The sequence below is a fragment of the Ensifer sp. Root278 genome, assembly GCF_001429285.1.
Lineage (GTDB): Bacteria > Pseudomonadota > Alphaproteobacteria > Rhizobiales > Rhizobiaceae > Ensifer.
On the sequence record NZ_LMJJ01000043.1, the window covers coordinates 286251 to 342748 of the forward strand.

The 56498-nt window shown below is 62.9% G+C and carries 53 protein-coding genes (1 of these 53 only partly in view); 30 read left to right on the forward strand and 23 right to left on the reverse strand.

Annotated features, from left to right (window positions below; translation table 11 throughout):
• The 3 genes from ASE60_RS30525 to ASE60_RS30535 all read left to right on the forward strand — a co-directional run.
• Positions 1 to 446: the 3' end of an aldo/keto reductase gene (locus ASE60_RS30525; RefSeq protein WP_057255340.1), read on the forward strand. Its footprint begins 526 nt before the window's first position; the window shows 446 of its 972 coding nt (coding positions 527-972); its start codon lies off the left edge, out of view; its stop codon occupies positions 444 to 446.
• Positions 447 to 570: 124 nt separating this feature from the next.
• A complete protein-coding gene (locus ASE60_RS30530; protein ID WP_057255341.1) occupies positions 571 to 2298 on the forward strand; it encodes an adenylate/guanylate cyclase domain-containing protein in 1728 nt (575 codons plus the stop codon).
• A gap of 54 nt (positions 2299 to 2352) precedes the next feature.
• On the forward strand, positions 2353 to 2733 hold the full coding sequence (locus tag ASE60_RS30535; protein ID WP_057255342.1) for a VOC family protein: 381 nt from the start codon (positions 2353 to 2355) through the stop codon (positions 2731 to 2733).
• 68 nt (positions 2734 to 2801) lie between these two features.
• Here ASE60_RS30535 and ASE60_RS30540 read toward each other — a convergent pair whose 3' ends face one another.
• A complete protein-coding gene (locus tag ASE60_RS30540; protein ID WP_057255343.1) occupies positions 2802 to 3227 on the reverse strand; it encodes an OsmC family protein in 426 nt (141 codons plus the stop codon).
• Positions 3228 to 3384: 157 nt separating this feature from the next.
• Here ASE60_RS30540 and ASE60_RS30545 point away from each other — a divergent pair, with 157 nt between their 5' ends.
• On the forward strand, positions 3385 to 3867 hold the full coding sequence (locus ASE60_RS30545; RefSeq protein WP_057255344.1) for an isoprenylcysteine carboxylmethyltransferase family protein: 483 nt from the start codon (positions 3385 to 3387) through the stop codon (positions 3865 to 3867).
• Here ASE60_RS30545 and ASE60_RS30550 read toward each other — a convergent pair.
• Positions 3851 to 5062, reverse strand: a complete 1212-nt coding sequence (locus ASE60_RS30550; protein ID WP_057255345.1) for an aromatic amino acid transaminase — start codon at positions 5060 to 5062, stop codon at positions 3851 to 3853. The two genes, ASE60_RS30545 and ASE60_RS30550, sit on opposite strands and share 17 nt — an antisense overlap.
• A 25-nt stretch (positions 5063 to 5087) precedes the next feature.
• The gene (locus tag ASE60_RS30555; protein WP_057255346.1) at positions 5088 to 5999 is read right to left on the reverse strand and encodes a DMT family transporter; all 912 of its coding nucleotides are present in this window, start codon (positions 5997 to 5999) and stop codon (positions 5088 to 5090) included.
• 116 nt (positions 6000 to 6115) lie between these two features.
• Between ASE60_RS30555 and ASE60_RS30560 the strand changes: the two genes are divergently transcribed.
• The gene (locus tag ASE60_RS30560) at positions 6116 to 6571 is read left to right on the forward strand and encodes an Lrp/AsnC family transcriptional regulator (RefSeq protein WP_057255347.1); all 456 of its coding nucleotides are present in this window, start codon (positions 6116 to 6118) and stop codon (positions 6569 to 6571) included.
• Positions 6572 to 6595: 24 nt separating this feature from the next.
• Here the strand turns inward: ASE60_RS30560 and fabF are convergent, their stop codons facing one another.
• From fabF to ASE60_RS30580, 4 genes are all read right to left on the reverse strand, one after another.
• The gene (fabF, locus tag ASE60_RS30565; protein ID WP_057255348.1) at positions 6596 to 7864 is read right to left on the reverse strand and encodes a beta-ketoacyl-ACP synthase II; all 1269 of its coding nucleotides are present in this window, start codon (positions 7862 to 7864) and stop codon (positions 6596 to 6598) included.
• Between the two features lie 130 nt (positions 7865 to 7994).
• A complete protein-coding gene (locus ASE60_RS30570) occupies positions 7995 to 9188 on the reverse strand; it encodes an acetyl-CoA C-acyltransferase (protein ID WP_057255349.1) in 1194 nt (397 codons plus the stop codon).
• Positions 9189 to 9247: 59 nt separating this feature from the next.
• The gene (locus tag ASE60_RS30575) at positions 9248 to 9847 is read right to left on the reverse strand and encodes a TetR/AcrR family transcriptional regulator (protein ID WP_057255350.1); all 600 of its coding nucleotides are present in this window, start codon (positions 9845 to 9847) and stop codon (positions 9248 to 9250) included.
• 118 nt (positions 9848 to 9965) lie between these two features.
• A complete protein-coding gene (locus tag ASE60_RS30580; protein WP_057255351.1) occupies positions 9966 to 10979 on the reverse strand; it encodes an oxidoreductase in 1014 nt (337 codons plus the stop codon).
• 94 nt (positions 10980 to 11073) lie between these two features.
• Between ASE60_RS30580 and ASE60_RS30585 the strand changes: the two genes are divergently transcribed.
• Positions 11074 to 12021 carry an AraC family transcriptional regulator gene (locus tag ASE60_RS30585; RefSeq protein WP_057255352.1) on the forward strand — a complete coding sequence of 316 codons (948 nt, stop codon included), beginning with the start codon at positions 11074 to 11076 and terminating at the stop codon, positions 12019 to 12021.
• Between the two features lie 18 nt (positions 12022 to 12039).
• Here ASE60_RS30585 and ASE60_RS30590 read toward each other — a convergent pair whose 3' ends face one another.
• Positions 12040 to 13098 carry an adenylate/guanylate cyclase domain-containing protein gene (locus ASE60_RS30590; protein ID WP_057255353.1) on the reverse strand — a complete coding sequence of 353 codons (1059 nt, stop codon included), beginning with the start codon at positions 13096 to 13098 and terminating at the stop codon, positions 12040 to 12042.
• Between the two features lie 152 nt (positions 13099 to 13250).
• Here ASE60_RS30590 and ASE60_RS30595 point away from each other — a divergent pair, with 152 nt between their 5' ends.
• The gene (locus tag ASE60_RS30595; protein WP_057255354.1) at positions 13251 to 13709 is read left to right on the forward strand and encodes an SRPBCC family protein; all 459 of its coding nucleotides are present in this window, start codon (positions 13251 to 13253) and stop codon (positions 13707 to 13709) included.
• Between the two features lie 17 nt (positions 13710 to 13726).
• Here the strand turns inward: ASE60_RS30595 and ASE60_RS30600 are convergent, their stop codons facing one another.
• Positions 13727 to 14188: an Lrp/AsnC ligand binding domain-containing protein gene (locus ASE60_RS30600; protein WP_112996526.1), complete on the reverse strand. Its 462-nt coding sequence runs from the start codon at positions 14186 to 14188 to the stop codon at positions 13727 to 13729.
• 157 nt (positions 14189 to 14345) lie between these two features.
• On the opposite strand from ASE60_RS30600, the gene ASE60_RS30605 reads away from it, so the two are divergent.
• Positions 14346 to 15242: a DMT family transporter gene (locus ASE60_RS30605; RefSeq protein WP_244495738.1), complete on the forward strand. Its 897-nt coding sequence runs from the start codon at positions 14346 to 14348 to the stop codon at positions 15240 to 15242.
• 41 nt (positions 15243 to 15283) lie between these two features.
• On the opposite strand, the gene ASE60_RS30610 is transcribed toward ASE60_RS30605, so the two are convergent.
• Both ASE60_RS30610 and ASE60_RS30615 read right to left on the reverse strand, forming a co-directional pair.
• The gene (locus ASE60_RS30610) at positions 15284 to 16435 is read right to left on the reverse strand and encodes an efflux RND transporter periplasmic adaptor subunit (RefSeq protein ID WP_057255357.1); all 1152 of its coding nucleotides are present in this window, start codon (positions 16433 to 16435) and stop codon (positions 15284 to 15286) included.
• A 15-nt stretch (positions 16436 to 16450) separates the two neighbouring features.
• Positions 16451 to 19594, reverse strand: a complete 3144-nt coding sequence (locus ASE60_RS30615) for a multidrug efflux RND transporter permease subunit (protein WP_057255358.1) — start codon at positions 19592 to 19594, stop codon at positions 16451 to 16453.
• A 69-nt stretch (positions 19595 to 19663) separates the two neighbouring features.
• Between ASE60_RS30615 and ASE60_RS36250 the strand changes: the two genes are divergently transcribed.
• Positions 19664 to 20644 carry a TetR/AcrR family transcriptional regulator gene (locus tag ASE60_RS36250; protein WP_348272246.1) on the forward strand — a complete coding sequence of 327 codons (981 nt, stop codon included), beginning with the start codon at positions 19664 to 19666 and terminating at the stop codon, positions 20642 to 20644.
• Positions 20645 to 20655: 11 nt separating this feature from the next.
• Here the strand turns inward: ASE60_RS36250 and ASE60_RS30625 are convergent, their stop codons facing one another.
• Positions 20656 to 21978: an MFS transporter gene (locus ASE60_RS30625; RefSeq protein WP_057255360.1), complete on the reverse strand. Its 1323-nt coding sequence runs from the start codon at positions 21976 to 21978 to the stop codon at positions 20656 to 20658.
• A 54-nt stretch (positions 21979 to 22032) separates the two neighbouring features.
• A complete protein-coding gene (locus ASE60_RS30630; protein ID WP_057255361.1) occupies positions 22033 to 22308 on the reverse strand; it encodes a metal-sensing transcriptional repressor in 276 nt (91 codons plus the stop codon).
• A gap of 437 nt (positions 22309 to 22745) precedes the next feature.
• Between ASE60_RS30630 and ASE60_RS30635 the strand changes: the two genes are divergently transcribed.
• Genes ASE60_RS30635 through ASE60_RS30655 form a run of 5 tightly spaced genes read left to right on the forward strand, consistent with a single transcriptional unit; the run spans position 22746 to position 28171 of the window.
• Entirely contained in the window at positions 22746 to 24323 is a 1578-nt protein-coding gene (locus ASE60_RS30635; RefSeq protein ID WP_057255362.1) for a nickel ABC transporter substrate-binding protein, read from the forward strand.
• A 12-nt stretch (positions 24324 to 24335) separates the two neighbouring features.
• On the forward strand, positions 24336 to 25271 hold the full coding sequence (locus ASE60_RS30640; RefSeq protein WP_057255363.1) for an ABC transporter permease: 936 nt from the start codon (positions 24336 to 24338) through the stop codon (positions 25269 to 25271).
• Positions 25262 to 26170 carry an ABC transporter permease gene (locus tag ASE60_RS30645; protein WP_057255364.1) on the forward strand — a complete coding sequence of 303 codons (909 nt, stop codon included), beginning with the start codon at positions 25262 to 25264 and terminating at the stop codon, positions 26168 to 26170. Before ASE60_RS30640 ends, ASE60_RS30645 begins: the two co-directional genes overlap by 10 nt.
• Entirely contained in the window at positions 26163 to 27158 is a 996-nt protein-coding gene (locus ASE60_RS30650) for an ABC transporter ATP-binding protein (RefSeq protein ID WP_057255365.1), read from the forward strand. The genes ASE60_RS30645 and ASE60_RS30650 overlap by 8 nt, the downstream gene beginning before the upstream one ends.
• Complete coding sequence (locus ASE60_RS30655; protein WP_057255366.1) at positions 27155 to 28171, forward strand: ABC transporter ATP-binding protein; 1017 nt, start codon at positions 27155 to 27157, stop codon at positions 28169 to 28171. Before ASE60_RS30650 ends, ASE60_RS30655 begins: the two co-directional genes overlap by 4 nt.
• 279 nt (positions 28172 to 28450) lie before the next feature.
• Here ASE60_RS30655 and ASE60_RS30660 read toward each other — a convergent pair whose 3' ends face one another.
• The 3 genes from ASE60_RS30660 to ASE60_RS30670 form a co-directional block, all read right to left on the reverse strand.
• On the reverse strand, positions 28451 to 29410 hold the full coding sequence (locus ASE60_RS30660) for a YeeE/YedE thiosulfate transporter family protein (protein WP_057255367.1): 960 nt from the start codon (positions 29408 to 29410) through the stop codon (positions 28451 to 28453).
• A gap of 321 nt (positions 29411 to 29731) precedes the next feature.
• Positions 29732 to 30196, reverse strand: a complete 465-nt coding sequence (locus ASE60_RS30665; protein WP_057255368.1) for an SRPBCC family protein — start codon at positions 30194 to 30196, stop codon at positions 29732 to 29734.
• Between the two features lie 290 nt (positions 30197 to 30486).
• Positions 30487 to 31848, reverse strand: coding sequence for a dicarboxylate/amino acid:cation symporter (locus ASE60_RS30670; RefSeq protein ID WP_057255369.1), 1362 nt, complete (start codon positions 31846 to 31848; stop codon positions 30487 to 30489).
• A 551-nt stretch (positions 31849 to 32399) separates the two neighbouring features.
• On the opposite strand from ASE60_RS30670, the gene ASE60_RS30675 reads away from it, so the two are divergent.
• The 5 genes from ASE60_RS30675 (at position 32400) to ASE60_RS30695 (ending at position 36928) form a co-directional block, all read left to right on the forward strand.
• Entirely contained in the window at positions 32400 to 33752 is a 1353-nt protein-coding gene (locus tag ASE60_RS30675) for an LLM class flavin-dependent oxidoreductase (RefSeq protein WP_057255370.1), read from the forward strand.
• 9 nt (positions 33753 to 33761) lie between these two features.
• Positions 33762 to 34625, forward strand: coding sequence for an ABC transporter permease (locus ASE60_RS30680; RefSeq protein ID WP_057255371.1), 864 nt, complete (start codon positions 33762 to 33764; stop codon positions 34623 to 34625).
• Positions 34626 to 34665: 40 nt separating this feature from the next.
• Entirely contained in the window at positions 34666 to 35649 is a 984-nt protein-coding gene (locus ASE60_RS30685; protein ID WP_057255372.1) for an ABC transporter substrate-binding protein, read from the forward strand.
• A gap of 9 nt (positions 35650 to 35658) precedes the next feature.
• A complete protein-coding gene (locus ASE60_RS30690; RefSeq protein WP_057255373.1) occupies positions 35659 to 36429 on the forward strand; it encodes an ABC transporter ATP-binding protein in 771 nt (256 codons plus the stop codon).
• Between the two features lie 121 nt (positions 36430 to 36550).
• Positions 36551 to 36928 carry a hypothetical protein gene (locus ASE60_RS30695; RefSeq protein ID WP_057255374.1) on the forward strand — a complete coding sequence of 126 codons (378 nt, stop codon included), beginning with the start codon at positions 36551 to 36553 and terminating at the stop codon, positions 36926 to 36928.
• Between the two features lie 97 nt (positions 36929 to 37025).
• On the opposite strand, the gene ASE60_RS30700 is transcribed toward ASE60_RS30695, so the two are convergent.
• From ASE60_RS30700 to ASE60_RS30720, 5 genes are all read right to left on the reverse strand, one after another.
• Positions 37026 to 38756, reverse strand: coding sequence for an adenylate/guanylate cyclase domain-containing protein (locus ASE60_RS30700; RefSeq protein ID WP_057255375.1), 1731 nt, complete (start codon positions 38754 to 38756; stop codon positions 37026 to 37028).
• 148 nt (positions 38757 to 38904) lie between these two features.
• Positions 38905 to 39927, reverse strand: a complete 1023-nt coding sequence (locus ASE60_RS30705) for an LLM class flavin-dependent oxidoreductase (protein WP_057255376.1) — start codon at positions 39925 to 39927, stop codon at positions 38905 to 38907.
• A 176-nt stretch (positions 39928 to 40103) separates the two neighbouring features.
• Positions 40104 to 40382, reverse strand: a complete 279-nt coding sequence (locus ASE60_RS30710) for a cupredoxin family copper-binding protein (protein ID WP_244495748.1) — start codon at positions 40380 to 40382, stop codon at positions 40104 to 40106.
• A 44-nt stretch (positions 40383 to 40426) separates the two neighbouring features.
• Positions 40427 to 40948 carry a DUF4142 domain-containing protein gene (locus ASE60_RS30715; RefSeq protein ID WP_057255378.1) on the reverse strand — a complete coding sequence of 174 codons (522 nt, stop codon included), beginning with the start codon at positions 40946 to 40948 and terminating at the stop codon, positions 40427 to 40429.
• An 89-nt stretch (positions 40949 to 41037) separates the two neighbouring features.
• Positions 41038 to 41739, reverse strand: a complete 702-nt coding sequence (locus ASE60_RS30720; protein ID WP_057255379.1) for an RNA polymerase sigma factor — start codon at positions 41737 to 41739, stop codon at positions 41038 to 41040.
• Positions 41740 to 42079: 340 nt separating this feature from the next.
• On the opposite strand from ASE60_RS30720, the gene ASE60_RS30725 reads away from it, so the two are divergent.
• The 11 genes from ASE60_RS30725 to ASE60_RS30775 all read left to right on the forward strand — a co-directional run bounded on the left by ASE60_RS30725 (position 42080) and on the right by ASE60_RS30775 (position 54415).
• Entirely contained in the window at positions 42080 to 42490 is a 411-nt protein-coding gene (locus tag ASE60_RS30725; protein ID WP_057255380.1) for a hypothetical protein, read from the forward strand.
• Between the two features lie 234 nt (positions 42491 to 42724).
• A complete protein-coding gene (locus tag ASE60_RS30730) occupies positions 42725 to 44197 on the forward strand; it encodes a competence protein (RefSeq protein WP_156414752.1) in 1473 nt (490 codons plus the stop codon).
• A gap of 118 nt (positions 44198 to 44315) precedes the next feature.
• The gene (locus tag ASE60_RS30735; protein ID WP_057255382.1) at positions 44316 to 45083 is read left to right on the forward strand and encodes a DUF899 family protein; all 768 of its coding nucleotides are present in this window, start codon (positions 44316 to 44318) and stop codon (positions 45081 to 45083) included.
• A 108-nt stretch (positions 45084 to 45191) separates the two neighbouring features.
• Complete coding sequence (locus ASE60_RS30740; protein WP_057255383.1) at positions 45192 to 46895, forward strand: amidohydrolase; 1704 nt, start codon at positions 45192 to 45194, stop codon at positions 46893 to 46895.
• Between the two features lie 471 nt (positions 46896 to 47366).
• A complete protein-coding gene (locus ASE60_RS30745) occupies positions 47367 to 48467 on the forward strand; it encodes an ABC transporter ATP-binding protein (protein WP_057255384.1) in 1101 nt (366 codons plus the stop codon).
• 5 nt (positions 48468 to 48472) lie between these two features.
• Positions 48473 to 49393: an ABC transporter permease gene (locus ASE60_RS30750; RefSeq protein WP_057255385.1), complete on the forward strand. Its 921-nt coding sequence runs from the start codon at positions 48473 to 48475 to the stop codon at positions 49391 to 49393.
• Positions 49386 to 50186 (forward strand): ABC transporter permease, encoded by an 801-nt coding sequence (locus ASE60_RS30755; protein ID WP_057255549.1) that lies wholly within the window; start codon positions 49386 to 49388, stop codon positions 50184 to 50186. The genes ASE60_RS30750 and ASE60_RS30755 overlap by 8 nt, the downstream gene beginning before the upstream one ends.
• Before the next feature lie 19 nt (positions 50187 to 50205).
• Entirely contained in the window at positions 50206 to 51240 is a 1035-nt protein-coding gene (locus ASE60_RS30760) for an extracellular solute-binding protein (RefSeq protein ID WP_057255386.1), read from the forward strand.
• Positions 51241 to 51379: 139 nt separating this feature from the next.
• Entirely contained in the window at positions 51380 to 52552 is a 1173-nt protein-coding gene (locus tag ASE60_RS30765) for a serine hydrolase (protein ID WP_057255387.1), read from the forward strand.
• A gap of 107 nt (positions 52553 to 52659) precedes the next feature.
• Entirely contained in the window at positions 52660 to 53376 is a 717-nt protein-coding gene (locus tag ASE60_RS30770) for a GntR family transcriptional regulator (protein ID WP_057255550.1), read from the forward strand.
• 100 nt (positions 53377 to 53476) lie between these two features.
• Positions 53477 to 54415, forward strand: coding sequence for a LysR family transcriptional regulator (locus tag ASE60_RS30775; RefSeq protein ID WP_057255388.1), 939 nt, complete (start codon positions 53477 to 53479; stop codon positions 54413 to 54415).
• Between the two features lie 105 nt (positions 54416 to 54520).
• Here ASE60_RS30775 and ASE60_RS30780 read toward each other — a convergent pair whose 3' ends face one another.
• Positions 54521 to 55915, reverse strand: a complete 1395-nt coding sequence (locus tag ASE60_RS30780) for an FAD-dependent oxidoreductase (protein WP_057255389.1) — start codon at positions 55913 to 55915, stop codon at positions 54521 to 54523.
• A gap of 14 nt (positions 55916 to 55929) precedes the next feature.
• Complete coding sequence (locus ASE60_RS30785) at positions 55930 to 56307, reverse strand: cupin domain-containing protein (protein ID WP_057255390.1); 378 nt, start codon at positions 56305 to 56307, stop codon at positions 55930 to 55932.
• Positions 56308 to 56498 lie beyond the last annotated feature (191 nt).

Sequence of the window (56498 nt, forward strand, 5' to 3'; positions counted from 1 at the left end):
GCGTGGTCGACAGCGTGCAGGTGATCTACAATATCTTCGAACAGGCGCCAGAGGAAAAGCTGCTGCCTGCCTGCCTCGAGCACAATGTCGGCGTCATCGTCCGCGTGGCCCTGGACGAAGGCGGCCTGACCGGCCAGATTCGCGCTGACACCGTCTTCCCCGAGGGCGATTTTCGCGAGACCTATTTCCGCGGCGAGCGCAAGCGCGAGGTCGAGGAACGCACGCAGAAGATCGTCGAAGACCTGGAGATCGCGCCCGACGCGCTTGCCGAAACGGCACTGCGCTTCGTTCTTAGCCACCCAGCCGTATCGACCGTCATTCCCGGCATGCGCTCGGTCCGCAATGTCGAGCGCAACTGCGCTATCGGCGACGGCCTCGGCTTGCCGGACGCTCAACGTGCAAAGCTGAGCGCCCACCACTGGCGGCGCAACTTCTACCGGGATTGAGCGGCCCGGCGGCCTGGCGGTTAAGACACTCCCCCAAGGGATCATTGCCGTCGGGCGACTGCTCTATCGGTGCCCCGGGCGCCCGGATGTGCTATCCATATGGTTGCAGGAGCCGGGGGCGCCGATGGAACAAAAGCTATCCGTCATCATGGCCGCGGACGTGGCCGGCTATAGCCGGCTGATGGAGCTCGACGAGAAGGGTACGCTTGCGGCCCTGATGGCTCATCGACGGGAGCTTTGGGACGTCGAGGTCGCCGCGCATCATGGGCGCATCGTCAAGCTCATCGGCGACGGTATGCTGGTGGAGTTCCGTGCTGTGGAAGACGCAGTTCTCTGCGCGGTCGAGATCCAGCGGGGAATGCGGAGCAGAAACGCCGGCATACGCCCGGATCGCCGGATGGAATTTCGCATCGGGATCAATATCGGTGACATGCTGTTTGAAGATGGCGACGTCTATGGCGACGGCGTCAATGTGGCGGCGCGCATCGAGGGCCTCGCCAAACCGGGTGGGGTATCCGTCTCCTCCTCGGTCTACGACACCTTGGGCGGTCGCCTGGGCATCCGCTTCGAAGATACGGGCGCGCAGGCATTGAAGAACATCGGCCGCCCCGTCCACATCTACAATGTCTTCATCGACGACGCCGGGTCCGGGCCCGCCGTGCTGATGGCGCCGCCATCACAAGAGGTTCGAGAAAATCCCCCGGTCAAATCGGGCCGGACTCTTCTCCATGTGTCGCGCTTTGCGAATCTGAGCGGCAATCCCGACCGGGAGTATTTCGCTGCCGGCATAACGCAGGATGTCGTCGCGGCATTGTCGCGCTTCTCCGGCTTGAACGTGATTGTTCGGGCGCCACGTGTCGAACCGCAACACCATGCAGCCGCCTGCTACTCGCTTGAAGGCAGCGTCAGGCGCGTTGGCGACCGCGTCAGGGTCAATGCCAACCTGACGAACGCCACTGGCGAACACATCTGGGCGGAGAAATACGATTTCGACCTGATCGACATGTTCGACGTCCAGGACGAACTGTCCCGTTCCATTCCGGCGGCCCTGAACGTCAAGATCGAAGAAGCCGAACGATACAGGGTTCTCGCCGAACCGCTCAAAGGTTCGAGCGCTTACGATTTCTATCTGCGCGGCCGGCACATTGAAAAGAGCCTGAAACCGGATGAGATCAGGTTGGCGAAGGAGATGTTCCTGGCAGCGATTGACGCCGATCCGGCTTATGCGCGCGGATATCTCGGGCTCGCCTGGCTGGAGATACGCAAGCTGAAGTGGAACGAGCGCGTTGATATGGAGGCGACGCTCGCCAGCGCTTTCGCCTCGGCAAGCAAGGCTCTGGAGCTCAGCCCCTATGACGCCGACATTCACTGGGCGCTTGGCGTCGTCCATCTGTGGAGGGGAGAGGCCGATCGGGCAATCGGTTGTTATGAACGCGGCCGCGAATTGGCACCCAACAACTGCGATCTCCTCGCAGAATATTGCGATGCCCTCGGCTATCTCGGTCTTCTTGAAGACGCGATCAGGATCGGCGAACTGGCATTGCGGCTGAACCCCAGTCGCCCGGACTGGTATTTCTGGAATATCGCGGCCAGCAAATACCTCTCCGGGCAATATAGCGAAGCGCTGGCGCTGCTGGAAAAGATGGCCGAGCTTGGATCGGCCTACCGATTGCTCGCGGCGACCTACGCGCAACTCGGCCGTTTGGAGGAAGCGCGCCGCGCCGCGGCCGAACTCTTAAAACTCAATCCGGAATTCTCGATCGAGCGATACAGTTCTCGCACTCCCTATCGGGACAAGGCGCTGCTCGCGCGATACGTTGAAGGGCTGCGGCTGGCGGAACTGCCGGAATGAGGTCTGGTTGTCGCGAGGGCGCCGCCTCGGCCGTGTTCAGTTGGAGGATACGCAATGTCGGAAACAGTCAACGTCCGCTACATGGTCGACGACGTCGAGGCGGCGATCGCCTGGTACACCACCCATCTCGGCTTTTCGGTTCTGTCGAACTATGCGCCGGCCTTCGCGGATGTCCAGCGCGGAGCGTTGCGGCTCCTGCTCAGCGGGCCGACGAGCTCGGCGGGCAGGCCGATGCCGGATGGCGAGACGCCGGGGCCTGGCGGCTGGAACCGCATCCATCTCATCGTCGATGACCTCAACGCCGAGGTAGAGCGGCTGCGCGGCGCCGGCGTCAGGTTTCGCAACGACATCGTCACCGGTCCCGGAGGGGCGCAGATCCTTTTGATCGACCCCTCCGGAAATGTCGTCGAACTGTTTCAGCCGGCGCGCCGATAACGATCGCGCCCTGAGCACGTTCGTTGACGCCGCGCGCACCGTTGGAGATGCGAGAGGCGGATCTGGTCTCAGCCGGCGCTGGTGTCGACCACTTCGAAATCATGCGTGATCGTCGCGGTCTTGGCGAGCATGGCCGAGGCCGAGCAGTATTTTTCGATCGAGAGCGAGATGGCGCGTTCGACTTTGTTGACCGCCAGTCCGCGTCCCTTGACGATGAAATGCATGTGGATGCGGGTAAAGACGCGCGGTTCCGTCTCGGCGCGGTCCGCATCGAGTTCGACGACGCAATCCTCGACCGGCTCGCGACCCTTTTCCAGGATGTGCACGACATCAAAGGCCGAGCAGCCGCCGGTGCCGATCAGCACCAATTCCATCGGGCTCGGACCCGGCGTGCGGCCTTCCTCACCGAAGGCGGTTCCCAAAACGACCTTGTGGCCGCTTCCGGACTCTCCGACGAAGGTCCGGTCTTCCACCCATTTGACGCGTGCTTTCATGTGTTTCGTCCTGTTACAGCAATGTCCGGATCATAGACCCGCGCGGCCGATGACCTCCAGTTCACATACCGTTTCGAACGATTTTCGCAAATGCCTCGCTTCCGGTAAAATGCCAAGCCCGCGCCATGTGCGCGCGAAACAGGCAAGGATTGATCGGATGAACGAGACGACCGGAAATGCGCCTGACAGCTCCGGCGCGGTGGTGCACCCGCCGATCGCGTGGGTGCTGGCCGTCGGTGGCGGCCTCGTGCTCGACCGGCTTTACCCGTTGCCGTTCGTGCCGGAGATGGTGCCTGACGCGTTGGTTGGCGGCCTCGTGTTTCTGGCCGGCCTCGCGCTGCTCGTCTGGGCAGCGATGACCTTCGGCCGTGCAGGAACCGACATACCGGTCAACCGCCCGACGTCAACGATCGTCGAAGCGGGTCCCTACCGCTTCACCCGCAATCCCATCTATACCGGGATGTTCCTCGGCCTGATCGGCTTTTCCATCGCCTTCGACAGCCTGTGGCTGCTGATCCTGCTGGTCCCCTTCTACCTCGTCATCCGCTATGGCGTGGTGGCGCGTGAGGAGGCCTATCTCGAGCGCAAGTTCGGTGACGTCTATCGGGCCTACAAGACGCGCGTCAGGCGCTGGCTTTAGCGGCGCGGACGAAGGACGGAGAGCTTGAAACTGCCCGGAGCGCATCGGCCAGGCGCTCGACGTCGCGCGGCAGTAGACCGGCGATGTTGATGCGTCCGTTCGCCGTTCCGTAGACGCCGAAGTCCTCGCGGAGCCGGTTCATCTGGCGCTGGTCGAGCGGTAGCAGCGAGAACATGCCTTTTTGCCGGCGCAACACCTGGAATTTCTCCGGGGCGCCGCATCCTGCGAGCGCATCGGCGAGGCCGCTGCGGATCTCGGCTACGCGGCGGCGGCTCGCCTCCAGTTCGGCAAGCCACATCCCGGGGTTTTCGAAGAGGCGCGCGGCAATCGCGGCGCCGTGCTCCGGCGGCATGGAGTAGTTGGCCCGGGTGATCCGCTCCAGCGTGGCGCGAATGTTGGCGAGCAGGTCCCGGTCAGGCGCGATCACCATCGCCGCGCCGGTACGTTCGCAATAGAGACCCATGTTCTTGGAGCAGCTTGCCGCGACGAGCACCGTGTCGAGTTCTTGAGCGAAATGCCGCAGGCCCACGGCGTCCTCTTCGATCCCGTCGCCGAAGCCCTGGTAGGCCATGTCGATCAGCGGTATCAGCCCCTTGTCTTTGCAGAGTTTGGCAAGCAGCCGCCACCGCTCCGGCGTCGGATCGATGCCGGTCGGATTGTGGCAGCAGCCGTGGAGGAGAACGACGTCTCCCTGGCGGGCCTCCCCAAAATCCGCGACGACGGCGTCGAGATCGAGGCCAGCCTCGTTCTCCTGCCAGCGGAAAGCCCGTACGGCGAGGCCCGCGGCCGTCATGATCGGGCGGTGGTTCACATAGCCGGGATTGGTGTTCCAGATCGTCGCGTGCGGCGAGACGAGCGCGATGAAATCCGCGAGGATCCGGAGCGCGCCAGTGCCGCCAACCGTCTGGATCGTACACTGGCGGTTGAGCGCCTCGGCGCCTTCACCGAGAAGGAGCCTGGACATCCCGTCGTTGAATGCCGGGTTCCCGGAGAGTGCCCTGTAGGACTTGGACGCGGCGGCGGCGGCGAGACTCGCTTCCGCATCCTGCACGGCCTGCATCACCGGTGTTTGGCCCGAAGCATCGCGATAGACGCCGACGACGAGGTCGATCTTGTCGGTGCGACGATCCTGCCGGAACGAGCTGATGAGTGCCCACAACGGATCGGGTTCGGCGATTGGCAGAGCGGCGAGCATACTGGGTTCCCTATCGTTCTTGAAACTAGTGGCGGTTTGCCAGGATCACGCCCGTGGTGATGACGAGGATGCCGATGGCGGTCGCTAACGCGAGCGCCTCGCCAAGGATCGGAATGGCCATCAGGCTTGCGAGCGCCGGCGCGAGCGAGCCGATCGTCGCGCTCCTAGCAGCGCCGAGCCGCGAGATCGCGAAGGCGTAGCCGACGGTCGAGACGAGGCCGACACCGAGCCCCTGCACCAGAATGAAGGGCAACGCCTGGTGCCAGGAAAATTGCCCGATATGCGTGGTGACGGCGCCGGTCAGGAGCAGGGGGAGGAGGATGACGAGCGAGCCGATGGAGAGCAGCAGTCCGTTGCTGATCGCATCCACTCCGGTGCGGCGCAGCCCGATCGTATAGGCGCCCCAGATGAGGCTCGCGACAAGCAGCAGGCCGACGCCGCGGAGGGTTTCGGTCGTCACCGCATACTGCTGTCCGGCAACGATGCCGATGACGCCGGCAAGGATCAGGGCGAGCGGCAGCCAGCGCTTCCTCGGCACGCCCTTTCGCTCAAGCAGAAGGACGAGCAAGGCAACGGATAGCGGCGTCGTTCCGGCAACGAGTGCGCCAACATAGGCCGCGGAGGTTGCTTTGGCACCTTCCGAGACGATGAAGAAGAACGGTACGCCGCCGAGCAAGACGAGGGCCGCATCCATTGGCCTGACCTTGCGAAGTGCGGAAAGGCGCTGGGGGATGGCCGGCAGCAGGGCGAGGATCGGGATCGCGAAGCGAATGAGGGCGACGTCGACGGTGGCAAGCGGCGAGGCCCCGATCGCCCGCATGGTCAGCGCGAAGCCCGCCCAGACCAGCACGACGATGGACAGCACGATGTAGCCGACTGTCGCCGGTGTCAGCCATCCGCTTCTCGATTGCTGAAAATCTGACGTCACGTCGGTCATGCGGGGCCTCATCGCTAGGATGGCTCACATGATATGCTTCTCGCGCAGTCGATATCTTGCTATTTCACTCGCCGTTTGCATAGAGTTTGGCAGAATCTGCCATCGGGGAGGGGCGAATGGACGAAAAGGACATGCAGATCATCTGGGCGCTGCAGAAGGACGGCCGCCTTTCCAATCAGGATCTCTCCGAGAAGGTCGCGCTGTCTCCGTCTCCGTGCCTCAGACGGCTGCGCCTGCTTGAGGAGGCGAAGATCATCAAGGGCTATACGGCGATCGTCGACGAGGAAGCCTATGGTCTGCCGATCACGGCTTTCGTCCGCATCCGGCTTGAGCGCCATTCCGAGGCTTCCGTCGCTGCCTTCGAGCGCAAGGTGAGAACGATCGACAACATCCAGGATTGTTACGTCATGACCGGCGAAGCCGACTACCTGCTGCGGGTCCTGGTGACGAGCCTCAAGGACTACGAGCAGTTCGTCCGCACGCAACTGCACAATATCGAGGGCATTGCTGCGATCGATACCAGCTTTGCCTATGGCACGGTCAAGCGCGCGACCGTCTTTCCGCGTCTGTGAGCGGCCAGCGAATGCCGCGCCTCGTCACTCCGCCCAACGCCGGAAGACAACGCTGGCATTGACGCCACCGAACCCGAAGCCGTTGGAGATGGCATAGTCGAGCGACAGCTTCCGTGCCGCGCCCGAGACAAAGTCGATACCGTCCGCAGCCGGATCCGGCGTTTCGAGATTGAGCGTCGGCGGCGCGATCTGGTCGCGCAGGGCGAGCACGGTAAAGATCGCCTCCAGACCGCCCGCTGCACCCAGCAAATGCCCGGTTGCGGATTTCGTCGCGCTGACGGCGATTTCGCCGTTGCGGCCAAAGACCGACTTGATCGCCTCGATTTCGCCCTTGTCGCCGACCGGCGTTGAGGTCGCATGAGCATTGAGATGGCGAATATCGCTTGGCCGAATGTCGGCCTGGGCGATGGCGATTTCCATCGCCCGCCGGGCGCCTGCACCATCCTCCGGGCCTGAGGTGATGTGGTGGGCATCGGCCGTGGTGCCATATCCGACGAGTTCGGCGATCGGTGTGGCGCCGCGCGCCAATGCATGCTCGAGCGCCTCGATCACGACGATGCCTGCGCCCTCCCCCATGACGAAGCCGTCACGATCGACATCGAAGGGCCGTGAAGCGCGATCGGGCGTCTCGTTGAAACCCGTCGACAGGGAACGGGCAGCGGCAAAACCGCCGAGGCTGATGGTGTTGATGCAGGCTTCCGCCCCGCCGCAGATCGCAATATCCGCCTCTTGCGCGCGGATCAGCCGGGCCGCGTCGCCGATCGCCTGGACGCCTGCGGCGCAAGCGGTCACCGGCGCGCCGATCGGCCCCTTGAAACCGTGACGGATCGAAACCTGGCCGGCGGCGAGGTTCACGAGAAAGGATGGCACCGTGAAGGGCGAGAGCCGCCGTACGCCGCGCTGATCGACCGTGCGGACCGCCTCCGAGATTGCCGGGAAGCCGCCAATGCCGGACGCGATCACCGTGGCCGTGCGCTGCTGTTCGATCGCGGTCGCGGGATTCCAACCCGCTTGCTCAATTGCCTCTTCCGCCGCGGCCAACGCCAACAGGATGAAGCGATCCATCTTGCGCTGGTCCTTCGGCGGGATGATCCGGTCGGGATCGAAGCCAGCCGTTGCGTCGTCCGCAGGGGTAGGCACCGTCCCGCCGATCTTGCTGCCGAGTTCGGCGACGACCTCTTCCGGCAGACGGCGAAGCCCCGAGTTTCCGGCAAGAAGCCGCGACCAGCTTGCCTCTACGCCCGCTGCCAAAGGGCTGATCGCCCCCATTCCCGTTACGACGATGCGACGCATCGGTTCTCCTGACCTGGGTTACGCAATCCGAACGGAAAGCCGCTCGTGTTGTTCCTGCCATTGCTCGCGGATCCGAGCCGCAAGGCGCGAACGGCCGCAGCACGGATGACCTCTCTCCTGTGCATGGTCCTCAGCGAGGACGCTCGATGGCGATCGCGGTGGCTTCGCCGCCGCCGATGCACAGGGCAGCGACGCCGCGCGAAAGACCCCGCCGCGCCAAGGCGTGAAGCAGGGTCACGATCAGCCGCGCGCCGGTCGCACCGATCGGATGGCCGAGCGCGCAGGCGCCGCCGTTGACGTTCAGCCGGTCGCGGGCGATGCTGAGATCCTTGGCGGCGGCCATAGCCACCACGGCGAAGGCTTCGTTGATTTCGAAGAGATCAACGTCATCGACACTCCAGCCGGTCTTTTCCAGCAGCTTGCGGATCGCAGGAATAGGTGCCGTCGTGTACCAGGCGGGTTCCTGACTGTGCGTCGCATGCGCCTTGATTTCGGCGAGGATCGGCATGCCTTCGCGCTCGGCAATCGAGCGGCGGGTCAGGACGAGCGCCGCCGCACCATCCGCATTGGCCGACGCGCTAGCGGCCGTGATCGTGCCATTGGCGCGAAAGGCGGGCTTCAGGTTCGGGATCTTTTCGGGCGACACCTTCCGCGGGTGCTCGTCGGTATCGATGACCGTGTCTCCGCCCCTGGCCGCGACGGTGATCGGCGCGATCTCGTCGGCAAAGGCCCCAGTTTCGATCGCGGTGCGGGCGCGTGTCAGCGTTTCGACCGCATAGGAGTCCTGATCGGCACGGGTAAACCCATAGGCTTCGGCCGCTGCCTCGCCGAAATCGCCCATCGGTCGGCCGGGCTCATAGGCATCTTCCAACCCGTCGAGCATCATGTGGTCGAAGATCCGGTCATGCCCGACGCGATAGCCGGCTCGTGCCTTGGGGAGCAGATAGGGCGCGTTCGACATCGACTCCATGCCGCCGGCGACCGCGACATCGATCGATCCGGCAAGAATGAGATCATGCGCCAGCATGGTCGCCTTCATGCCGGAACCGCAGACCTTGTTGATCGTGGTGGCGCCGACGGCATCGGGCAGACCCGCGCCGCGGGCTGCCTGCCGGGCCGGGGCCTGTCCCTGGCCAGCGGGAAGCACGCAGCCCATCAGCACCTCGTCCGGGCGATCGGGTGAGAGGTGTGCCCGTTCAAGTGCGGCACGGATGACGTGGGCGCCGAGCGCGCTCGCCTGGGCCGGCGCAAGATCGCCGAGGAAGCGGCCAAGCGGCGTGCGCACCGCCGATACGATGACGATGGGGTCGGATGTGCTGGACATGGTCCGGTCCTTTCCGGCTGGAGGGAAACCCTGAACGTTTCGTGGGGGATCTTTGCCTGCTACTGCAGTGGCGACGCCTGCGACGCCCCTTCGTCGGCAAGCAAGCTCTCGGCCGCCGCCTTCAGGAACCGGTTCGAGAGTTGCTCGTCATCGACTGCGCGCGAAAGCACCAGCGCACCGACCATGGTCGAGAGCGCGACGATCGATTGGTCACGCACTTCCTTGCCTGGTTCGGGTGGAACCACCCCATCGAGAATGTCGAGATGACTGTTGATGCCGGCCTCGAAAGCCTGGCGCAAAGCTGGGCTGCGGCGGGCGGCTTCCGGTGCGAGCGCGGCCAGCGCGCATCCGTCGGCCTTTTCGTGGCGATGCGCATCCGACAGGTAAAAGCGGAGCAGGGCGCGAAGCGGCTTACCGGCCGCCTTGGAGACGACCCTAGCCCAGTTCGCCACGCCGCTCTCCAGCGCCTTGGAAGAAGCCTGAGCGATGAGGTCGTCCTTGGATTCGAATTGCTTGTAGAAACCGCCTTGGGTCAGGCCGGCGCCCTTCATCAGGTCGTTCAGACCGATGCCGTCGAAGCCTCTCTCGCGAAAGAGGCGACTTGCGACCTCGATGACCGTTCGGCGGTTTTCCTCCGCCTGTGCCCGGCTTACTCTCATTGTCTGCTCCCATCAGGCAAATGCGACAAAGAGAATATATGTCGATCACCATCTATCCGTCAAGTATAGATGGTGACCGAAATCTTAATGGAGGCTTGAGCGGCTGCGACGAGGAGGCTCAGGCGCCTAGCCGAACGCCGGTCATCTCCTCACTGACGGCCCAAAGCCGCTCGGCGGCCTCCCGGTCGACGGCATAGGCCTCGACGCCGGCAATGCGGGCGGACGACGTATTGCGTGCGATCGACCAGGGCGTGTCGCTGGGAAGCAGTGGGGCAATTTCGCAGTCCATGCAGAACACGCCGCCCTTGCCGTCGAGCTGTGGGCTGGTGGCGCACCAGACCTGGGTGGCCGCCCCTTGCTCCGGGGTTTTCAGGTCACGCGACGGGTCGAGGATCGGTTCGCCCTTATCGTCCAGCGCGCCGTGCGCCTGCAGCGTCTCGACCGACATGTGGCGGGTGAGCCCGGTTCCGACGATGCCGCCCGGGTGCACGGAGAGGGCACGGATGCCATCCTCCTTGCCGCGCGCGTCGAGCGCGGTGGCAAAGATCATATTCGCCGTCTTCGACTGGCCATAGGCCAGCCACGGATCGTAGGCGCGGCGCTCGAAATTGATGTCGTCGAACACCACGGGCGAGAAGCGGTGCCCGGCCGACGAGACGGAAACGACGCGGGCGCCCTGCGCGCGCTTCAGCGCCGGCCAGAGCCGCGCAACCAGCCGGAAATGGCCGAGATGGTTGGTGGAGAACTGCAGCTCGTTGCCGCGAGCGTCGCGTTTCAATTCTTCGACGGCCATGATGCCGGCGCTGTTGACGAGGATATGGAGCGGCAGCCCGGAGGCCAGGAAATCATCGGCGAAGGCGTCGATCGAGGCGGGGTCGACAAGGTTCATTGGCCGGACTTCGACGCCCGCGGCCACCGCGCCGATGGCCTTGCGGGCGCGGTCGACGTCGCGGGCCGGCACGATCACCTTGGCGCCTGCCTGCGCAAATGTGCGTACCGTTTCAAGGCCGAGGCCGGAATAGCCGCCGGTGACGATGGCGATCTTGTCCTTGAGGTCGATGCCGCGGACGACATCCGCTGTGGTCGAGGCAGCGGTGAAGCCGGAGTTGATGGGCTGTTGCAAAGTGGACATGGTGGGGTCTCCAGTTGATGCCCCCTGGAGATATCCATCATCAACTGAATTATGAATGCTTGATAATCCGTAGTCCTTTCGCCATAGTTCAGAAATGGACCAGGATCCGCTTTCCTCCATCCTGTCGCTGATCGAAGCCCGCGCGGTTTATGCCGGCGGCTTCAGTGCCGGCGGCGATTGGGCAATCCGCTTTCCGCCGCCGGAGAAGATCAAGTTCTTCGCCATTGCCCGCGGCGCCTGCCTGCTTGCTGTCGATGGCCTCGGCGATCCGCTTCAGCTTGATTGTGGCGATGTCGTGCTGCTGTCGGCGCCGGCTCCGTTCACGATCGCCAGCGCAGATGGAATTTCTCCCGTTGATGCCTATGAGCTCTATACCGAAGGCAAGCGCATGGCGTCCCTCGGGCAGGGGGACGACTTCCTGTTCATGGGTGGCCATATCGACCTCGGCACCACAAGCAGCCGCCTGCTCATCGACAATCTGCCGCCGGTCATTCACCTGCGCCGCGATGATGCCGGGGTGGATCAGTTGCAATGGCTCATCCGCGAGCTGGTGCAGGAAACCATGGCCGCAGCGCCCGGTGCAGATGCCGCGTGCTCGGGCCTTGCCCATCTGATGTTCCTGCAGATCCTCAGGGGCTATCTGTCACGGGAGCGTGGCGTCGATGTCGGCTGGCTGCGCGCCGCATGCGATCCGAAGCTGGCGCCGGCGCTCTCACTGATGCATGGCGACCCGACACGCAACTGGCATCTGCCGGAACTGGCCCGCGCTGCGGCCATGTCGCGCACTGCCTTTGCCACCTATTTCAAGGCCGTCGCGGGCATTGCTCCGCTCAGCTATCTCGCCGAATGGCGCATGCGGCTGGCGGAGCGAAAGCTACAGGATGGTGGCCAGTCTGTGGCGACGGTCGCGCAATCCGTCGGCTACGCCTCCGAAGCCGCCTTCAGCACCGCGTTCAAGCGCATCATGGGCCGCTCGCCACGGCAGCGCGCCAAGACTGGACGTCAGGTCTCGCCGGATCAGCTGTTGCCGGTCACGCTCTGACCTTTGGCCGGAGTGCCCTCAGGCATCCGGCAGGGTGAAGACGGTGCAGGGCGCTGCGATCCCACGCAATTTATGATCGCCGAGGGGTAGGAGCGGCGTCGTCGTGACGTTGGCGACGGCGCCTGAGATCAATACGGACCGGCCAAGCGGCCGACACAGGCCTTCCAGGCGGCTGACGAGGTTCACCGCCGCGCCGATGGCGGTGAAATCGAGCCGGTCGGCTGCGCCGATATTGCCCCAGAGAATGTCGCCGAGATGCAGCGCCACGCCGAAGGAGAGCGGCGGCAGACCCTCGGCCTGCCTTGCAGCATCGAGATGCGCCATGCCGGCGCGGGCGGCGGTCACCGCGCGCAAGGCCGCGTCACACGCCTCGGTCGGCGAACCACTGACCGGAAAGATCGCCAGGACGCCGTCGCCGATGAATTTCAGCACCTCGCCGCCGAAGGCGTGGATCGCGCCGGCCACCCGATCGAACCAGGCGTCGAGGGCCGCAATCACCAAAGCGGGCTCCGTTGTTTCGGACAAACCCGTGAAATTGCGAAGATCGGCGTAGAACAATGCGGCGCGAATGGTCTCGCCGGTGCCGCGGGTCAGCTCCCCGGCTCGGACGCGGGCGGCACTGCGACGGCCGAGATAGGCTTCGAGCAGGGCGGCGAGCGCTGCCCGCTCGGCGAGTGCCACCAAGGGAGCGACGGCGAAGCGTGCGACCTGACGAAGCCTAGCGGTTTCTGCCGGGTCGAAAGGCCGGGTTCCGGCCCAGCCGAGCCTCGCCCGGTCCGTCCCCGAACTGGTCGATTGTTCAAGCACCGGCCCGAGACCGGCCAGCCAGTCATGTCCTGCCCGATCGGATACCGCGCCCGCGAAGCCCAGGCTCTCGATCACGACGCCAGTCTCGGCCCGCCATAGCCAGGTGCGGCGGGCGATGATCGGATGCGGCACGGCCAGAGTGAGCGCACCGCCGGCAAGCGGCAGGTCGTCGGCGACAAGCAGGCGTCCAAGCCCGGACAGGAACCGGTCCGGATCGGGCGAGGCGCTCGCTTCATCCACGAGCCAGGCGAGGGGTGCGGACAAATCCATGGCGAAGAGGATAGAGCCGGGGCTCGTTCCGGCAAGGGGCTGGCCTGCAAGGTGGCGCCAAACGGCACGCGGGTCTATGATCGCGGCAGCCCGGGTTCCGTGCTTCACCTCTCCTGAACCGGCGGGCAGGCCAAACAGCAAAGGGAAGACCGATGCAAGAAGCCCTCGTCGTCCGCCGCGAAACGCGTATTCAGGCGCCGCCCGCCGCGGTGTTCGCTCTCCTGACCGATCCGGAAAAGATCCTCCGCTGGATGGGAACGGAGGCCGACACCAAGGCGGAGCCCGGCGGTCTCTATCTCGTCAACGTAACCGGAGCGCGTTTCGCCCGTGGGTCTTTTCGTGAGGTGGTGCCGGTGCATCGGCTCGCCTACAGCTTCGGCTGGGAGGGCAGTGACATCGTCCCGCCCGGCTCCAGCCTGATCGAGATCGACCTGATCGAACAGCCGGATGGAACCTTGCTGCGTCTCACCCACACGGGATTGCCCAATTCCGAGCAATGCGCCGGCCATGCGGAAGGCTGGGCGCATTATCTGGAACGGTTGGGGCAAGTCGCGTCCGGGCGCGATCCCGGGCCCGATCCCTGGCTCGGCCGTGACGGCAGCAGCAGCTGACGACCTCTCCTGATTGCTTAGATCGGCAGGAGCGCATCCGGCTTCACGTCCCCGACCGACGCGTAGGTGTGCGTCTCTCTGACGCCGGGAAGCGGCAATATCACCCGTTCGAGAAAGTCCTGGAATAGCGACATGTCGCCAATCCGCGCCTTTACGAGATAGTCGAAGCCGCCGATCACCATGTGGCATTCGAGAACCTCCGGTGCCTTTGCGATGGCCTCGGAGAACCGCTCGAAGATATGCGGCGCCGTGTGGTCGAGGCGCACCTGAATGAAGACGACGGTTCCCCGGCCGATCTTCTTCGGATCGAGGATTGCTCGCACCGCTTTCACATAACCCTCGCGGAAGAGGCGCTTGACGCGCTGGCTGGTGCCGGTCGGCGAGAGCCCCACCCGGTTCGCCAGTTCAAGCGTCGTGCGCCGGCCGTCTTCCTGGAGCAGCCTCAGCAGGTTGCGATCGATGGTGTCGAGACCTGCAATTTCCTGATTCACGCAAACTGATCCTCGATAGAGTGCATTTCACTCAGATTCTGCGAAATTAATATATTTAGACACGCTCATTCGAGCAATAGCATGCCGCTTCCGCAGTCCGATAACCGTTTCTGGCCGGACCGATCTCGTCGTCATGGAGGCAAGCGTGCGTGTTCTGTTGGTCGAGCAAGAGGCCGGAAGCAAGAGGTTGGCGATCCTGGCGGGCGTGGTCTTCGTTGCGATCACCACTATCCAGTTCGTTGCCGCCCGCTTCAGCCTGCGCGAACATCTGACCGCCGCCGATATCGTCAGTTTGCGGTTTGCGGGCGCTGCTTTCGCCTTCCTGCCGGTGGTTTGGAAGACCGGGGCTGCGAGGCTGAGGGCACTCGGCTGGCGGAAGGCTGGTTTGCTGGCCCTGCTGACGGGGCTACCCTATCCACTGATCATCAATCAGGGGCTCACCCAGGCGCCGGCCGCCCATGCCGCGGCCCTCTCTCCCGCCTTTATCGTCTTCTTTTCGTTCCTGTTCTCGCGCATCGCGTTCAGGGACAGGGTTTCCGGCCAACGGGTGATCGGCATTGCCGTGATCATGGCGGGGCTCGCGCTGTTCGTCTTTCACGCAGGCATCGGTTCCGGCGACACCTTGCGCGGCGATCTTCTTTTTGCAGGTTCGGGCATCATGTTCGCGGTTTATGCGGTGCTAGTGAGGCTCTGGTCGGTCGATGCGGTCACGGCGACCATCGCCGTGGTCTTCTTTTCCTGTCTGCCTCTGCCGCTGCTGCACATCCTGGCGCCGAGCGGGCTCGGGGCCACGTCGCTGGCGGAAATCGCAACGCAGCTGGTGATCCAGGGGTTCCTTGCCGGTGCCGCTGCCGTCGTCCTCTACACCTTCGTGGTGCGCCAGCTTGGGCCGCAGCCGGCTTCGCTGTTCATGCCGTTCATTCCGGTGACCACCGCCTTGGTCGGCATGGTGGCGCTCGGCGAAATACCGGCGCCTCTGCAATTTGCGGCAATCGCGGTCATCGCGTTTGGAATGATCTTCCCGATCCTGATGCGAGCGTAGCGATCTTTTTGGAAGGATGCTCCGGGGTTGCTAGAGAACGCCTACTTCTGTGCCTGCTCGGCGGGCATCGGCTTGACCGGCGCGCCGGGGAAAATCTTCTGCAGGTTTCCCGCGATCACCTGATCGCCCTCCGCAACGCCTGACGTCAGGCCGATGAGGTCGCCGCTTGTCGGGCCGAGGGTGACCAGCCGCTGCTCGACCGTGTCGCCCTTGCCGACGACATAGATGTATTTGCCGAGCTGGCTCGAGCCGAGTGCCGTTTCCGGCACCATCAGCACATTTGGTTCGTCGCGGACTTTCAGCCGCACGCGGACATATTGGCCAGGTAGCAGGGTCAGATCGGTATTGTCGATCGTCACGCGCGCGATGACCGTTCCGGTATTGCCCTCGACCGTATTGTTGATGAAGCTGAGGTCGCCCCGATAGCGCGGCTCCTCGTCGCCGGGAAGAAGCACTTCGGCCTCCACCTTGCCCTTTGCCCGAGCCTTTTGGATGTCGGCGAGTTCCGTTTCGCTCGGGTTGAACGAGACATAGATCGGCGAAAGCTGCACGAGGTTATTGAGGGGCGTTCCGGTGGTATTGCTGACGAGCGTTCCCTCAGAAGCCTGGTTGCGGCCAAGCCGGCCGGCGAAGGGCGCTCGTATTTCGGTGTAGTCGAAGTTGATCTCGGCCGTGCGCACCGCCGCTCGCGACATCGCCAGCGCCGCTTCCGCCTGATGCACGGCGCTCTGGCGCTGGTCGAAACTGTCCTTGTCCAGATAGCCCGTGGTCGCGAGCTCGTTGCCGCGCGTGAGGTTGGACTGAAGATAGGCAAGCGATGCCTGGTCGCGCTCGACCTGGGCCTTCGCCTGATCGAGTTCTGCGCGATAGTCGCGGGCGTCGATCCGGTAGAGAAGGTCGCCTTCCTTCACATCCGAACCGTCGGGAGCCGCCTGCGATTCGATGTAGCCGGTGATCTTGGCGCGAAGCGTGACGTTGCGGATCGCCTCGGTGCGCGCCGAATAGTCGAGATAGATCGGGATCGTCTTCTTGACCACCGCCGCGACCGGAACGGGCATCGCCTGCTGCGGCGGACCCACCGCCGCGCCGGCGTCTCCGCCTTTCAGCTCAAAGCCGCCGTTCTTGTAGTGATAGGCTGCAGCGAGGGCGGCGATCGCGACCGCTGCGGCAAGGACCAGTCTCGAACCACGCATGTCAGGCTCCAATTCCTATTCCGCCGCCTCCGGCTCGCGGCTCTGGCCGAACGGCTTCGAGGACGTACGCTCGCGCCATTGCTCGATGACCGCGTAGAACACCGGGACGAAGATGAGTGTGAGAATGGTCGCTGCCAACATGCCGCCGAAGACGGTGGTGCCGATCGACTGGCGGCTCGCCGCACCCGCGCCTCTGGCATACATCAGCGGCAGCACACCGAGGATGAAGGCAAAGGCTGTCATCAGGATCGGCCGCAGGCGCAGGCGCGCCGCTTCCGCTGCGGCCGCGACCACGTCGAGACCCTCCTCGCGTCGTCGTCTTGCGAACTCGACGATCAGGATGGCGTTCTTGGCGGCAAGTCCTACCAGCATCACGAAACCGATCTGCGAATAGACGTCGATCTGCAGTCCGCGCAGCCATAGCGCCGAAAGCGCCCCCAAAAGCGCGAGCGGCACCGAAAGCAGCACCATAAACGGCATCGACCAGCTTTCGTACTGGGCGGCCAGGATCAGGAAGCAGAAAACGAGCGCGAGCGCAAAGACGAGCGCGGCGATCGAGCCTGCGCGGATCTCCTGATAGGTAATGCCGGTCCACTCGAATGTGTAGTCCCGCGGCAGCGTCGTGCGGGCGACGCGCTCCATCGCCGCCACCGCCTGGCTCGAGCTGAAGCCGGGCGCTGCCGCGCCGTTGATCAGCGCCGAGGGGTAATTGTTGTAGTGCGTGATGGTCTCGGGGCCGACCGTCGGCTTGAAGGTTCCGAGCGTGTTGAGCGGCACCATTTCGCCTTCGGTGTTGCGCACATAGAGGCGGGAAAGATCCGTCGCCGAGGCCCGCGCACCCTGGTCGGCCTGCAGCGTCACGCGGAAGGTGCGGCCGAAGATGTTGAAGTCGTTGACATAGAGCGAGCCGAAATAGATCTGCAGCGTGCTGAAGATGTCCGGCAGGCTCAGGCCCAGCAGCTTCGCCTTGTCGCGGTCGAGGTCATAGTCGAATTGCGGGCTCGAGGTGCTGAAGGTGGTGAAGAGCTGGTAGGGATTGATCTCCGGCTGCTTGCGCGCCTCGGCAATCAGTGCCTGGGTCGCGTCGCTCAGCGCCTGCGCACTGCGCCCGCCGAGATCCTCGACCTGGAATTCGAAGCCGCCTGTCGCGCCGAGCCCCTGGATCGACGGCGGATCGAAGGCAAGCACCAGCGCATCCGGGATCTGCAGCAGTTGCGGCATTACGGCCTCGCGTAGCGCCGAGGCGCCCTGTTCGGGGGGACGTTCGTCCCATGGCTTCAAGACGGCGAACTGCACGGCGGAATTCGACTGGGCGGCAAAGGACAGGAAATTGAAGCCGACGACGGAGCCGACGAAATCGACGCCGGCGGTGCCGCGCAGGATCTCCTCCGATCGCCGCGCAACGGCCTCGGTTCTTTCAAGCGAGGCGCCGTCCGGCAGCTGGATGACGACGAAGAAATAGCCCTGGTCCTCGACCGGCAGGAAGGTCGACGGAATGCGCTGCCACAAGGCATAGGTGGACCCGATCGCGACGAGGAAAAGGGCAAACAGCGCCCAGCGCCAGCGCACGAGCCCCGCGACGCTGCGCGCATAACCGTGCGACAACGCATGGAAGCCCGAATTGAACCAGCGGAAGAGGGCGAAGCGCGGCTCGCCGCGATAGCGAAGGAACGCGGCGCTCAAGGCCGGGCTGAGCGTCAGCGAATTGAAGGCGGAGAACGCGACGGAGATCGCAACCGTCAGAGCGAACTGGTTATAAAGGCTGCCGGCGACGCCCGGAATGAAGGCGACCGGGATGAACACGGCGAGCAGCACGGCTGTCGTGGCAATGATCGGGCCGGTCACCTCCTGCATGGCCTTTTTGGTGGCGGCAAGCGGCGGCAAGCCGGCCTCGAGCTGGCGTTCGACGTTCTCGACGACGACGATCGCGTCGTCGACCACCAGCCCGATGGCAAGCACCATGCCGAGCAGGCTCAGCATGTTGAGCGAGAAGCCGAAGAGATACATGACGACGAGCGTCGCGATCAGCGAGACCGGAATGGCGATCGTCGGGATGATGGTGGTGCGCAGGTTCTGCAGGAAGATGAAGACGACGAAAACGACGAGGGCAAGCGCCTCGAGCAGGGTGAAGACCACATCCTTCATCGCCGCCGAGACGAAACGCGTGGTGTCGTAGAACATGTGATAGGCGATGCCGGCGGGGAAGCGCTGCGACAGCTCGTCCATTTTCGCCTGCACGCGGCTCTGCAGGTCGAGCGCGTTGGAGCCCGGCGCCTGGAAGACGGCAAGCACGACGCTCTCCTTGCCGTTGAAGGTGACCGATGACGAGTAGAGAAGGGCGCCGAGTTCGATGCGTGCGATGTCGCGCAATCTGGTTGTCGCGCCGGTCGTCTGGTCGGCCCGAAGCACGATGTCACCGAACTGCGAGGGATCGCTCAAGCGCCCGAGCGCGTTGATCTGCATCTCGAAGGGCGTGCCTGCTGGCGCCGGCGACTGCCCGATCTTGCCGCCTGCGACCTGGATATTCTGCTCGGCGATGACGTTCTGGACGTCGACGGCGGTGATGCCGAGATTGGCCATGCGATCCGGATCGAGCCAGACGCGCATCGAATAGCGGCGCTCACCGAAAAGCTGCACGTCCCCGACGCCCGGCAGGCGCTTCAGCGGATCGAGAATCTGCAGGTAGGCGTAATTGCTGACCGAGGCGAAATCGACCGAATTGTCCGGCGAATCCAGGCTGACGAGCACGGTGAAATTGGGGATCTGCTTGGCGATGGTGACGCCGGTCTGGTTGACGAGCGCGGGAAGCGACGAGGCCGCCTGGGAGACGCGGTTCTGGACGTCGAGCGCCGCGGCGTCGATCGGATAACCCACTTCGAAGGAAATGATGATGCGCGACGAGCCGTCGTTCGAACTCGTCGAGGTCATGTAGAGCATGCCCGGCACGCCGTTGATCTGCTGTTCGAGCGGTGTCGTCACCGTGTCGGCGACCACCTGGGCGCTGGCACCCGGATAATTGGCGGCCACCACGATCTGCGGCGGCGTCACATCGGGAAACTGTGAGATCGGCAGCAGGAAATAGCAAATGCCGCCGGCAAGCGTCATGATGATCGCGATGGCCGATGCGAAGATCGGCCGGTGAATGAAGAAGTCGATCATGGCGGGATCGATCCTTTGCAGGCGCTGCCATCCTGGCGGGCGGCATAACGGAGCATTTCGAACCTGTGCATGCGCACGCCCGCCGCGCCGACCTTCCGGTCCGCGACGTTCTCCTCAGCTTTCGGCCCATCCAGCATGCGCATCGTAAGGCTCCAGCACGAGATCCTGATGGGCCGGATCGACCCAAAACACGAGCGTTATCGAATCTTAAAAGTCTCTGCGGTGTGCGCTCTGGCTAAAAGACGCCTGACGACCGCGCTCACCGACACTGGGCTAGAAATTATTCTGCGGTTACCGCCGTCTCCAGAAGGCCTTCGCGGCAAGCGGCCACTCTTCTGTGCCGCGTTGGCGAAAATGTTACTGGTCGGTAACAGCGTTGCATGTTATCGACCAATAACAGGGCGTCAAGGGCAAGATTTTTCACGCCGACCACGCCGGGCCAATGCGATGACAACGGATTTCTGCAAGCCATCACGTCGTTCGCCGCGCGATCGCATCGTCGAGGCTGCGCGAGACCTCTTTCGCCGGCACGGCATTCGCGGAACCGGCGTCGATGCGATCGCCGATGCCGCCGACAGCAACAAGATGACGCTCTACCGCCATTTCAATTCGAAGGATGAGCTGATCGTCGAATGCCTGCGGCGTGCGGGAATGGAGATGGACGGCTTCTGGCAAGAGCTGGAAGACGCGTACCCGGGCGACGGGCTAGGGCAGCTCAGGGCCTGGGTTCGGCGGATCGCCGACCATCTCGGTGACGACAAGTGCCAATGCGAAATGATGAGCGCCGCCGTGCAACTGACCGACGAGGATCATCCCGGGCGCTCGGTGATCCGCATGTTCAAGGATGCGCAACGCGACCGCGTCGTGGAACTCTGCCGCAGGGCCGGCGTCGCGCATGCGGAACTGCTTTGCGACACGTTGCTGCTGTTGATCGAGGGCGCGCGCGCCGCTCAGCAAAGCAGCGGTGCCGAAGGGCCGAGCGCCCGTTTTGCGGAGATCGCCGACGCGGCGATCCTGTCCTTTGCCGGCAGCGGTGACGCTTTCAAGTAGCCGTCGTTTGCCTATCGCTCGGCCGGCCAGTCTGGGTGATGGCTGTCGATCACAAACACATGGGTGTGCCGGTGACCGCTGCCGACGCGCGTGGCACCTGCAAGATGAGGGTGGCCGTCGGCAAGCTCGTGATGAACGTGCTCGATTTCGTCCGGATCCTGCGCCGGCCAGAGCCGGGCCGCCGCGACGATGGCGCCTGCAGCGATGAGGCCAAGCGCTGCAAAGGTTGGCGTGAGCCCGGCCGTCGCACCGAGCCAGCCGGCAAGCGGATAGGTGATCAGCCAGCAGGCATGCGAAAGGGCAAACTGCGCGGCAAAGAGCGCGGGCCTGTCTTCCGGTTGCGCCGAGCGGCGCAGCAGCCGGCCGGATGGTGTCTGTGCCAGCGAATAGCCGAGACCGATGGCGAGCCACAGCGGCAGCAGCGAAACGAAACTTGGGACAAGAGCGCCGATGAACAGGCCGGCGGTGAGGGCCGCTGCACCCGAAAACATGGCGACGCGATCCGGTGTCCTGTCGAGCAGGCGGGGCAACAGCAGCGCCGCGATCATCGAGCCGCCGCCAAAGGCAGCGAGTGCGATGGCTGTGTCAGTCTGGGTGAGCCCGAATTTGGCCTGGACCAAGACCACCGTGTTGACGATGACCATCGATCCGGCAGCCGAGACCGCGAGGTTGAGCGCGAGCAGTCCCCTGAGCCGCGGCGTTGCCAGATAGATGCGCAAGCCCCGCGTCGTCCGGTTGTAGATGCCGCGCCGTTCCGTCGCCTTCGGACTTGGAAGCGCGACCGAGACGACGAGTGCAGCGGAGGCGAGGAAGCCAATGACCGTGCCGGCAAACAGGTTGTGGAAATTGACGACGGTGAGCAGCGCTGCGGCGAGCATCGGGCTTGCGACGCTCTCGAGGTCATAGGCAAGCCGCGAGAGCGACAGGGCGCGCGTATATTCCCTTTCATCCGGCAGCACATCCGGAATCGTTGCCTGGAAGGTGGGGGTAAAGGCGGCCGACGCCGACTGCAGCACGAAGATCAGCACATAGACCTGCCAGATCTCGGTCACGAACGGCAGGAAGAGCGCAACGGCAGCGCGCACCAGATCGAGGCAGACGAGCATCGTGCGACGCGGAAGCCGCTCCGCAAAGGCGGCGGCGATCGGCGCCACGCCGACATAGGCGATCATCTTGATCGCGAGTGCCGTGCCCAGGACGGCGCCCGCCTCGGCGCCTGCCAGATCATAGGCGAGAAGCCCGAGCGCGACAGTCGCAAGACCGGTTCCGACCAGCGCGATCACCTGCGCCAGAAACAGATGGCGGTACGTGCGGTTTGCGAGGATCTGCAGCATGATGTTTGGGCTCGCTCGTTCGGTGGCGGTTGCAGTCGGGCCGGGCGTGGTCGTTCAGAGATACTTTGTGATCGCCTTGAACTCGTCGATGGAGTGGCGCTGATCACGCGGAAGCGCACCGATCGTGTCTTCCAGGCAATGGTCCAGATGATCCTGGATCAGGGTTCGTTTCGCCTGGCTGATCGCCTTCTCAACCGCGTGGAGCTGCTGGGCGATGTCGAGGCAGGGGCGGCCGCCCTCGATCATGGCAATGACGCTCTTCAGGTGCCCTTCGGCGCGCTTCAGCCGCTTGACGATCTCGGAGTGGGTATCGTGTCTGTGTTCGCTCATGCTCGTAACCTATCCCCCTGGAGGGGATATATCAAGGGATGCTTGCGGAGATAGCGCTGCCCCTCAGGCGCGGGTATCGCCTTGGCGCTATTCAACTCGCGCGAACGCAACGACAAGTGAAGTAGCTGTCTTCATATTGCATACAATTTGAATCCGGCAATCTTCGGAGATTTCAAGCCGAGGAAGGTCGATTTGACTGATAAATCCCCGTTTCCGAATCCATTTTTGATCAAATGAGCCGAGAAGCGGGAGAGTTCTTGCCAACTTCGATGCGCCAGACCTGGTCGCTTTTCACTCAAGGTTCAAAATGCCTACAATCGAAAATACGATATTGACGCAAGATTGCATACATGAGACAGTTCTTTTGTCTATACAAAACGGTGTGGAGGCCGCTTGTATCGACGGCGCGAGGAGCGCCCACAAGGAGGAGAAAATTCATGTCAGTGAAGAGACGTACGTTCCTGCAAGGGGCTGTCGGCGCTATCGGCTTGGCCATCGCACAGGGTGCCTTGTCGAAAATCGCCTATGCGCAGGGTGCAGCCGGCACGCTTCGGGTCGCCATCGCCAAGCCTGCCGGCAATCTCGATCCGCAGAGCCACTATGCCATCTGGGCGATCCAGGATTTGATGTTCGAACCGCTCGTGAAATACGGCAAGGGCGGCCAGATCGAACCGTGCCTGGCGACCGACTGGAAGATCGAGGACGGTGGAAAAACGCTGCATCTGACGTTGCGTCAGGGCGTCACGTTTCAGGACGGCACCAAGTTCGATGCTGCCTCGTGCAAATGGAATCTCGAGCGCTGGATGGGGCTCGACCAGTTCAGCTGGATGAATTGCTCAAAACACTTCCAGTCGCTTGAGGTGGTCGACGACTACCACGTCACCCTGCATTTCAAGGAGCCGGTTCTCGCGCTGATGCAGGAGCTTTCCTACACCCGGCCGACGCGCTTTCTTTCGCCCAAATCGGTTGGCGCTGATGGCAAGTTCAAGGAGCCTGTGGGCACCGGGCCGTGGCGTCAGATCAGCGCCGACGATACGCAGAGCGTCTTCGAGCATCACGAAGGTTACTGGGGCGAGTTGCCATCCTATGAACGCCTTGAAGCCAAGGTCGTCCCCGATGCACGGTCGCGGGTTGCAGCGCTGCGTGCCGGCGAGCTTGACCTGATCGGCGGCTTCTGGATCGCGCCGCTCACCCCGGAAGAAGGCAAGCAGCTCGAGGCGGCCGGCTTCAATGTCGTCGTCGATCCGGGCAATGTCACGCTGGTGATGGCCTATAATCCGGACCGCGCCGAGGCGCTCAAGGATCCGGCGGTGCGAAGGGCCGTCAGCATCGGCATCGATCGCGCGGCGATCTCCAAGGTGCTCTACCACGGCTACGCCAAGCCCGCCGGCAACATGTTCTCCAGCGCTTTGCCCTATGCTGGAACGCAGAGTGATGCACCGGTTCGCGATGCGGCGGCCGCCTCGGCCCTGCTCGAAAAGGCCGGCTGGACGGGAAGCCCCATAAGGTCCAAGGACGGCAAGCCGCTGACGCTCGAACTGGTCGTCAGCCCGGACGCCGTCCCGGGATCGCGCGTCATTGCCGAAGTCATCCAGTCCGAGATGAAGGAGATCGGCATCGACCTGGTGATCCGTTCGGTCGACCATGCCTCCAAGCACACCGACATGCTGGAGCAGAAGTATGACCTCGGCTTCTTCCTGACCTACGGCGCGCCATACGATCCTTTCGGCTCGATCGTGGGGCTGTGCCTGTCGACCTTCCACAATGACGTCGAGGGCAAGCTGGTCACCGATCCGGTTAATCTGGATCCATTGATCAACGCGGCGATGGCGGCAACGGGGGACCAGATTCAGCCGACTATCCAGAAGGTCTACGACTGGCTCAGGGACAACGACGCGATTGCGCCGCTGGTCTACGTGCCGAGCATCTGGGCGCATTCCAAGCGGGTCCACGGCTTTTCGAGCCCGGTCACCGAATACGACATGCCCTACGAAAACGTTCTGCTGGCCGAGTAAGAGGAGGGTACCTTGATCCACTTCATCAGCAAGCGGCTGAAGCATTCCCTGGTCCTTTTGTTCATGGCGTCCCTTGTTTGCTTCACCCTCGTGGTTTCGGCACCCGGTAATGTTGCAGTCTTGATTGCCGAGCTTCGCGGGGCGGTCGCAACACCGGGTTACGTCGAACAGGTTGCCGAAGAGATAGGACTGCATAAGCCATTGCTGATGCGCTACGTGGATTGGCTGGGCGATGCGGTTCGCGGAGATTTCGGCATCTCCTACAGAACGGGAACGAACGTCAGCGCGGACCTCGCGAACCGTATGTTCGTGACGGGAACGCTGATTGCGGGCTCGGCCGTGATCGCCACCCTCATCAGCCTGGCCTTGGGGTTCCTCGGTGCCTTCTGGCCCTACAAATTGCCGGATCGCGTTTCGCGCGGTCTGGCGCTCCTCGGCGCATCGACCCCGACGTTCTTCGTCGGCGCGCTGATGATCTACGCCTTCTCCGTCACCTTCCAGCTCCTGCCATCGTTCGGTTTCAATGGTCCGAAAAGCTGGATCCTGCCATGGCTCACCGTCGCCGTTCTGCCGGCTGCCGTTCTCAGTCGTGTCGTGCGGGTGGGTCTGGAAGAGGCGATGACGAGTCCCTTCGTTCTGACCGCGAAAAGCAAGGGCCTCGGCCGCACCGCCATCTTGTTCCGTGAGGCGTTGCCCAACATCACACCCCTCTTCATCAACGCGCTCGGCACCCAGGTCGGTTTGATGACCGCGACCGCCATCATCGTCGAACCGCTGTTCGCCTGGCAGGGCCTGGGAGATTATTTCCTCGCCGGCGTGCGCTTCCGCGATTTCATGGTGGTGCAGGCGTGCCTGCTCATCTTCCTCACTTTCTTCATCGTGGTGAACCTGATCGTCGATCTGGCCGTCCTGCTGACCGATCCGCGCATTCGTCGCCAATGGAGCTGACCATGAACATGCTCAATCCCATTTTTGCCCGATTGAACAAGATGCCGCGCGCGGCACTGATCACCATCGGCCTATTCGTTGCTCTCGGCACCTTCGCGCCCTGGCTTGCACCCCAGGATCCGAGCACCCAGAGCCTGCTCGATGCCGGACTTGGTCCGTCCGCCGCTCACTGGCTCGGAACCGACCACCTCGGACGCGATACCTTCAGCCGGTTGATCATCGCCGCAAACACTTCGCTCGTCAGCGTGGGCTCGGTTCTCGGCGTCGCCATGACCATCGGCATCCTGCTCGGAACGATCGCCGGCTATCATCGCGGCTGGGTCGATGACCTCTTGATGCGCGTCGTCGATGTCGGTCTCTCCATTCCGAGCCTGATCATCTCGCTCGCCGTCATCGGCATCGTCGGCCCCGGATACTGGACCATGGTGCTGGCACTGGCGCTTGCCTGGTGGCCGATGAGCGGCCGCATCAGCCGGGCCGTCGCAGTCAGCATCATGAGCAAGCCGCATATCGAGGCCTTGCGGGTGCTGGGCGCCAGCCCCTGGCGCATCTACTTCGGTCACCTTCTGCCAGGGACGATCGGTGCGGTGATGGTCTATGCGACGGCAGACGCCGGCACGGCTGCGCTCGCGGTCGCGACGCTGAGCTTCCTCGGCCTCGGCATCCAGCCGCCGACGCCGGAATGGGGGCAGATGCTCGTGGATGCGCTGCCCTATCTCGAATCCGACCCGCGCCAGGTGCTGCTGCCGGGCCTCGCCCTCACAGCCGCCGTCATCGGCTTCAACACGCTCGGGGAATCCATCGCGCTCAACCGCATTCCGAAACCGCTGACACGGCGCATGCTCGCAATCCGTCGGGCCGAGGTCGCAAGCTGGGGCAAGGAGAATTCCGATGCATGACGAACCGCTCCTTGAGGTCAGGAACCTGACGGTCAACCTGCTGACCGCGAAATCGGCAGTACGCCCGGTCGACGGCGTCAGCTATTCGGTCCGGCAAGGCGAATGTCTTGCCATCGTCGGCGAAAGCGGTAGCGGCAAGACGGTGATGAATTTCGCGCCGCTCGGGCTGATGCCAACAGGCGTGACGACTATGCTCTCCGGCTCCGTCAAGCTCGAGGGTCGCGAGCTGATCGGCCTGCCCGAGGCTGAGATCCAGAAACTGCGCGGCAAGTCCGTCGGTTTCATCTTTCAGGACCCGATGAGCGCGCTCAATCCGGTACGCCGGATCGGGCGGCAGATCGCCGAGATGGCCGAACTGCATCTCGACGTGACGCCGAGGGCCGCGGAAGCGCGTGCGTTGGAACTTGTAAAACTCGTCGGCATCTCCGACCCGGTGGCACGGCTTCGGCAGTATCCGCACGAGCTCTCCGGCGGCTTGCGGCAACGCATCGTCATTGCCATTGCGCTTGCCGGCGAGCCGAAGCTCCTGATTGCCGACGAGCCGACGACCGCACTCGACGTGACGGTTCAGGCGCAGATCCTGCGGCTGCTCAAGGACGTGCAGCGTCGGCTGAACATGGCGATGGTGCTGATTACCCACGACATGGGCGTGGTCGCGGGTGCAGCCGACAACATCGTCGTCATGTATGCGGCGCGCGCTGCCGAATGCGGTCCGGTGGACAAGGTGCTGGTGAGCCCGCGTCACCCCTACACGCAGGGCCTGATCAACGCGATACCGCGGCGAGAGGACCCAATCGGATCGGAGTTCCGGGGGCTTCCCGGCATTCCGCCGACGCTCGGTGCACCGATCAAAGGCTGCGCTCTTGCGCCGCGCTGCGAACTCGCCGTCCCTGCATGCAGCAACAGCCGCCCTCCGTTGGTCCGGTCGGACGACAGCGCGGTTCTCGTGGCTTGCCCTGTCGTCAATCAAGGAAAGGCTGCCGCATGACACAAGCACCTGTTCTTAAAGTTGAAGACCTGCAGACGCGCTTCAAGAGCGTTCAGCGGGGCAAATTTGTCCATGCCGTCGACGATGTCTCGATCGAACTCTATCCGGGCGAGATCGTCGGGTTGGTCGGCGAATCCGGCTGCGGCAAGTCGACCCTCGGGCGCACCATCGTCGGGCTCGAGAAGGCAAGCAGCGGCCGCGTGCTTCTCGACGGCGTCGATCTCAGCGCTCTCTCCGGGGCCGCCCTGCGCGACAGCCGCCGGGCGCTGCAATACGTCTTCCAGGATCCCTATTCGTCTCTGAACGATCGACAGACCGTGGGCGAGGCGATCGACGAAGCGCTGGTGATCGCCGGCACCCGATCGCCGGAGGAGCGGGATCGCCGCACCAAGGAGCTCCTGGATCAGGTGGGCCTCGCATCCGCGGTCAGGGACCGTCACACGCGCGAGCTCTCGGGCGGTCAGCGCCAGCGCGTGGCGATTGCCAGATCGCTTGCCGTGAACCCGCGCGTGTTGATCTGCGATGAACCGGTGAGCGCGCTCGATCTCTCGATCCGTGCACAGGTGATGAACCTCTTCCTGCGGCTGCAGAAGGATCTGGGCGTGGCATGCCTGTTCATTGCCCATGATCTTGCGCTGGTGCGGCAGGCGGCGTCGCGTGTCTACGTCATGTATCTCGGCAGGATCGTCGAGCATGGCTCGTCAAAGGAGCTTTATGACCGTCCGAGCCACCCCTATTCGCAGATGCTGCTGGCATCGGCGCCCGAGGTGGATCCGCGGATCGAGAAGCACCGCAGGGGACCGTTGATGATCGGCGAAGTTCCCAGTCCGACAAACCCGCCGTCGGGCTGCCGGTTCCGAACCCGTTGCCCTCTTGCCGTCGACGATTGCGCTAAGGCGCTGCCGCCATCCCGGGTGCTTTCGCCGGGGCATACGGCGGCCTGCACTTTCGCCGCGGATCTCCACCGCGGCAATCGAACGGCTCTCGTTCAACAGGAGATGTCGGCGCCATAGAGCCGGGAGCGGCTCGCCTCAGAGCCACCGGTCCGGACGTTGCCTGCTTCGAATCCCAAGTTCCCTCGCATCCTTAAGCTGGGGATGCGCGCCTGCCCCGCCATCGAGCGGGGCCTTTTTTTGTTCGGATAGACGTGTGGACCGCACCGCGGTGTCGCGGACGCGATCAACATGGACGCACTAGCACTTTGATTCTAGAGGATCTTATCCGCGTTCTGTGCTTCCACTTGAAGGCGGGATGCTCTAGAGGCGGACAAGCATCTTGTCGGTGTAGCAGCGTCATGACCAAGGTTTTGCCACCGAACCGATTTTGACAATGAGCGCGGCAAGCGTCGCAACGAACAGCACGTAGGCGAGCGCCGCCTGCCAGGCCCCTGCGGGCAGACCAATCAGCAGCAGCGTGTCGTTCCCACCGGGAATGAGTAGTGCACCCAGTCCCATAAGGATGCCCGCAAGCGTTCTCTTGACTATGGTCTTCACTGTCGGCCGCTTCAGCATGAATCCATGCTTCCGAAGTCTTGCGGAAACGAGGCTGCCGCCGAACATGCAGACCGAAATCACGGCTCCCGCGACAGGTATCGAAGCGATCGCTCCGACCGATGCGGTGATTGAGAACCCGGGCGCAAGAAGCGTCAGGACCGTAGAGGTGATGCCGATCGCTCCCATCGCTATCGTCAGCCGCCGGAAGTTTGACTCGGATCTGCGTGAAACGCCGAGCCTCAGAGCCATGATCGCCAACAATGCAAGCGCGAGAAGCGCCGCCTCCAGCGGCGGGGGAGCACTTATCGGCGGCTGATCCGAAAGCAGATCAAACAAGGATTCAATGTAGAGGACCGCATAGATCCCGAGAAACGTGAATGCGAATCCGATTTCGCCATTTCCGATATGCCCAACGGACCCGAACACACAAGCGCCGTTCACATAGCTGCCGATCCCAAGCAAAATGGCTGCGGGAACGAGGTAGCCGAGTGGCGACCAGCCCTCCTGCATCATCGGTGCCGTTTCGAGGATTGCGTAGACGAGGGCCGCCCAGACGGCGCATTCGACCAGAGCGATGAAACGTGCCGGCCTCTTGTCCGATACCAACTCCTTCGTGGCGATGACGGTGCAGATCGATCCACGATTCATGGCGAAGCCGAGAACAAATCCGAGCGCCCCGATCAAGGCCATACTTACCCAGATCTCCAAGCTAGTGGCGACAGGGCCCGTGCCTGATATGTTAAGGAGAAATTCACTCATTCGGCAAACGGACTCGCGTCCTGCTCCAGTTTCGGACACATCCAGCGATTCATATTGATCGCCGTCGCTGACATTTCAGCGACCCCAGCAGTGAGGTTCTCCCGCTCCGGCGGGCGCGCAATTGTGCCTCAAATCTTTTTGGGCGGACAGCACTTCGGTGGTTTCGATGCGAACGATCGCTTCGGAAGAGCGGGCGATCCCCCCGGGCGACTTCAAGCCAGACTATTGCCGTTTAGCCAGGTGCCTCCGCCCCGACCTTGGCGTCGCCCGGGCGGGCTGTGCTCTTCCTGTCTTTGGGAAAAGGTGTGCTCAAAATAGCGTTTAGACGCGGGCGAGGCGACGCACGAGACCGCGCCGGCCACGCTCCATGACCACCCCATGGTTCCAACGGAAGATGGGCTTCAGGATGAATGAGAGCGTGATCATCCAGGGCTTGGTGACCTGGACGATCCAGTCGTAGCGCACCCGGCAGCGGGGGCCTTCGCGCTCAAGCGTCCATCGGCCGATGCCGTCAAGCTCCCCTGAGGCCCTGCCTTCGATGAGCGACAGCGGCTCGACCCGCACCGTCTCCACGTTGAAGATCAGTTCATAGGGCAGGGCCGTCACCCATTCCAGCCGGCGAACCGCGCCCACGCCGTGTTCGTCTCCCTCGCGCAGCAGGGAAACCCGCTTGACCGATGGCCACCATTCCGGCCAGGCCTCCGGGGTGCTCAGCTCCCGCCACACGTCTTCGACCGGAGCATCGATGGTCCATTGGGTGATGAGATGAAACTCGGTGAGAGACATCGCCGGTCCTCTTCATAGCCAGAGGACGCAGCACGCCGGCGGCGATGCCTGAGCAAAGCGCAGGGCCCGCCAGCGTACGCGATCCGGCCAAGCACTCAATAAGTCTCGATAGAAGAGACACTGCTCGGCTCGCTTGTGCAAGCTCTGCTTGATCGGCGAAAGGGGGATTTTGCGGCCCGCTGCAAATAGGTGTCTCGCAGGTCGGGTACGTTTGAGTTGATGGTAGTTGCGCACCTTGCCGAGCGGGCACATGCGGGCCGTCGTAGCCCGCATGGTCAATTTTTGGAGCGCTAGGCCGCGCGTGCCGCAGCCACGAGCGGCTCAAGGTCATCGACGACCTTGTCGCCGTTGTAGACGGTCTCGTCGAGAATGCCCTCGCGCTTGGAGACGATCGTCGGCACCAGTGCCTGGCCGGCGACGTTGACCGCCGTGCGGCCCATGTCGAGGATCGGGTCGATGGCGAGTAGCAGGCCGACGCCTTCGAGCGGCAGACCGAGCGTCGAGAGCGTCAGCGTCAGCATGACGGTCGCGCCGGTGAGGCCGGCGGTGGCGGCGGAGCCGAGTACAGAGACGAAGACGATCAGCACATATTCCTGGATGCCGAGTGGCAGCCCGAAGAACTGCGCGATGAAGATCGCCGAGATGGCCGGGTAGATCGCGGCGCAGCCGTCCATTTTGGTGGTCGCGCCGAGCGGTACGGCGAAGGCGGCGTATTCGCGGGGAACGCCGAGGCTCTTTTCGGTCACCGTTTCGGTGACGGGCAGGGTGCCTACGGAAGAACGGGAGACGAAGGCGAGCTGGATCGCCGGCCAGGCGCCGGCAAAGAAGCGCGACGGCTTCAGGCCGTGGCCGATGAGCAGCGCCGGGTAGACGACGAAGAGCACGATCGCAAGGCCGATATAGACAGCCGCGGCATACCAGCCGAGTTGCGCCAGCGTTTCCCAGCCATATTGGGCGACGGCGCGGCCGAGCAGGCCGATCGTGCCGATCGGAGTCAGGCGGATGACCCACCAGAGGATCTTGCGGACGATGGCGAGCAGCGACTGGTTGAAGGCGAGGAACGGCTTGGCGGCATCACCGACCTTCAGCGCAGCGGCACCGACGGCGATCGAAACGACGAGGATCTGCAAGACGTTGAAATTGAGCGAGGTGGTAGCACCCGTGTCGGTGACCTTGGTGCTGGCTTCGAGGCCGAGCACGTTGGCGGGCACCAGGCCCTTCAGGAAATCAAGCCACGAGCCGGAGTAGGAGGGCGCCTTGGCGGCTTCCTGCGAAACGGCAGAGCCGACGCCCGGCTGAAGGATCAGTCCGAGGGCGATGCCGATGACGACGGCAATCAGCGATGTGATCGCGAACCAGAGCAGCGTCTGCCAGACGAGTTTCGCGGCATTCTGCAGCGTCGCCAGATTGGCGATCGAGGCGACGATGGCGGTGAAGACGAGCGGCGGCACGAGGGCGCGCAAAAGCTGGACGAAGATCGAACCGATCGTCTGCAGGGTTACCGTCAGCCAGTTGGCGTTGCCGCTGGCATCGACGCCCATGTTGCGGGCGACGAGGCCGAGCAGCAGGCCGATCACCATGGCCGCGAGGACTTGAAAGCCGAAGGAGGCGTAAATCGATTTCGGGGGAGATTTGATGGTTGCTTGGGACACGTCTTCTACTCTCATTGGATGGCGGTGGCCGCATTTTTGGCAAAGGCCGCCGCAAGTGCCCAAAAAATAGTCGAGTGCCCGATTCAGGATAAGAAACCCTTTGGCTCGAAAACCACTCAGAGTAGAATAATTTCCCCGGTGCGATTGGCTGATTGTCCAGGCACCGCCCGGGTCTCGCGGAGCGACGGTATTTCGGCCGAAGCGGTATGCGCTGCGGCGATATCGCGCGTTCCAGGCTGTGGCCACAGCCGTGGAGAGTCCTCAGGATTGCTCGGCTCACCGCGCTCGCCTCGCAACAAGTCACGGCGCAACCAGCCTTTCTCTCCCAAGCTCTCAGTCCCCCGGTACACGGCGATTGATCTCGCTTTCTGCGCCTGCGTCGAAAATCTTTTCACTTGCCTCGGGCGCACGGGAAATACTCTTTCTCTATAAACATTATGGATAATGTAGCCTGTCTTTCTGGCAGCCAAGGTCGTGGGTCTGGTCGCAGACAGCCCTTCATCCGTGACTTGACGCCCAAGAATTTGCAGCGAGAAGAGGAGAGGATTGAGATGACACGCAGGATCAGGCTTGGAGCATTTCTTCCCGGTGGCGGACAGCATATCGCCGCCTGGCGCCACCCCGACCAGCCGGCCGACGGGGCGACCAGTTTCGAATTTCACAAGCAACTGGCGCTGACGGCGGAACGCGGTCTGTTCGACGCCTATTTCCTGGCAGATGGGCTGGCGATCGGCTTCGGCGGGGCGCGCGAGGGCGGAAACGCCCGGGTGGCGGGCTTCGAGCCGGTGACCCTGTTTTCGGCGCTGGCGCCGCTCACCACCCATCTCGGCTTCATCGCGACCTCGTCGACGACCTATGAAGAGCCCTACACCACGGCACGCAAATTCGCTTCGCTCGATCTCATTTCCGGCGGCCGCGCCGGATGGAATGTGGTGACGACAACGGGCGATGCGACGGCGCAGAACTTCAACCGCGAGACGCAGCTTCCGCATGCCGAACGCTATCGGCGCGCGGCCGAGCATGTCGACGTGGTCACGAAGCTCTGGGACAGCTTCGAGGACGATGCGTTCATTCGCGACAAGCAAACGGGCATCTTCTACGACCCGGCGAAGCTGCACGATACCGACCATCGCGGCGAACATTTCAAGGTGCGCGGCCCGCTCAACATCTCGCGCTCTCCGCAAGGGCATCCTGTCATCGTCCAGGCGGGCCAGTCCGACGACGGTCGCGGGCTGGCGGCCGCGACGGCTGAGGTGATCTTCACTGCGCACCAGCACATTGAGACGGCGCAGGAATTTTATCGCGACATCAAGGCACGTGCGCGCGGTCTCGGCCGCAACCCGGACCACATTCTGGTCATGCCCGGGGTCTCCCCCTTCGTCGGCAGAACGGAGGCCGAAGCGCGCGAAAAGTACGATCGCCTGACCTCGCTCATCGTCGAGGAGGATGGCATCGGCCTGCTCAATGGCCTGACCGGCGGCACGCTCGATCTCCATGGCTACGATCTCGATGGGCCGCTGCCGCCGGCACCGCCAACCGAGGGCATGAAGAGCCGGCAGGCGCTGATCCGCCAGATCGCCGACGAAAACAACTTCAGCATTCGCCAGCTCTATCAATGGATTGCGTCAGCGCGCGGCCACTACACGATCGTCGGAACGGCAGAACAGATCGCCGACACCCTGCAGGAGTGGTTCGAAAACGAAGCGGCCGATGGCTTCAACATCCTGCCGCCCTGGTTTCCGACGGCGCTTGACGACTTTGTCGAGCTGGTGGTCCCGGAACTGCAGCGTCGCGGCCTTTTCCGCACGGCCTATGAGGGTCGGACGCTCCGGGAAAATCTCGGTCTGCCCATTCCCGTCAACCGCTGGGCCGACGTGCGATCGGCCGTTCAGGCAGCAGAGTGAGGTGCGATCATGTCCTACGAACACGTCAACACGTCGCTTGCAGCGAGCTTTGGTCTCGGCCGCGCTGACGGTCAGGTCTCTACAGCCGTCCCGGCCATCGTTTCCCGCTGGCGCGCCCTGCTTGGCTCGATCGTCGCACGCTATGGTGTCGTACTCGGGTTTCTCGCCTTCTGGCAACTTTCCAGCACGCTTGGCTGGGTCAATCCAGCGGTCTTTCCGCCTCTCGATGTGATCCTGTCCACGCTGTGGGGCGGTCTTGCCAGCGGCGCGCTACTGGACGATATCGCCATCAGCCTGCAGCGATCGGGCATCGCCTTTGCGGCCGCTGTCGTAGTCGGCATCCCGCTCGGCCTGTTCATGGGCCAGGTACGGCTTGTCGAACAGGCGCTCGACCCGATCCTGCAGCTCTTTCGCCAGACCTCGGCCCTGGCGCTCTATCCGGTCTTCATCCTGCTGCTCGGCCTCGGCGAGACCTCAAAGGTTTTCGTGATCTTCTGGGCGACGCTGTTTCCGGTCCTGCTTTCGACGATCGGCGGCGTCAAAGAGGTCGACAAGAAGCTGATCGAGATGGCCCGAACCTACGGTGCCGGACCGCGCACCGTGTTCCGCCGCGTGGTGCTGCCTGCCTCGGTGCCGGCGATTTTCGTAGGCCTGCGCCTCTCGGCCACCACGGCGCTTCTGCTGTTGATCGCCGCCGAGATGATCGGCGCCAACAAGGGCATCGGCTTCCAGGTCATGAACGCCCAATACAACTTCCAGATCCCGCTGATGTTCGCGGCGATCCTGTTGCTCGCCCTGCTCGGGCTCGCCGCCAACGCGCTGCTCGTTCTGCTCCAGCGCAACCTCTGCCGCTGGTCGCAACCCAACGCCTGATCGTTTCTTTGCCAGATTTCTCCTTCGAAAGGATATCGATATGACCTTCCATGCCCGCAACCTTCTTCTGTCTGCTGCAATCACCCTCGGCCTTGTCGCACCGGCGGCCGCGGCCGATGACGTGAAGCTGCGCTATCTCGCGAGCCAGGGTGGCCTGTCGGCGCACGAGCTTGCCCAGGAACTCGGATACTTCGAGGGCACCGGCATCACGATCGAGAGCGTCGGCTACGCCACGGGCGGCCCGGCCTCGCTGATCGCGCTGGCCTCGGGCGACGTCGAGATCGGCGGTGCCGCGACGTCCGCCGTCCTGAATTCGATCATCAGCGGCAACGACTTCGTCGCCGCCTATCCCTCGAACGGCATCAATGACGAGGTGCAGTCGATCTTCTACGTGCTCGAAGACAGCCCCATCAAGAGCATCAAGGACATCGCCGGCAAGAGCATTGCCGTCAACACGCTGGGCGCCCATCTCGACTATACGATCCGCGAAGCCCTGCATTCGGTCGGGTTGCCGACAGACGCCGCCAACCAGGTTGTCGTCCCCGGTCCGCAGCTGGAGCAGGTTCTGCGCTCCGGCCAGGTGGATATTTCCGCTTTCGGCTACTGGCAGACGACCTTCGAAGGGGCAGCCCGCAAGAAGGGTGGCCTGCGTGCGATCTTCGACGACACCGATGTGCTCGGCGAGATTGCCGGAGGCTTCGTCGTGCTGCGCCGGGATTTCATCAAGGAACATCCGGAAGCCGCCAAGACCTTCGTCCTGCAGTCGGCCCGTGCGCTGGACTACGCGCGTGAGCATCCCGAGGAAACCAAGGAAATCCTCGCAAAGGCATTGCAGGCGCGTGGCGAAAATCCTGACATCGCCCAGTATTTCCGTGGCTACGGCGTGCGTGCGGGCGGCCTGCCCGTCGAGCGTGACCTTCAGTTCTGGATCGACGTTCTGGTGCGTGAAGGCAAGCTCAAGGAAGGCCAGCTGACGCCAAAGGACGTGCTCTTCGCCGTCGACGGCGCATCGGCCAGCAACTGAGGACCGGCCATGAGCGTTGCCCAGAACCTTCGTCGTGGAGAGGTGGCGATCCGCCATCTCTCCAAGTCCTACCGCCTGAACGGCGCGCCATTGCCCGTCCTCAGGGATATCAACCTCAACATCCGCTCAGGTGAGACGCTCGCGATCGTCGGCGCCAGCGGTTCCGGCAAGACGACCTTGCTGCGGGTTCTGGCAGGGCTCGAGGATCCGGATGCCGGAGAGGTGCTGATCGACGGCAAGCTGACGAAAGGCGTCGGCACCGACCGCGCGGTGATCTTCCAGGAGCCGAGGTTGCTGCCTTGGCTGACGGTGCTCGACAATGTCGGCTTCGGGCTGGAGACGCAGGGGCTCTCGCGCGGCGAGGCGAGGCACCGGGCACGACGCTATGTCCAGCTCGTCGGCCTGCAGCAGTTTGAAAGCGCCTATCCCCGGCAACTCTCCGGCGGCATGGCGCAGCGCGTCGGCATTGCTCGTGCGCTGGCGGTCCAGCCCGAAATCCTGCTGCTCGACGAGCCGCTCGGCGCGCTCGACGCCATGACAAAGATCAGCATGCAGCAGGAACTGGCACGGATCTGGCGGGATGAGGATGTGACGACCGTTCTCGTCACCCATGATCTCGAGGAGGCGATCTACCTCGCCGACCGTATCCTGATCCTGCCACGCGAGAAGGGTGGCGAACCAAGGCTGATCGAGATCGATCTGCCGCGACCCCGCGATCGCAGCGCGCCCGAATTTGTCCGCCACCGCGAAGAACTGCTCAATCTCTTCGGTCTGCATTGAGGCTGCGGCGGAACGGTTGCAGCGATCAGGCGTTTATCTCTCGGGCAGCATCCGACAGGAGGCGCAGCCTGCTGGGCCTCCTGCGCGGGGCCGGATGCGAAGCCGAGACAGGAGCAACGCTATGAGAGTTTCCAAGAGGATGTCATTCGCCGCAATCGTCTTTGCCTTGAGTGGGGCAGCTGGTCCGGTGCTGGCCAACGGCTTTTATACTGGTATCGATCCGCACAATCCGCCAGGCACCCAGAATAGGTTGATGTCGACGGGTCCGTATTATCTCGAGCCCGCACCTGGGCCTGTCTATGTGGAGCCGGCGCCAGGGGCGGTCTATGTCGATCCGATGCCAACAGGCAGTATCTATATGGATCCAGCGCCAGGCTACGTCTATCGCCCGCCGGCACGCACATTGGGCGACGCCCGCCAGCGCTACACGGGTGAGTATCAGAGCGGCGGCGAGGGCGACTACTATCTCGGTGTCGCGCATCCGCCACAGGTTCCTTAAGCCCGCTGCCGCGGATCCAACCGACAATGCTTAGAGGCGACGCGTGGTATAGCGATCTCACGCGTCTGTCGGTTGGCGCGTCTCCCGAATGGGCCGCCTATTCGGGCAGGTCCAGCAGGCGGTAGCCTTCCACGAAGTGCTGCCGCATCGTCTCGTCCCGGAACGGTTGCGATGCGGCCCATTGGCCGATCGTGAAGTTCGGATTGTTCATCAAAAACAATTGCGCTTCGGTCCGTGCCTCGTCCAGGCGACCGAGCCGCGCCAGACTGGCAGCAAGCAGGCGGCGCGATGTCGCCCGGTAGGTTTCCGGGTGGCGCAAGGTCTGGACCGCGGCCTCGTAGTCGCGAATGGCGTATTGCGCTTGCCCAAGCATCCAGTAGTACCAGCCCGGCGGATGCGGGTTGAGTCGGAGCGCTTTGTGAACGTGTTCGATCGCTTGTGCCGGTCGACCACAAAGGACGATAAGGTCGGAGCGCATCGCCCAGGCGTCGGCATGGTTCGGATCAAGCGTCAGCGCCAGGTCGAATTCGGCGTCGGATTCCTCCCAGCGGCACTCGTGACCGAGAATGATGCCCAGGACCCAGCGGTTCCCGGCGTCGTTGGGGTCGAGCGCTACCGCATTCTGCGCCTCGCTGACGGCGCGTTGCCGATAGGGAACGATCGGCTGGTCCCAGAATTCCCAGCTCAGCCAGAGGTTCAGTGCCAGGAGCCGGTGCGCCTCAGCATAGTCCTGATCGAATGCGAGCGCCCGCTCGAGAAGAAAGATCGCCTCTCTGGCTGCCCCAGCGGTCTGCAGACCGAGCGTGCGCGCCCGGACGCAATAGTCATAGGCTTTCAGGTTCGATGGGCGGTTCCGGGCCGGTGCGTCAGTTAGGCGCCCGACCAGGGCCTCGACGATCCTGCTCGTCACTTCGTCCTGAACGGCGAACATATCCTCCAGGCTGCGATCAAACCTCTCCGCCCACAGGTGATCGCCCTGCAAGGCGTCGATCAGTTGGGCGTTGATGCGAACACGCCCGGCCGCCCGTCGGGCACTGCCTTCCAGCACGTAGCGAACGCCGAGTTCGCGCGCGATGCGGCGCACATCCTCATGCCGGCCCTTGTAGGCGAAAACCGAATTGCTGGCGATGACGAACAGCCCGCCGGCCCTGGAGAGGTCGGTGATCAGGTCTTCGGTCAAGCCGTCGACGAAGACCTCCTGCTCCGGCTCGTTGCTCATATTGGTGAAGGGAAGGACGGCGATGGAGGGCTTGATGGGCAACGGCAAGGAGGCCCTGGCGCCGCTGCCTTGGCTCAAGGTCGCCGTGCTGATGCGATAAAGAGAAACCGGCTCGACTATGTTCTTGATCGCGTGGGGGCCAAGCGCGTCGAAATCGCAAAAGAGGCGCCGCCGCACCTGGTCGTAAATGTTGCCGGAGACGTAGATTTCGCCGGGACCAGCCATGGTCTGAAGCCGCGCGGCGACAATGACGCCGTCGCCGTAGAGATCGCCGCTTTCGACGACGACATCGCCGAGATTGATGCCGACGCGCAGAAGAATTCGGCGGTCGTCGGCAAGGCCCTGATTGGCTGTTGCCATGCCCTTCTGAATGTCGATCGCACAGCTGACTGCATTCACGGCACTGGCAAACTCCACCAACACACCATCGCCCATCGTCTTGACGATGCGGCCGTTGTGCTCGCGGACAAGGGGATCGAGAATCTGCTTACGGCGTTCTTTCAACGCCGCAAGTGTACCGCCTTCGTCCAGTTCGACGAGGCGGCTGTAACCGACGACATCGGCAGCCACGATAGCGGCGAGACGCCGTTGAGCGCGTTCTTCAGCCATATCGCGCCCTTCCGCAGAATGGGGTGCACGGAATTGTAGGACGTCCGCCGGAAATGTCTATGAGGGAATGCTTATGGGCTCGATCGTCGGCAATCGGAGCTCCAATCGCGACAATCCTGCCTGCTTCCGCCGAGGCGGGCTGCCGGCCCTAGCGCCAGCCGAGAGCGGGTGCGACGTGCTTCAGGATCGCCTCGATCACATGGGCGTTGTAGTCGACGCCGAGCTGGTTCGGAACGGTCAACAGCAGCGTGTCGGCTTCCGCTATCGCTTCGTCCTTGGCCAATTGCTCTATGAGAACATGCGGTTCGGCGGCGTAGCTGCGTCCGAAGATCGCCCGCGTCTTGTCGTCGATGAAACCGATCTTGTCCTCGTGCTGGTTTCCGCCGCCGAAGTAGACGCGGTCGCGATCATCCACTAGCGCGAAGATGCTGCGGCTGACCGAAACGCGCGGCTCGCGCGTGTGACCAGCCGCCTTCCACGCTTCCCGGTAGGCGCGAATCTGGTCCGCCTGCTGGACATGGAACGGCAGGCCGGTCTCATCGTCCTTCAGCGTCGAGCTCTGCAGGTTCATGCCGAGTTTCGCAGCCCAGACAGCGGTGGCGTTTGAGCTGGCGCCCCACCAGATGCGCTCCCTAAGCCCTGCGGAGTGTGGTTCGACGCGCAGCAGGCCGGGAGGATTGGGGAACATCGGCCGCGGGTTGGGCGCAGCGAAACCTTCGCCGCGCAGGACGTCGAGCAGAACCTCTGCATGCCGTCTTGCCATGTCGCTTTCGGTTTCGCCTTCGGCCGGCTGGTAGCCGAAGTGGCGCCAGCCGTCGATTACCTGTTCCGGCGAGCCGCGGCTGATGCCAAGCTGCAGGCGTCCGCCGGCGATGAGGTCGGCGGCACCCGCATCCTCGGCCATGTAGAGCGGGTTTTCGTAGCGCATGTCGATGACGGCGGTGCCGATCTCGATCCGGCTGGTCTTGGCGCCGACCGCCGCCAGCAGCGGGAACGGCGAGGCGAGTTGGCGGGCGAAGTGATGGACGCGGAAATAGGCGCCGTCAGCGCCCAGTTCCTCGGCCGCGACGGCGAGATCGATCGACTGCAGCAATGCGTCGGCCGCGGATCGCGTCTGCGACTGGGGCGAAGGTGTCCAGTGTCCGAAGGAAAGAAAACCGATCTTCTTCATGCTCGTGCCGCCTGTCGAATGAAACCGACGGCTTCATCGCATGATTCCGGCTTTGGATACAGACGGCGTTCGGTGACTTCACCGTGAACGGCGACGCGCTCTGATGATGTTGCGCCGCCGTCGTGGTCGGGAGTGGGGGCCCCTCATCCCAACCGTAAAAGAGCGGTCTTCCGCTTTCACCGCACTTGCAGGCGCGCCTTCATGTTCGGGTGAAAGCGGCAGTAATAGTCGAAAGTGCCGGCCCTGGTGACGGTGAGCGTCGCCGTTTTTCCGGGTGGGATCACCACGTCGAAACCGTCCTTGGCCGTTGCCGTGTGCGCCATGACGTCCTTGTTCTGCCATTCGATCACGTCGCCGACGACAGCGCTGATCTCGGCGGGCGAAAAGACGAGCTTTTCGACCGTGACCCGGATGGTTTCGGCCCGCACCGGCGGTCCGGCCAGAATCAGGACCAGACCGCAAAGAGCACCAAGGCTCAGTTTCGAGATCACGGCGCAACCTACTTCATCATGGCAGCGACATGCTCGGCATGTTGCTGGTGGCCCTGAAACAGCTTGAGGCCGGTCTCCAGCAGATCCTTGAGTTCGGCGTTCTTCGCTGACGGGATCAGCAGGGTTTCGAGCGCGCCGTTGACCTGCTTGTGGTAGGCAACCTCGTTGGCAACATAGGCCTTGTCGAAGTCGGTGCCGCTCAGTTTCGCCAGCTTTTCGCGCTCTTGCGTGGCGGCCTTCGTCAGCGCGCGGCTGGTGTCGTTGTCCTCGGGCTTCACGTTGAGCTTCTTGACGAGATCGAGGGCCTGTTTGTTCACAGCCTCGTGGTCACGCAGCATGTCGTTGGCGAAGGCGATGACGTCCTTGTCCTTGGAAATCTTGAGAGCCTGCTTGGCCGCCTCGATGTCGATGACGCCGGCGGTGTAGGCAATATGGGCGATCTGGGGATCGGTGATCCCGCTGCCCGCCGCAAGGCTGGCGCCACTGATGAGGCAGGCGAGGGCGAGGGCGGAGGTCAGGCGGGCATACATCGGGAACTCCTCTCCGGCGGAGCGTTGCCGCCGGTCTCTGTGGATGACACCCATTGGATGCGCGCCACGGACGAAGGTTCCCGAAAATTTCACCCGACGAACCCGAGCCGGCTCATGACGGCCGCCGTCAGCCGTTCGCAGCGGCGACCGGCAAAGGGGAACGCATTCATCAGAACGGGTCCGATCTTGCGGTCGATATGCTGGCGCAGGAGCTGGCGGGCGCGGTGCAGGCGGCTTCTGACCGTCTCCGGCTTGATGCCAAGCAGGGCGGCGGTTTCCTCGACGCTCATGGCTTCAATGACGCGCGCGGTGAAGATCAGGCGAAACGCTTCCGGCAAAGCGTCCGTCGCCTCTTCCACCAGGCGCAGAATCTGCCGTTGGGCAAGGGCTCGCTCCGGATCCTCCGAGCTTGCCGCATTGGGAAAAGGCACGATGTCGGCGCTCGCCTGCTCGGTTGCCAGCGGAACTTCTCGTCGGGTGGACGACTTTCGCAGACGTCCGAGCGCCTCATTGAGCACCACGCGATGAAGCCAGGTGGCGAGGCTGGCGTCGCCGCGAAACGTTTCCAAGTGTTCGAAGGCGCGAAGATAGGCCTCCTGCACCACATCCTCGGCGACGCTGTCGTTGCGCACCACGGCGCGTGCGATGCGGAAGAGCCGCTGATTATACCGGCGCATGATGGTGCGGAACGCTTCGGGATCATTGGCGAGCGCACCCTGGGCGAGATCGTGGTCCGTCAAATGATCGGGGTCGAGCGCGAGCGGTGTTGTTTGCAAGAGAACATCCTTCATCATCCACCTCCAAACCACCGTTTGATGCGGATCCGGCAAAATCGTTCCCGATCGGTTGAAGGAAAGAATACCCGCTGCTGAGGGGGACGGATATTGAAAACGAGCGCCCGCTGTTTTCGGCACCTGCCGCGCGTAGTTTCGCCGGGTGAGGGCGAAGAATTCGGGCACTTTTGCCAGCGAAAGTTGGGGGCAAAGCCGCGCTTCGCGCGGAGGTACGCGTCGACGATATTTTTTTTATTGGCAAGGGAACTGTGGTTCCCGCTGGCGAGTTGGTGAAGCGGCGACCTGCGTGTGGAGGGGCGCACACCGAGGTCGCATCTTCGGACCAGGAGAGACGACTATGAAGCATCAATCGATTGAACAATTGCAAGCGCTCGCCGAAATCCGTCCCGCTCCCGTCATGACGAGAACGGAACGGCTCCAACGTTGGGCCGAACTCTTGGAAAGCAATCCCGATCGCCGGCTGGGCACGCTTTCCGGTACCGAACGTGCGACCGCTGCCGTTCGGCAAGCCATGCAGGTCAACGGTTCCCCCATGACCGTCGCATTCGAGGATCCGCAATTGCGGCTCGTGGGCCTTGCCGATGACAGCTACGGCGAAGCAAAACGGTTCTTTGAAATATCGGACCACCAACTGCACGACATCGTCTGCGATTGCAATTTCGGCAGCTCGGTACGTGCTGCCTATGCCGCCCGGCGGGTTCGCTCGGCCATCGGCCTCTGGCCGCGACTGAAGGCGCTCTTTAGCTGAGCTAGATCGGCCTCACCCCAGGGAAGCCAGGGCGCCAGCCGGAAGCTTCCCTCACCTCCCGTCTTTAATGCCGGCGACAGGACATGATCGTCGGAGGGGGTCGGTTGCGGTGAAATCGGGCAGCCAGTTATGGCGACCTTCGACCACCGGATTTGGCGCGAAACCGATCGAGTTGTCGATTGAATATGACAAAATGCTACCATAAGCTGTCCCTGTCCAATGACGGGGGCGCTCATGCGATATCTTGATGATGACGTCGTAAATCTCCGCCGTGCCGATGGCAGTCAAGGGCAGTATTACTGGGGCGACCGCTGCAACGTGCTCTCGACCGAAGGCAGTCGTATGCGTGTCGAAATCCTCGGCGCACGCGGAAAAATCGACGAAGGCTTCATCCGGGCCGAGACCAGGCTGCGCGACACGGGCTTGCTGCGGCTGTCGATGGTGGACGTGCAACAGGGCGATGGTCTCATTCTGGAGACCCCTGAAGGCAAGGTGATTTTCATCGATGGCGGTGACAACCAGCTCTTTGCCCGTCACGCCAACGCCCGCTTCCCGAATACGAGCGACACCGATCCACTGGTGGTCGATCTGATCCTGATCACCCATGGGGATGCCGACCATTTCGAGGGGTTGGTGGAACTGCGTAAGTCGGAGGCCGACAGCCGCCCGAGCAAGCGGATCTTCATCGCGCCGAGGCGGGTTTATCACAACGGTATCGTCAAACGGCCGAGCGAAGACGGCAATCAGAAACGGCGCAAGGATACTGAGCTGCTCGGGCAGACCGTAGCGGTGGACGAGCGTGTATTCATCGTCGGCCTCGTCGACGACCAGGCGGCCGTGCCGCGCGAAGAGAGGAATCGTCCCTTCAACAAATGGGTCGACACGCTTGCCGCCTGGGAGGGGCGGGTTCAGACGGTTACCGGCAACGGCATCGAGCGTCGACGGATCGACCACCTTTCCGCCGGCGCCTTCGACTTTCTTCAGGATGAGTCGATCGCCGTCGATATTCTCGGGCCAATCGTCGAGACTGTCGGCGGCCAGCCTGCGTTGCGCTTTCTGCGGTCGCCGCCCGACGACGCCAACTTGATGCTCGGCACTGTGGCGGCGAGCGGCCAGGGCGCCTATTCTGCGTCGCACACGATCAACGGCCACTCCATCAATTTTCGGCTGCGGTTCGGCAATGTGCGGTTCATGTTCACCGGGGACATGAACCAGGAAGCAAGCCAGCGCTTGCGCGAGGCCTTGCCGTCGGCCGCCCTGCGATCGGAAATCCTCAAGGCGCCTCATCATGGCTCTGCCGATTTCGACATGGAATTTCTCAAGGAAATCGGCGCCGTCGTTTCGCTGATTTCATCGGGAGATGAGAGTGAAGCCAAGGAATACATCCACCCTCGCGCAACGCTGATGGCGGCGCTTGGGAAAGCTGCGCGCACCACGCCGGCGATCATTTTCTGCACGGAGCTGGCCGCATTCTTCAAAACGCTGGTTTACGTGCAGGATCCGACTGACGCCAGCAAGAAAGTCTTCGCGTTCGAGCGCACGAATTTCGGGATTTCGCATGTGCGGACCGACGGCGAGCGGGTTCTCGCCTTTACCCATTCCGGCAAGAGGTTCATGAACGAGGCCTATCGCTTCAACGTATCGCCCACGGGCGATGTCGTTTTCGAAAAGAGCGTGGTCAAACGATCGGCGCCTGCAGCGCCGTAGGAGCGATCGTGTGCCTCTTCGCAAGGTGCGCTCGGAGTGGGTGACTCACGTCAGGTGCGACCCGGCGCGCAACGGACTATGTTATGATGCCTGCGCATCCGCTTTGATGGAGGTATCCATGAGCGTGACCTTTCCGAACGAAAGCCCCAGCTACCGCGATGCGCGCAACAGGTTGTTGCAACGGGAGGCAGCACTCAGGCGCGAAATGGAAAGCGTCGCCGCGGAAATCCGTGCACTCCCGCCGGGCGGGCATGTCCTTGAGGATTATGAATTCGACCATATTGATGAGACGGGCTCTGCGGCCAAGGTTCGGCTCTCCGAGCTGTTTCGACCGGGCACCAACACCCTGATCCTCTATCACTACATGTTTCCGCGCCATCGCTCCGATAGGCGCGCCGGACCGCGGAGCGGCCCGATCGCAGGTTGTGCTCTGGAGGATGGGCCGTGCCCCTCCTGTACCGCCCTGCTCGACAATTGGGAGGGCGCTGTGCGGCATGTCGAAGGCTTCGGCGTCAACATCGCCGCCGTCGCGAAGGCGCCGATCGAAAGGGTTTCCGCCTTCGCTGCCGACCGCGGCTGGCGGGATTTGAAGCTGCTTTCGGCCGCCAACAACAGCTTCAAGCGCGACTATCACGGTGAGAGCGAGGATGGGCAGCAGGTGCCGATCCTGACCATATTCCACAAGGATGACGACGGGCTGATCAGTCTGAGTTGGGCTTCCGAACTGTTGTTCGAGCCAGCCGATCCCGGGCAGGATCCGCGGCATCTCGGCACTGTCGAACCGATGTGGACCCTGCTCGACCTGACACCAGGCGGTCGGCCCGACGTCAACGAACAATTCGATGCCGAAACCTATCGGGCGGAGATGGACGAACGGCAAACCTAGCCCGAGGGAGTATATCGCTGCCTTCCCGACTTGCAGCATCATCCATTCAACGCCGGTGTCGCGCGGCTCGCCGGGGGTGGAGGGATGCAGTCGCGGGAGGAGAATTTCATGACATTGGCAGCAGTAACCCGGGCGCTGAGCGCGACCTCGGTCCTGGCGATCATGGTTTGCGCAGCGCAGCCGGTTTGGGCGGCGCCGGATCTGATCGTGCTGAACGGCGACGTGCGCACGGTCGATCAGAGTACGCCCAACGCTCAGGCCTTCGCGGTCGAGAACGGCAAGTTCACTGCGATCGGCAGCAATGACGAGATCAAGGGGCTGGCCGACGCCGAAACAAAGGTGATTGACGCCGGCGGCAAGACCGTCACCCCGGGCTTCATCGACGGCCATACGCATCTCACGTCCGGCATGGACATGGTGACCGGTGTCGATCTCTCCTACATTCCGGACAAGAAGACCTGGCTCGAAAAGATCAAGGAAGCCGATGCGCGCCTGCCCAAGGGCGTCTGGCTGATGGGCGGCGGTTGGGATTACACGCTCGGCGAAGGCAAGCTACCGACCAAGGAGGATCTCGATGCCGTGGTGCCGGATCGCGTCGTCATCCTGCGCGACATCGATTTCCATTCCTACTGGGTCAATTCCAAGGCGCTCGAAGTGGGCGGCGTGACCGCGACGTCCAAGGTCGAGGAGGGCGGCGAAGTCGTGCTCAACGACAAGGGCGAGCCGAGCGGCATTCTGCTCGAGAGCGCTGGCGACCTCGTCGAGAAACATCGGCCGGCGGTCGCCGATGCGGAACGGCGCGGGGCCCTGCTGCAGACGATGAAATTTGCCAACAGCCTCGGCATCACCGGCGTCAACGACATGTCCGATCTCGCCGCCGTGCACGACTATGCCGCGATCCTCGCCGAAAAGAAGATGCCGCTTCGCGTCTGGTACGGCTTCTTCGAGGGTGACCCGAAGAAGATCGCCGCCGCCGTGAAGGATCGCGACGAGGTCGACAAGGTCGCCGCGGATTCCGGCGAGCAGGAGAAGAAGGGGCCGATGCTCAAGCTCGGTTACACCAAGTCGGTGATCGACGGCGTGCTCTCGACGCGTACCGCCTACATGCATGAGGACTATTCCGACCAGCACGGCTGGAAGGGCAAGCCGTTCGAAACCAAGGAGCAGCTTGCAGCCGCGATCAAGGCCTCCAACGAAAACGGCTTCCCGACGGCGGTGCATGCGATCGGCGACGGTGGCGTCAGCCTCGTGCTCGATGCCTTTGCCGAAGCCTCCGTGCCGCGACCGCAGCCGAACCGCATCGAACATATCGAGGTCGTCGAGACCAAGGACATCCAGCGCTTCAAGGAGCTGGGCGTCGTTGCCTCGATGCAGCCGAACCATGCGACCGGCACGATCGGCAAATACATCACCGAGCGCATCGGTACCGAACGCGAGCCGCGGGCCTATGTCTGGCATTCGATGCTCGACGCCGGTGTGCCGCTGGTGTTCGGCTCGGACTGGCCGACCTCGCCCTTGAGCCCTCTGACCCAGATCAACGACGCCGTCTTCCGCGAGAGCCCGTTCGGGCTCGGTGATGGTCCGTGGCACCCGGAACAGGCTGTCAGCTTCGACCAGGCGCTGCACGGCCTCACGCAAGCCGGTGCCGACATGACGCCCTGGGGCGCTCAGATCGGCTCGATCAGTGTCGGCAAATGGGCGGATTTCGTGGTGATCGACGGCACGCTACCGGATCCGCTCGATCGTTCCATCCGGGAGCGCAAGGTTGAGGCGACCTATCTCGCCGGAAGCGAGGTCTATCGCCAGCCGTAAGTCTCGAGCGGAGGAACCCATTGCCATTGTCGATCGCCTACGGGAAGCGACAACTGCCTGTCTTCCGGTAATCTAGATCACTATCGGCCGGTGCCTGTGGCGCCGGCCGATTTGGCATGAACGGTGCCGGTCCATGCCGTGTTTTGAGGGAGCCTGCCCTTCCTTCCGGCCACGCCGCCTCCCTTTTCTGATCCGATTACCGGCTCCCACGAAAACGAGTTTTCGGGGCCTTTCGGTGTCGATTACGGATCTTTTCACGCAGTCGCGTGCTTATGGCGTGTTGCTCCATAATATTGATTTTAAATCATAAATCGTCTCTTGTTTCGCTTCGCAACCAAAATTCAGCACTCGCAAATATAATTCCTATTGCGTGATCTGAGATCACACTATACGTTCCAAAAAAATGTCGGAGGACGGACGGTTGCGGCATCGCCATGCTGCGGCGAGCGCTCGACTTCGTCGGGAGGAAACATGAAAAACACCACGATATCCGATGACTGTGCGGTCGATATCCGCGCCGTACGCAAAGCCTACGGGGCGGGGGAGAGCGCCTTCGTCGCGCTCGACAACGCAACCGTCTCGGTTCGGGAAAACGAGTTCTTCACGCTTCTCGGTCCATCCGGCTGCGGCAAGACGACGCTGCTGCGCATGATCGCCGGTTTCGACTATCCGACGAGCGGCGAAATCCTGCTCAATGGTTCGGATATCACCAGCCTGCCGCCATTCCAGCGGCCGGTAAACACCGTCTTCCAGAACTATGCGCTGTTTCCGCATATGACGGTGGCCGAGAACGTGGCTTTCGGCCTGGAAGCGCTCGGCAAGCCCCGCACCGAGGTCAAGGCGCGGGTGGCGGAAATGCTGCGGCTCGTGCAACTGGAGCATCTGGCCGGGCGCCGCACAAACCAGATGTCGGGCGGCCAGCAGCAGCGTGTCGCGCTGGCAAGGGCGCTGGCGCCGCAGCCGAAGGTGCTGCTGCTCGACGAGCCGCTATCGGCGCTGGACTACAAGCTGCGCAAGGAGATGCAGTCCGAGTTGAAGCGGTTGCAGTACGAGACCGGCATCACCTTCATCTTTGTCACCCACGACCAGGAGGAGGCGCTGACCATGTCCGATCGCATCGCGGTGATGTCGGCCGGTCGCATCCTGCAGATCGGCACCCCGCGCGAGATCTACAACAGGCCGGCGGATCGCTTCGTCGCAAGCTTCATCGGCGAGACGAACTTCCTCACCGGAGCGCTTCACGGTGTCGCCAACGGTAAGGCAAAGATTACGTTGAAATCCGGCCAATCGGTCGTCGTCAACGCTGCGTCGGACGCGCCGGCATCCGGCGACGTGACCTTCATCGTCCGGCCCGAGCACGCCAGCGTCGTCGAAGGCTCAGGTGATCTTAGGGGCATAGTCGAGAAGGTCGTTTATTTCGGCACCGATACGCATCTCCATCTGCGCCTGAGTGGTGGAGAAGCCTTTACGGTGCGGCAACAGAACGGTTCCGTTTCAGGCAGCGCTGTCGAGGCGGGCCAAGCGGTGGCCGTGGCGATTGCCGAGGGAGCAGCACAGGTCGTGAGGGCTTGAGACCCATGACCAGCGCCAACGATCTCACGACGAAACTGGAAGCCGTCGACGCGCGCAGACGCTGGCTTCTTGCCTCGCCCGCATTGCTGACGATCTTTCTCGCGGCCATCGGCCCGCTGTTCATCGTGCTCGCCTATTCGTTCCTGACGCCGGGCGATTACGGCGACGTCAAATGGCAGTTCTCACCCGACGCCTGGATCGGCGTGTTCTTCGAGCGCGACATCTTCGATGACACGTTGTCGCTCGCGACCGCCCATGTCGATATCTTCTGGCGCTCGGTGAAGCTCGCCTTGATCACGACGGTGGCAACGCTCTTCTTCGGCTTTCCGACCGCCTATTTCATGGCGACGCGCAACGAGCGAAGCCGCGATCTCTGGCAGTTCCTGATCACCATTCCGTTCTGGACCAACCTTCTGATCCGGACGCTCGCGATCCTGCAGATCATCCGCAACGAAGGCATCCTGAATACGGCTCTGATCAAGCTCGGCATGATCCAGGAACCCATCCAGATCCTCTTCACCGACACGGCCATCCTGATCGGCATGGTCTATGTCTACCTGCCGCTGATGGTGCTGCCGATCTATGCCAGCCTCGAGCGGCTCGATTTCCGCCTGGTCGAAGCGGGCTACGATCTCTACGCCACACGCTGGCGCGTGTTGCGCAAGATCATCCTGCCGCTCGCCAAGCCGGGCATCATCGCCGGCTCGATCCTCGTCTTCATCCCGGCGATCGGCGCCTTCGTTTCGCCGAGCGTTCTCGGCGGCGGCAAGAACATGATGTTCTCCAACCTGATCGAACTGCAGTTCGGCCAGGGGCGGAACTGGCCGCTCGGCTCGGCGCTTTCGATTACCGTGATGATCATCGTGATGGCGGCGCTGCTCGTCTACGTGCGCAATAACTCGGCGAAGGATGAACGCCATGCGTAAGGGCTTTTCCGTCCGCCATCAGCCCGGCTTCACGGCCATTGCAATCGCCTGCTTTGCGCTGCTCTACCTGCCGGTCGTCACCTTGGTGGTCTACGCCTTCAACAGCGCGCCTTCGGTGGCGGCCTGGGGTGGCTTCTCGCTGCACTGGTTTGAGGTCGCCCTGACGAACAGCGACGTCATCGACGCGTCGGTCCGCTCCTTCCAGATCGCGACTGTCGCGGCGACTTTGGCCACCGTCTTCGCCACCATGGCGGCGCTGGCGACGACGCGGACGCGGCGCTACCGGGGTCAGACCTTCATCTATGCCTTCATCAACCAGCCTCTGATGGTTCCGGAAATCGTCACGGCGGTTGCGTTGCTCATCATCGTCGCGCAACTGAAGGCCGTCACCGGCTATTCCGGGCTCGGCTACCTGATCGCCGCACATACGGCGTTCTGCATCCCCTTTGCCTATCTGCCGATCCGTGCCCGGCTCGAGAACATGGATCTGAGCCTCGAGCGGGCGGCGGCCGATCTCTACGCCAAGCCGCTCTACACGTTCCGCCGGGTGACGCTGCCCCTGCTCTGGCCGGGCATCCTCGGCGCCTTCATGCTCGCCTTCGTGCTCTCGCTCGACGACGTCGTCATCACCGAATTCGTGAAGTCCGGCGGCCAGGACACGCTGCCCACCTACATGCTCGGCCAGATCCGCCGCGGCATCACGCCTGAAATGAATGCGATTTCGACGGCCTTCCTGCTGCTGTCGGTCGTCATCGTCACGCTGTTTTTCGTCGTCAGCCGAAAATGCACCTGATCAAAATGGGAGGAACCAAATGATACGTGCAAACCGCATGACCCTTCTGCTTGCCGCACTCATCGCCTCGACGGGCATTGCGCATGCCGAAGGCGAACTGAACATCTACAACTGGGGCAACTACACCAGCCCGGAGATGGTCAAGAAGTTCGAGCAGGCGTTCGACGTCAAGGTCACCGTCACCGACTATGACTCGAGTGACACCGCGCTTGCCAAGGCAAGGCAGGGCGGCTCCGGCTATGACGTCGTCGTCGTCAACCAGGTCTATGTGCCGATCTGGGTGAAGGAAGGGCTCTTGATGGAGCTCGACCCAGGCCAGATGGAGAACTTCAAGAACGTTGCGCCCGAATGGGTGAATGCCGACTTCGACCCCGGCCGTAAATATACGGTTCCGTGGGCCGTCGGCACCACCGGCGTCGTGGTCAATGGTGACGCCTACAAGGGCGATGCCGACAGCTGGAGCATCGTCTTCAATCCGCCGGAAGAACTGAAGGGCAAGGTCAATGTCGTGCCGGAGCTGAACGACGTGATGGCTGCCGCCATCCAGTATGTCGGCGGCGAACAGTGCACGGCCGACAAGGCGGTGCTGAAGAAGGTCCGCGATGTGCTTGTCAATGCCAAGGCGGACTGGATCGCCATGGAATACAACACCATCGAGAAAATGGCGGCCGGCGACTTCAAGGCCACCCTTGCCTGGAACGGCGCCGGCTTCCGCGCGCGGATGAAAAACCCGGCGATCAGCTTCCACTACCCCAGGGAAGGCTACGGTGTCTGGAGTGACAACGCGGCGGTGCTGAAGGACGCCAAAAACGTCGACAACGCCAAGCTGTTCATCAACTTCGTCATGGATCCCGAGAACGCCGCGATGAACTCGGCCTTCCATGGCTATGCCAACGGCATCGCAGGCTCCGAAAAGTTCATGCCCGACACCATGAAGAACGCGCCGGAAATCGTGATCCCGGCGGAGCGCCGGGAAGGTGGGCAATTGCAGCGCCTCTGCTCGCCGGAGGCGCAAGACCTCTACAAGCGGATCTGGACCGATCTTCGCAAGTAGGCGCGCTTCAGCCTCTGATTTCAGTGCCGGCGGCCCTGTCGCCGGCGCTGCTCGCCAGCGCCGCCATCGCTCCCGCCTGACGGTTCGTCCGGTGCAGGTGCCGTGCGCTGCGTCGATCCATTCAAGAAAGGACATATCCATGACCGGCAAGACCGCGTTCAGCGAAAGATACGGCTTCCGCCGCGACCAGGTAACGCTCGCCAATTGGCGCACGGCGCCCTTCAGCCGTTGGGCGTTCCAGAACGTCGGCGAGCTGGTGCCGAGCGCCCCGGTCGTGGCCGCCTCTACCGCTCCCACGGAAGAGCTGCGTGATTTGTCGTGGCTGCTTTCGGAGACGGTGTCGCTGCCAAGTGGCGAGAAGCGGATCGGCGACTTTCTTGACGGCTCCTATGCGGACGCGCTGACGATCATGAAGCGCGGCAAATTCATCGGCGACTGGGTGGCGCCGACCATGAACTTCGGCGAGAAGCACATCGCCTTTTCCATCAGCAAGTCGATGGTCGCGATCGTCGCCGGCATCCTTGAGGACGAGGGCCTGCTGGACCCGAACGCACCCATTATCGACTACCTTCCGGAAACCGCGGGCTCGGCCTATGCGGATGCCACCGTCCGGCATGTGCTCGACATGACGGTCAGTCTCGACATCGAGGAAGCCTATCTCGATCCGGAAAGCGCTTTCGGCCGCTACAGGCGCGCGATGCTCTGGAACCCTGGTGGCGGCGACGAGGGGCTGTTCGAATTCCTCTGCACGCTGAAGCGGCTGCCGACGCCGCACGGCGAGGTTTTCCGCTATCGCTCGCCCAACACCGACCTGCTCGGCATCCTGCTCGAGCGCGTGTCCGGCAGGCGCATCGCCGATCTGATGCGGGAAAAGCTTTGGACGCCGCTTGGCACCACCGACGAAATCGCGATCACGGTCGATCGCGAGGGAACCAGTCGCGCTTCGGCTGGAATATCCCTGACGCCACGGGATCTTGCGCGCGTCGGCGAGATGATGCGCAACGGCGGCATGGCGCGCGGTCGGCGCGTCCTTTCGGAAAGCTGGGTCGAAGACACGCTCACCAAGGGCAGCCATGAGGCGTGGCAACGCAGCGATTTTGCGCCGCTGTTCCCGAAGGGGCGCTACCGCAACAAATGGTATCAGACCGGCGAGGGCAGCTTCTGCGGCATCGGCATCCATGGCCAATGGCTCTTCGTTGATCCCAAAAACGAACTGGTCGTTGTCAGAATGTCGTGCCAGCCGGATCCGGTGATGGAGGCATTTGACTACGACAACATCGCGTTCATGAAGGCTTTGGGAAAGCTGCTCTGACGCGCCTCGAGCATCCGGAAGGTCTTGCGCTGATGTCGCGGAATCTCCTACCAAGATAAACTCTCTCTTTTAGCGCTGCGCTCCCAATGCAGCCCCAGGTTTCGAGCATGGCGACGAAGAAGACACCAAAAATCACCAGCATCGAAACACCGGTTCCGATGTATGAGCAGGTCTATCAGCAGATCGTGCAGGCGTTGATGGCCGGGCATTTCGAACCGGGCCAGAAGCTCACCTATCGCAAGGTTGCCGAGCAGTTCGGGACGAGCCCGATGCCGGTGCGCACCGCCTTTCAGCGGCTGCAGGCATTGAAGGGCCTCGAACTTCTGCCGAACGGCAGCGTCGAGGTGCCGCTCTTGACCGTCAAATCCTTCGTCAGCCTGACGGAGGCGCGCATCGCCATCGAAGGCACGGCAACGGAACTCGCGGCGAGCCGCCTCAACGGCAACAACCTGCGCACCGTGCGCCACCACTGCAATCAGCGTACTGCAGCGGCGAAGGCGGGTGACATCGACCGCTATCTGCAGGCGAACTTCGACTTCAAGTTCTCGATCTACCGCCACTGCGGCAACGAGCACCTGATCTACATCATCGAAATGCTCTGGCTCCAGGCGGGACCGTTTTTGCGCAAGCTCGTCGAGGGAACGCCGTTTACCGCGACCGAAGTGCTGGACGTCGATTTTCACGACAAGATCGTAGCGGCTCTCGAGGCGAAAGACCCGCAGCGGGCACGCGAGGCCGTTGCCCACGATATCCGCGATGCCGCAGACTACATGCTCAAATACGCGAGGTTCCTCTCGGACGAGGACGTACGGCCGGCCACATAAACGGACTGGATTTCGTTCACGCCTGCCCTAGCTTAGTGCATGAAAATGCATAATAATCGCGCTTCACTTGGATCTTTATCAAGGTAAGGGCGGACCTTGCATGGCTTTGGACTCGTTGGATGTGAGGCTGCTGCGCATCTACGTCACGATCGTGGAGGCGGGCGGTTTTGCGGCTGCGCAGGGAGAGCTCAATCTCTCGCTCTCGACGATTTCCAACCATATCTCCGCGCTGGAGAGCCGGCTCGGCCTAACGCTCTGCCAGCGCGGCCGGTCCGGCTTTCGCCTCACGGAAGAAGGGCGCGCCGTCTACGAGGAGGCCAAGCGCCTCTTCGGCTCGATCGACCAGTTCGACATCCGCATGAAGGGGTTGCAGCATCAGTTGAACGGTACGCTCTCCGTCGGCCTCATCGACAACACGCTGTCTGACCCGTCTTCCCGTCTCAACCGCGTCTTTGCCCGGATGACGGACGAGGCACCGGAAGTGGCGCTTTCGATCGTCACGCGGCCGCCGCATGAACTGCTGCGCGATGTGATAACAGGAGAGCTCCACATCGCGATCGCCAGTTTTCCGCGCACGACGCTGGGGCTGGAATATGTCGATCTCTACGAGGAGACGCAACGCTTCTATTGCGGCGCGGAGCACCCGTTGTTTTCCCGTGACGACAGCGAGATCGAGATCGACGATATCCGGTCCTACAATCTGATCGGCCGCTCCTACTGGAACGCCCGTGACCTCAAGATTTTCTCGATCGCCAATCCGCGCGCGACGGTCAGCGACATGGAAGCAGAGGCGCGGCTGATCCTCTCCGGTCGCTACCTCGGCTATCTGCCCGACCATTTCGCCAGCCGTTATGTGAACGAGGGTTTGCTGCGGCCGATCCGCCCGGATCTCTTCAGCTACAAGGCGCCGTTCCAGGCGGCCTTCGACAAGACGCGTGCAAAGTCGGGTCTGATCCCGTTTTTCGTGAAGCTGCTCGTTAGTGAATTCGGCGTTTCGCAGACCGGACGAGGCGCGTCTCGTTTGCGTGCAGGTCGATAAGCCCTTCAATCCTGACCGGCCCAGTGCCAGCTCGCGAAAACAAAGGCAGGGCCGGTATCTCGGCTCTGCCTTTGTCAAACGATAGGTGCCTTTTGGCGAGAGGCGTCAGCTTAGAGGGAAACCCATCGCCGAAACCATTTTCAGCCAGGGCTTGCGCCAGCCGCCGGACTTGTCCGCCGTATCGAGCGCATACATGGTGACCTGCGCACCGAGCCAGCGGAACGGTTCCGGCGGAATAGCGTTCGGCAGGCTGGTGGCGAAATCCAGCCGGCTCTCCGGCGTCTTCGAACCGTCGAGAATGTCGAGCGCGATACGCGCGCCGAAGCGGGAGGCCGAAACGCCGAAACCGGAATAGCCGCCTGCATAGACGACCTTCTCGCCGTAGTAGCGCTGGAAGTGCACCGCCATGCGGGTACTGAGATCGATCGGCCCGCTCCAGGCATGGGTGAAGCGCAGGCCTTCGAGCTGCGGGAACGTGTCGAAGAAGGCGGATGCCAGGGGCTTGTAGGTTTCGAGTTCCTTGTCGACCGAAGGGAAGGGGTTGCCGGCAAAGGCGTAAGCCAGACGACCGCCGAAGATGATCCGGTTGTCCTTGGTGAGCCGCATGTAGTTCATCTGCGTGCGGGTGTCGTAGACGCCCTGACGGTGGCTCCAGCCGATCGACGCCATACGCTCTGCTGACAGGGGCTCCGTTGCCAGCACCCGGTCGCGAACGGCGACGACCCGGTGCTTGATCTTTTTGTGGCCCGAGGCAAAGGCATTGGTGGCGAGAAGAACCTTGGGCGCGGTGACGCTGCCCGAAGGCGTCGTAGCCTTCATCCGGTCGCCAAGATCTTCAAGGCCGGTCAGTTCGGTGTTCTCGAAGATCTCAACGCCGAGGGTGAGCGCAACCCGCTTCAGCCCGAAGGCAAGCAGCGCCGGATGCACCGTGCCGCAGATGTGCTTCGACCAGACACCGGCCTTGTAGCGTGGCGAATTGATTTCGCTGCGGACGGCGCCCTGGTCGAGGAAGACGGCCTGGTGGCCATATTTGAGATGGAGTTCGTGCTCTTCGTGCAGCGCTTCGATATGGGCATCGTCGACGGCTACTGTCAGCTCTCCACCCCATTCGGCGTGACAGTCGACGGCGTGTTCCTCGAGGGTCTGCAGGAAGCCGTGCATGTTTTCCTGGCCAAGCCGCTCGAGCGCGGCGATGTCCTTGGGGAAGATGCGCACGGCATTCGAAAGTCCGTGCATGACCGACGTCGAGACGACGCCGCCCGGCCGGCCCGAAGCGCCGTTGGCGACCGAACCCTTTTCGATCAGCACGACGTCGATTTCGGGCTGGCGCTGTTTCGCCTGGATGGCTCCCCACAACCCGGTAAAGCCGCCGCCGACGACGAGCAGGTCAGCCTTCAGATGGCGCGTCAGTCGCTCTCGCGGCTCGGGCGCGTCCGGCCGGTCGAGCCAGAAGGGCGTCATCGTCACATCTGCAAGGGCTTTGCTTCTTACCTTGGTCATGGAGACGCCTCACATCACTTCGCGGCTGGTGCGGTGTAGAGGACGTAGACCTTGCGCATCGTCTCGAGCACTTCGAAACGCACCTCGACGCCGGCAGGCAGGACATAGCTTTCGCCGGCCTCGAAGGTCTCGATGGAACCGTCCGGGTTGGTGATTGCGACCTTGCCCGAGAGGATCACACTGTATTCGCTGCCATCGGGGTAGGAGAGCATTTCCGCGTAGGGCGTCGACTGCCAGGTGCCGATCACGACGGCTTTGTCGGGGCTTTCGAAATGAACATCGCCGAGTTCGTCTGCAAAACCGGACAGGATCGCCTCCGGCGGGACGACGCTGCATTTTTCAAGCTCGCGCAGGCCGACACCGTTGCGCCCGAGTTTGATGACCTTCGACATGTTCACTCCAGTTCAGAAAGACGAGCGGCAAGTACATCGGCCGCCCTTCAAGGTTTCGTTGCTTTATTTTCGCGCAAAGCAGCCTGGTGCCTGAGACCAATGTGTCGTCTCGACAGTCACATGCCGTCTTGCGTGCCGCCGATCTACTATGGGGCTTGCCCCATTTTTCTAGGCGCCCGGGTCAATGTCCG

Bases quoted from the DNA above. Each gene is read 5' to 3' on its own strand.
- ASE60_RS30715 (WP_057255378.1), bottom strand. From the start codon at position 40,948: ATGTATGCCCGCCTGACCTCCGCCCTCGCCCTCGCCTGCCTCATCAGT.
- ASE60_RS30745 (WP_057255384.1), top strand. From the start codon at position 47,367: ATGAAAAACACCACGATATCCGATGACTGTGCGGTCGATATCCGCGCC.
- ASE60_RS30645 (WP_057255364.1), top strand. From the start codon at position 25,262: ATGGAGCTGACCATGAACATGCTCAATCCCATTTTTGCCCGATTGAAC.
- ASE60_RS30625 (WP_057255360.1), bottom strand. From the start codon at position 21,978: ATGCTGCAGATCCTCGCAAACCGCACGTACCGCCATCTGTTTCTGGCG.
- ASE60_RS30530 (WP_057255341.1), top strand. From the start codon at position 571: ATGGAACAAAAGCTATCCGTCATCATGGCCGCGGACGTGGCCGGCTAT.
- ASE60_RS30750 (WP_057255385.1), top strand. From the start codon at position 48,473: ATGACCAGCGCCAACGATCTCACGACGAAACTGGAAGCCGTCGACGCG.
- ASE60_RS30635 (WP_057255362.1), top strand. From the start codon at position 22,746: ATGTCAGTGAAGAGACGTACGTTCCTGCAAGGGGCTGTCGGCGCTATC.
- ASE60_RS30550 (WP_057255345.1), bottom strand. From the start codon at position 5,062: ATGCTCGCCGCTCTGCCAATCGCCGAACCCGATCCGTTGTGGGCACTC.
- ASE60_RS30725 (WP_057255380.1), top strand. From the start codon at position 42,080: ATGAAGCATCAATCGATTGAACAATTGCAAGCGCTCGCCGAAATCCGT.
- ASE60_RS30655 (WP_057255366.1), top strand. From the start codon at position 27,155: ATGACACAAGCACCTGTTCTTAAAGTTGAAGACCTGCAGACGCGCTTC.
- ASE60_RS30675 (WP_057255370.1), top strand. From the start codon at position 32,400: ATGACACGCAGGATCAGGCTTGGAGCATTTCTTCCCGGTGGCGGACAG.
- ASE60_RS30570 (WP_057255349.1), bottom strand. From the start codon at position 9,188: ATGTCCAGCACATCCGACCCCATCGTCATCGTATCGGCGGTGCGCACG.
- ASE60_RS30610 (WP_057255357.1), bottom strand. From the start codon at position 16,435: ATGCGTGGTTCGAGACTGGTCCTTGCCGCAGCGGTCGCGATCGCCGCC.
- ASE60_RS30760 (WP_057255386.1), top strand. From the start codon at position 50,206: ATGATACGTGCAAACCGCATGACCCTTCTGCTTGCCGCACTCATCGCC.
- fabF (WP_057255348.1), bottom strand. From the start codon at position 7,864: ATGCGTCGCATCGTCGTAACGGGAATGGGGGCGATCAGCCCTTTGGCA.
- ASE60_RS30540 (WP_057255343.1), bottom strand. From the start codon at position 3,227: ATGAAAGCACGCGTCAAATGGGTGGAAGACCGGACCTTCGTCGGAGAG.
- ASE60_RS30555 (WP_057255346.1), bottom strand. From the start codon at position 5,999: ATGACCGACGTGACGTCAGATTTTCAGCAATCGAGAAGCGGATGGCTG.
- ASE60_RS30615 (WP_057255358.1), bottom strand. From the start codon at position 19,594: ATGATCGACTTCTTCATTCACCGGCCGATCTTCGCATCGGCCATCGCG.
- ASE60_RS30740 (WP_057255383.1), top strand. From the start codon at position 45,192: ATGACATTGGCAGCAGTAACCCGGGCGCTGAGCGCGACCTCGGTCCTG.
- ASE60_RS30560 (WP_057255347.1), top strand. From the start codon at position 6,116: ATGGACGAAAAGGACATGCAGATCATCTGGGCGCTGCAGAAGGACGGC.
- ASE60_RS30660 (WP_057255367.1), bottom strand. From the start codon at position 29,410: ATGAGTGAATTTCTCCTTAACATATCAGGCACGGGCCCTGTCGCCACT.
- ASE60_RS30770 (WP_057255550.1), top strand. From the start codon at position 52,660: ATGGCGACGAAGAAGACACCAAAAATCACCAGCATCGAAACACCGGTT.
- ASE60_RS30680 (WP_057255371.1), top strand. From the start codon at position 33,762: ATGTCCTACGAACACGTCAACACGTCGCTTGCAGCGAGCTTTGGTCTC.
- ASE60_RS30700 (WP_057255375.1), bottom strand. From the start codon at position 38,756: ATGGCTGAAGAACGCGCTCAACGGCGTCTCGCCGCTATCGTGGCTGCC.
- ASE60_RS30575 (WP_057255350.1), bottom strand. From the start codon at position 9,847: ATGAGAGTAAGCCGGGCACAGGCGGAGGAAAACCGCCGAACGGTCATC.
- ASE60_RS36250 (WP_348272246.1), top strand. From the start codon at position 19,664: ATGCGCACGCCCGCCGCGCCGACCTTCCGGTCCGCGACGTTCTCCTCA.
- ASE60_RS30775 (WP_057255388.1), top strand. From the start codon at position 53,477: ATGGCTTTGGACTCGTTGGATGTGAGGCTGCTGCGCATCTACGTCACG.
- ASE60_RS30785 (WP_057255390.1), bottom strand. From the start codon at position 56,307: ATGTCGAAGGTCATCAAACTCGGGCGCAACGGTGTCGGCCTGCGCGAG.
- ASE60_RS30685 (WP_057255372.1), top strand. From the start codon at position 34,666: ATGACCTTCCATGCCCGCAACCTTCTTCTGTCTGCTGCAATCACCCTC.
- ASE60_RS30580 (WP_057255351.1), bottom strand. From the start codon at position 10,979: ATGTCCACTTTGCAACAGCCCATCAACTCCGGCTTCACCGCTGCCTCG.
- ASE60_RS30585 (WP_057255352.1), top strand. From the start codon at position 11,074: ATGGACCAGGATCCGCTTTCCTCCATCCTGTCGCTGATCGAAGCCCGC.
- ASE60_RS30695 (WP_057255374.1), top strand. From the start codon at position 36,551: ATGAGAGTTTCCAAGAGGATGTCATTCGCCGCAATCGTCTTTGCCTTG.
- ASE60_RS30765 (WP_057255387.1), top strand. From the start codon at position 51,380: ATGACCGGCAAGACCGCGTTCAGCGAAAGATACGGCTTCCGCCGCGAC.
- ASE60_RS30535 (WP_057255342.1), top strand. From the start codon at position 2,353: ATGTCGGAAACAGTCAACGTCCGCTACATGGTCGACGACGTCGAGGCG.
- ASE60_RS30590 (WP_057255353.1), bottom strand. From the start codon at position 13,098: ATGGATTTGTCCGCACCCCTCGCCTGGCTCGTGGATGAAGCGAGCGCC.
- ASE60_RS30735 (WP_057255382.1), top strand. From the start codon at position 44,316: ATGAGCGTGACCTTTCCGAACGAAAGCCCCAGCTACCGCGATGCGCGC.
- ASE60_RS30650 (WP_057255365.1), top strand. From the start codon at position 26,163: ATGCATGACGAACCGCTCCTTGAGGTCAGGAACCTGACGGTCAACCTG.
- ASE60_RS30730 (WP_156414752.1), top strand. From the start codon at position 42,725: ATGCGATATCTTGATGATGACGTCGTAAATCTCCGCCGTGCCGATGGC.
- ASE60_RS30595 (WP_057255354.1), top strand. From the start codon at position 13,251: ATGCAAGAAGCCCTCGTCGTCCGCCGCGAAACGCGTATTCAGGCGCCG.
- ASE60_RS30755 (WP_057255549.1), top strand. From the start codon at position 49,386: ATGCGTAAGGGCTTTTCCGTCCGCCATCAGCCCGGCTTCACGGCCATT.
- ASE60_RS30720 (WP_057255379.1), bottom strand. From the start codon at position 41,739: ATGAAGGATGTTCTCTTGCAAACAACACCGCTCGCGCTCGACCCCGAT.
- ASE60_RS30690 (WP_057255373.1), top strand. From the start codon at position 35,659: ATGAGCGTTGCCCAGAACCTTCGTCGTGGAGAGGTGGCGATCCGCCAT.
- ASE60_RS30545 (WP_057255344.1), top strand. From the start codon at position 3,385: ATGAACGAGACGACCGGAAATGCGCCTGACAGCTCCGGCGCGGTGGTG.
- ASE60_RS30630 (WP_057255361.1), bottom strand. From the start codon at position 22,308: ATGAGCGAACACAGACACGATACCCACTCCGAGATCGTCAAGCGGCTG.
- ASE60_RS30705 (WP_057255376.1), bottom strand. From the start codon at position 39,927: ATGAAGAAGATCGGTTTTCTTTCCTTCGGACACTGGACACCTTCGCCC.
- ASE60_RS30780 (WP_057255389.1), bottom strand. From the start codon at position 55,915: ATGACCAAGGTAAGAAGCAAAGCCCTTGCAGATGTGACGATGACGCCC.
- ASE60_RS30665 (WP_057255368.1), bottom strand. From the start codon at position 30,196: ATGTCTCTCACCGAGTTTCATCTCATCACCCAATGGACCATCGATGCT.